The sequence below is a fragment of the Pseudoponticoccus marisrubri genome, from assembly GCF_001482405.1.
In the GTDB taxonomy this organism is placed as follows: Bacteria; Pseudomonadota; Alphaproteobacteria; order Rhodobacterales; family Rhodobacteraceae; genus Pseudoponticoccus; species Pseudoponticoccus marisrubri.
Window position 1 is genome coordinate 54506 of the sequence record NZ_LPXO01000002.1, and the last position, 55190, is coordinate 109695.

General features: G+C 66.8%; 55 protein-coding genes and 4 tRNA genes (2 of these 59 running past the window's edge). 30 read left to right on the forward strand and 29 right to left on the reverse strand.

Annotation, left to right across the window (positions count from 1 at the left end; genetic code table 11):
• The 3 genes from ligA to sciP all read right to left on the reverse strand — a co-directional run.
• Window positions 1–472: the 5' end (the start) of an NAD-dependent DNA ligase LigA gene (gene ligA, locus AVJ23_RS03980; RefSeq protein WP_058860873.1), read on the reverse strand. The gene continues 1766 nt to the left of window position 1, outside the view; 472 of the gene's 2238 nt are visible here — the first part of the coding sequence; the start codon lies at window positions 470–472; its stop codon lies beyond the left edge, outside the window.
• Window positions 473–541: 69 nt separating this feature from the next.
• Window positions 542–1258, reverse strand: a complete 717-nt coding sequence (gene ctrA, locus AVJ23_RS03985) for a response regulator transcription factor CtrA (protein WP_058860874.1) — start codon at window positions 1256–1258, stop codon at window positions 542–544.
• A gap of 93 nt (window positions 1259–1351) precedes the next feature.
• Window positions 1352–1630, reverse strand: coding sequence for a CtrA inhibitor SciP (sciP, locus tag AVJ23_RS03990; protein ID WP_058860875.1), 279 nt, complete (start codon window positions 1628–1630; stop codon window positions 1352–1354).
• Between the two features lie 123 nt (window positions 1631–1753).
• Between sciP and mnmA the strand changes: the two genes are divergently transcribed.
• Window positions 1754–2896: a tRNA 2-thiouridine(34) synthase MnmA gene (mnmA, locus tag AVJ23_RS03995; RefSeq protein WP_058860876.1), complete on the forward strand. Its 1143-nt coding sequence runs from the start codon at window positions 1754–1756 to the stop codon at window positions 2894–2896.
• A 63-nt stretch (window positions 2897–2959) separates the two neighbouring features.
• Window positions 2960–4195, forward strand: a complete 1236-nt coding sequence (locus tag AVJ23_RS04000) for an AGE family epimerase/isomerase (RefSeq protein ID WP_084794284.1) — start codon at window positions 2960–2962, stop codon at window positions 4193–4195.
• A 44-nt stretch (window positions 4196–4239) separates the two neighbouring features.
• On the opposite strand, the gene AVJ23_RS04005 is transcribed toward AVJ23_RS04000, so the two are convergent.
• The 4 genes from AVJ23_RS04005 to AVJ23_RS04020 form a co-directional block, all read right to left on the reverse strand.
• Window positions 4240–5448 carry a beta-ketoacyl-[acyl-carrier-protein] synthase family protein gene (locus tag AVJ23_RS04005; protein WP_058860878.1) on the reverse strand — a complete coding sequence of 403 codons (1209 nt, stop codon included), beginning with the start codon at window positions 5446–5448 and terminating at the stop codon, window positions 4240–4242.
• A complete protein-coding gene (locus AVJ23_RS04010; protein WP_058860879.1) occupies window positions 5445–5705 on the reverse strand; it encodes an acyl carrier protein in 261 nt (86 codons plus the stop codon). Before AVJ23_RS04010 ends, AVJ23_RS04005 begins: the two co-directional genes overlap by 4 nt.
• 35 nt (window positions 5706–5740) lie before the next feature.
• The gene (gene lpxD, locus AVJ23_RS04015; protein WP_058860880.1) at window positions 5741–6832 is read right to left on the reverse strand and encodes a UDP-3-O-(3-hydroxymyristoyl)glucosamine N-acyltransferase; all 1092 of its coding nucleotides are present in this window, start codon (window positions 6830–6832) and stop codon (window positions 5741–5743) included.
• A gap of 128 nt (window positions 6833–6960) precedes the next feature.
• Window positions 6961–8607: a L,D-transpeptidase family protein gene (locus tag AVJ23_RS04020; protein ID WP_084794322.1), complete on the reverse strand. Its 1647-nt coding sequence runs from the start codon at window positions 8605–8607 to the stop codon at window positions 6961–6963.
• 333 nt (window positions 8608–8940) lie between these two features.
• Between AVJ23_RS04020 and mepK the strand changes: the two genes are divergently transcribed.
• A complete protein-coding gene (gene mepK / locus AVJ23_RS04025) occupies window positions 8941–9510 on the forward strand; it encodes a peptidoglycan L,D-endopeptidase MepK (protein ID WP_058860881.1) in 570 nt (189 codons plus the stop codon).
• 219 nt (window positions 9511–9729) lie between these two features.
• On the opposite strand, the gene AVJ23_RS04030 is transcribed toward mepK, so the two are convergent.
• Both AVJ23_RS04030 and AVJ23_RS04035 read right to left on the reverse strand, forming a co-directional pair.
• Window positions 9730–9806, reverse strand: a tRNA-Asp gene (locus tag AVJ23_RS04030).
• Between the two features lie 35 nt (window positions 9807–9841).
• A tRNA-Asp gene (locus tag AVJ23_RS04035) sits at window positions 9842–9918 on the reverse strand.
• A gap of 250 nt (window positions 9919–10168) precedes the next feature.
• Here AVJ23_RS04035 and AVJ23_RS04040 point away from each other — a divergent pair.
• Entirely contained in the window at window positions 10169–10933 is a 765-nt protein-coding gene (locus tag AVJ23_RS04040) for a polysaccharide deacetylase family protein (protein WP_058860882.1), read from the forward strand.
• Between the two features lie 16 nt (window positions 10934–10949).
• Here the strand turns inward: AVJ23_RS04040 and AVJ23_RS04045 are convergent, their stop codons facing one another.
• On the reverse strand, window positions 10950–11888 hold the full coding sequence (locus AVJ23_RS04045) for a pirin family protein (RefSeq protein ID WP_058860883.1): 939 nt from the start codon (window positions 11886–11888) through the stop codon (window positions 10950–10952).
• Between the two features lie 238 nt (window positions 11889–12126).
• Between AVJ23_RS04045 and rimK the strand changes: the two genes are divergently transcribed.
• From rimK to AVJ23_RS04070, 5 genes are all read left to right on the forward strand, one after another.
• Window positions 12127–13542, forward strand: coding sequence for a 30S ribosomal protein S6--L-glutamate ligase (gene rimK, locus AVJ23_RS04050; protein ID WP_058860884.1), 1416 nt, complete (start codon window positions 12127–12129; stop codon window positions 13540–13542).
• Between the two features lie 286 nt (window positions 13543–13828).
• Entirely contained in the window at window positions 13829–14191 is a 363-nt protein-coding gene (locus tag AVJ23_RS04055) for an SUF system Fe-S cluster assembly protein (protein ID WP_058860885.1), read from the forward strand.
• Window positions 14192–14269: 78 nt separating this feature from the next.
• Complete coding sequence (locus AVJ23_RS22745) at window positions 14270–14851, forward strand: MarR family transcriptional regulator (protein WP_157772608.1); 582 nt, start codon at window positions 14270–14272, stop codon at window positions 14849–14851.
• Between the two features lie 40 nt (window positions 14852–14891).
• Window positions 14892–15632, forward strand: coding sequence for a DUF3307 domain-containing protein (locus AVJ23_RS04065; protein ID WP_058860887.1), 741 nt, complete (start codon window positions 14892–14894; stop codon window positions 15630–15632).
• Between the two features lie 27 nt (window positions 15633–15659).
• Window positions 15660–16046, forward strand: a complete 387-nt coding sequence (locus AVJ23_RS04070) for a HesB/IscA family protein (RefSeq protein WP_058860888.1) — start codon at window positions 15660–15662, stop codon at window positions 16044–16046.
• A 23-nt stretch (window positions 16047–16069) separates the two neighbouring features.
• Here AVJ23_RS04070 and AVJ23_RS04075 read toward each other — a convergent pair whose 3' ends face one another.
• Complete coding sequence (locus AVJ23_RS04075; RefSeq protein WP_058860889.1) at window positions 16070–17170, reverse strand: acetoin utilization protein AcuC; 1101 nt, start codon at window positions 17168–17170, stop codon at window positions 16070–16072.
• Window positions 17171–17284: 114 nt separating this feature from the next.
• On the opposite strand from AVJ23_RS04075, the gene AVJ23_RS04080 reads away from it, so the two are divergent.
• Window positions 17285–18379 (forward strand): AbrB family transcriptional regulator, encoded by a 1095-nt coding sequence (locus tag AVJ23_RS04080; protein WP_058860890.1) that lies wholly within the window; start codon window positions 17285–17287, stop codon window positions 18377–18379.
• A 7-nt stretch (window positions 18380–18386) separates the two neighbouring features.
• On the opposite strand, the gene AVJ23_RS04085 is transcribed toward AVJ23_RS04080, so the two are convergent.
• The 3 genes from AVJ23_RS04085 to AVJ23_RS04095 form a co-directional block, all read right to left on the reverse strand.
• Window positions 18387–20219, reverse strand: coding sequence for an ABC-F family ATP-binding cassette domain-containing protein (locus AVJ23_RS04085; protein WP_058860891.1), 1833 nt, complete (start codon window positions 20217–20219; stop codon window positions 18387–18389).
• A gap of 45 nt (window positions 20220–20264) precedes the next feature.
• Entirely contained in the window at window positions 20265–20996 is a 732-nt protein-coding gene (locus tag AVJ23_RS04090; protein ID WP_058860892.1) for a GNAT family N-acetyltransferase, read from the reverse strand.
• 142 nt (window positions 20997–21138) lie between these two features.
• Window positions 21139–21597: an outer membrane protein assembly factor BamE gene (locus AVJ23_RS04095; RefSeq protein WP_058860893.1), complete on the reverse strand. Its 459-nt coding sequence runs from the start codon at window positions 21595–21597 to the stop codon at window positions 21139–21141.
• A 92-nt stretch (window positions 21598–21689) separates the two neighbouring features.
• Between AVJ23_RS04095 and AVJ23_RS04100 the strand changes: the two genes are divergently transcribed.
• The 9 genes from AVJ23_RS04100 (at window position 21690) to AVJ23_RS04140 (ending at window position 28515) form a co-directional block, all read left to right on the forward strand.
• Window positions 21690–22256 carry a YceD family protein gene (locus tag AVJ23_RS04100; RefSeq protein ID WP_058860894.1) on the forward strand — a complete coding sequence of 189 codons (567 nt, stop codon included), beginning with the start codon at window positions 21690–21692 and terminating at the stop codon, window positions 22254–22256.
• A gap of 143 nt (window positions 22257–22399) precedes the next feature.
• Window positions 22400–22606 (forward strand): 50S ribosomal protein L32, encoded by a 207-nt coding sequence (rpmF, locus tag AVJ23_RS04105; RefSeq protein WP_058860895.1) that lies wholly within the window; start codon window positions 22400–22402, stop codon window positions 22604–22606.
• Window positions 22607–22629: 23 nt separating this feature from the next.
• Window positions 22630–23730, forward strand: coding sequence for a phosphate acyltransferase PlsX (gene plsX / locus AVJ23_RS04110; RefSeq protein WP_058860896.1), 1101 nt, complete (start codon window positions 22630–22632; stop codon window positions 23728–23730).
• Entirely contained in the window at window positions 23727–24701 is a 975-nt protein-coding gene (locus AVJ23_RS04115; protein WP_058860897.1) for a beta-ketoacyl-ACP synthase III, read from the forward strand. Before plsX ends, AVJ23_RS04115 begins: the two co-directional genes overlap by 4 nt.
• A 142-nt stretch (window positions 24702–24843) precedes the next feature.
• Window positions 24844–25146, forward strand: coding sequence for an integration host factor subunit alpha (gene ihfA, locus AVJ23_RS04120; protein ID WP_043139242.1), 303 nt, complete (start codon window positions 24844–24846; stop codon window positions 25144–25146).
• A 10-nt stretch (window positions 25147–25156) separates the two neighbouring features.
• A complete protein-coding gene (locus tag AVJ23_RS23290; protein ID WP_240484515.1) occupies window positions 25157–26068 on the forward strand; it encodes a MerR family transcriptional regulator in 912 nt (303 codons plus the stop codon).
• A 72-nt stretch (window positions 26069–26140) separates the two neighbouring features.
• A tRNA-Pro gene (locus AVJ23_RS04130) sits at window positions 26141–26217 on the forward strand.
• A 181-nt stretch (window positions 26218–26398) separates the two neighbouring features.
• On the forward strand, window positions 26399–28000 hold the full coding sequence (locus tag AVJ23_RS04135) for an ICP22 family protein (RefSeq protein WP_058860898.1): 1602 nt from the start codon (window positions 26399–26401) through the stop codon (window positions 27998–28000).
• A gap of 92 nt (window positions 28001–28092) precedes the next feature.
• A complete protein-coding gene (locus AVJ23_RS04140; RefSeq protein WP_058860899.1) occupies window positions 28093–28515 on the forward strand; it encodes a hypothetical protein in 423 nt (140 codons plus the stop codon).
• Window positions 28516–28588: 73 nt separating this feature from the next.
• Here the strand turns inward: AVJ23_RS04140 and AVJ23_RS04145 are convergent, their stop codons facing one another.
• The 4 genes from AVJ23_RS04145 to AVJ23_RS04160 all read right to left on the reverse strand — a co-directional run bounded on the left by AVJ23_RS04145 (window position 28589) and on the right by AVJ23_RS04160 (window position 32584).
• Window positions 28589–30244 (reverse strand): BCCT family transporter, encoded by a 1656-nt coding sequence (locus AVJ23_RS04145; RefSeq protein WP_058860900.1) that lies wholly within the window; start codon window positions 30242–30244, stop codon window positions 28589–28591.
• A 51-nt stretch (window positions 30245–30295) separates the two neighbouring features.
• Window positions 30296–30709 (reverse strand): universal stress protein, encoded by a 414-nt coding sequence (locus AVJ23_RS04150; RefSeq protein WP_058860901.1) that lies wholly within the window; start codon window positions 30707–30709, stop codon window positions 30296–30298.
• A gap of 287 nt (window positions 30710–30996) precedes the next feature.
• On the reverse strand, window positions 30997–31992 hold the full coding sequence (gene acuI / locus AVJ23_RS04155) for an acryloyl-CoA reductase (protein ID WP_058860902.1): 996 nt from the start codon (window positions 31990–31992) through the stop codon (window positions 30997–30999).
• A gap of 73 nt (window positions 31993–32065) precedes the next feature.
• Window positions 32066–32584, reverse strand: a complete 519-nt coding sequence (locus AVJ23_RS04160; RefSeq protein ID WP_058860903.1) for a DinB family protein — start codon at window positions 32582–32584, stop codon at window positions 32066–32068.
• Between the two features lie 244 nt (window positions 32585–32828).
• On the opposite strand from AVJ23_RS04160, the gene AVJ23_RS04165 reads away from it, so the two are divergent.
• Window positions 32829–33218 carry a response regulator gene (locus tag AVJ23_RS04165; RefSeq protein ID WP_058860904.1) on the forward strand — a complete coding sequence of 130 codons (390 nt, stop codon included), beginning with the start codon at window positions 32829–32831 and terminating at the stop codon, window positions 33216–33218.
• 13 nt (window positions 33219–33231) lie between these two features.
• Here the strand turns inward: AVJ23_RS04165 and AVJ23_RS04170 are convergent, their stop codons facing one another.
• On the reverse strand, window positions 33232–35535 hold the full coding sequence (locus AVJ23_RS04170) for an ATP-binding protein (protein WP_084794286.1): 2304 nt from the start codon (window positions 35533–35535) through the stop codon (window positions 33232–33234).
• Window positions 35536–35731: 196 nt separating this feature from the next.
• Here AVJ23_RS04170 and AVJ23_RS04175 point away from each other — a divergent pair, with 196 nt between their 5' ends.
• The 7 genes from AVJ23_RS04175 (at window position 35732) to AVJ23_RS23155 (ending at window position 43171) form a co-directional block, all read left to right on the forward strand.
• Window positions 35732–36454, forward strand: coding sequence for a response regulator (locus AVJ23_RS04175; RefSeq protein WP_058860906.1), 723 nt, complete (start codon window positions 35732–35734; stop codon window positions 36452–36454).
• On the forward strand, window positions 36451–36939 hold the full coding sequence (locus tag AVJ23_RS04180) for a response regulator (protein ID WP_240484517.1): 489 nt from the start codon (window positions 36451–36453) through the stop codon (window positions 36937–36939). The genes AVJ23_RS04175 and AVJ23_RS04180 overlap by 4 nt, the downstream gene beginning before the upstream one ends.
• 1 nt (window position 36940) lies before the next feature.
• Window positions 36941–38086: a sensor histidine kinase gene (locus tag AVJ23_RS04185; RefSeq protein WP_058860907.1), complete on the forward strand. Its 1146-nt coding sequence runs from the start codon at window positions 36941–36943 to the stop codon at window positions 38084–38086.
• 8 nt (window positions 38087–38094) lie between these two features.
• A complete protein-coding gene (locus AVJ23_RS04190) occupies window positions 38095–38640 on the forward strand; it encodes a response regulator (RefSeq protein ID WP_058860908.1) in 546 nt (181 codons plus the stop codon).
• Window positions 38641–38889: 249 nt separating this feature from the next.
• Window positions 38890–40116, forward strand: coding sequence for an ATP-grasp domain-containing protein (locus AVJ23_RS04195; RefSeq protein WP_058860909.1), 1227 nt, complete (start codon window positions 38890–38892; stop codon window positions 40114–40116).
• The gene (locus AVJ23_RS04200) at window positions 40116–42155 is read left to right on the forward strand and encodes a hypothetical protein (RefSeq protein WP_058860910.1); all 2040 of its coding nucleotides are present in this window, start codon (window positions 40116–40118) and stop codon (window positions 42153–42155) included. The genes AVJ23_RS04195 and AVJ23_RS04200 overlap by 1 nt, the downstream gene beginning before the upstream one ends.
• Before the next feature lie 431 nt (window positions 42156–42586).
• Entirely contained in the window at window positions 42587–43171 is a 585-nt protein-coding gene (locus tag AVJ23_RS23155; RefSeq protein ID WP_205626827.1) for a hypothetical protein, read from the forward strand.
• A gap of 17 nt (window positions 43172–43188) precedes the next feature.
• Here AVJ23_RS23155 and AVJ23_RS04210 read toward each other — a convergent pair whose 3' ends face one another.
• On the reverse strand, window positions 43189–43446 hold the full coding sequence (locus AVJ23_RS04210; protein WP_058860911.1) for a BolA family protein: 258 nt from the start codon (window positions 43444–43446) through the stop codon (window positions 43189–43191).
• A 74-nt stretch (window positions 43447–43520) separates the two neighbouring features.
• Between AVJ23_RS04210 and AVJ23_RS04215 the strand changes: the two genes are divergently transcribed.
• Window positions 43521–44144 carry a J domain-containing protein gene (locus AVJ23_RS04215; RefSeq protein ID WP_058860912.1) on the forward strand — a complete coding sequence of 208 codons (624 nt, stop codon included), beginning with the start codon at window positions 43521–43523 and terminating at the stop codon, window positions 44142–44144.
• A 262-nt stretch (window positions 44145–44406) separates the two neighbouring features.
• Here AVJ23_RS04215 and msrB read toward each other — a convergent pair whose 3' ends face one another.
• Together msrB and AVJ23_RS04225 are read right to left on the reverse strand one after the other, a co-directional pair.
• The gene (gene msrB / locus AVJ23_RS04220) at window positions 44407–44874 is read right to left on the reverse strand and encodes a peptide-methionine (R)-S-oxide reductase MsrB (RefSeq protein WP_058860913.1); all 468 of its coding nucleotides are present in this window, start codon (window positions 44872–44874) and stop codon (window positions 44407–44409) included.
• 153 nt (window positions 44875–45027) lie between these two features.
• Window positions 45028–45582, reverse strand: coding sequence for a fasciclin domain-containing protein (locus AVJ23_RS04225; RefSeq protein WP_058860914.1), 555 nt, complete (start codon window positions 45580–45582; stop codon window positions 45028–45030).
• Between the two features lie 330 nt (window positions 45583–45912).
• Here AVJ23_RS04225 and AVJ23_RS04230 point away from each other — a divergent pair, with 330 nt between their 5' ends.
• On the forward strand, window positions 45913–47286 hold the full coding sequence (locus AVJ23_RS04230) for an L-serine ammonia-lyase (RefSeq protein WP_058860915.1): 1374 nt from the start codon (window positions 45913–45915) through the stop codon (window positions 47284–47286).
• A gap of 104 nt (window positions 47287–47390) precedes the next feature.
• Here AVJ23_RS04230 and AVJ23_RS04235 read toward each other — a convergent pair whose 3' ends face one another.
• From AVJ23_RS04235 to AVJ23_RS04250, 4 genes are all read right to left on the reverse strand, one after another.
• Window positions 47391–48461, reverse strand: coding sequence for a betaine/proline/choline family ABC transporter ATP-binding protein (locus AVJ23_RS04235; protein ID WP_058860916.1), 1071 nt, complete (start codon window positions 48459–48461; stop codon window positions 47391–47393).
• Window positions 48462–48464: 3 nt separating this feature from the next.
• A complete protein-coding gene (locus AVJ23_RS04240; protein ID WP_058861254.1) occupies window positions 48465–49499 on the reverse strand; it encodes an ABC transporter permease in 1035 nt (344 codons plus the stop codon).
• Between the two features lie 99 nt (window positions 49500–49598).
• Window positions 49599–50576 (reverse strand): ABC transporter substrate-binding protein, encoded by a 978-nt coding sequence (locus AVJ23_RS04245; protein ID WP_058860917.1) that lies wholly within the window; start codon window positions 50574–50576, stop codon window positions 49599–49601.
• 427 nt (window positions 50577–51003) lie between these two features.
• Window positions 51004–51564 (reverse strand): helix-turn-helix domain-containing protein, encoded by a 561-nt coding sequence (locus AVJ23_RS04250; protein WP_058860918.1) that lies wholly within the window; start codon window positions 51562–51564, stop codon window positions 51004–51006.
• Window positions 51565–51944: 380 nt separating this feature from the next.
• Between AVJ23_RS04250 and AVJ23_RS04255 the strand changes: the two genes are divergently transcribed.
• Window positions 51945–52020 (forward strand) — tRNA-Thr (locus AVJ23_RS04255).
• A 111-nt stretch (window positions 52021–52131) separates the two neighbouring features.
• On the opposite strand, the gene AVJ23_RS04260 is transcribed toward AVJ23_RS04255, so the two are convergent.
• The 3 genes from AVJ23_RS04260 to AVJ23_RS04270 form a co-directional block, all read right to left on the reverse strand.
• On the reverse strand, window positions 52132–53274 hold the full coding sequence (locus AVJ23_RS04260) for a glycine cleavage T C-terminal barrel domain-containing protein (protein ID WP_058860919.1): 1143 nt from the start codon (window positions 53272–53274) through the stop codon (window positions 52132–52134).
• 210 nt (window positions 53275–53484) lie between these two features.
• Window positions 53485–54456: an ABC transporter ATP-binding protein gene (locus AVJ23_RS04265; protein WP_058860920.1), complete on the reverse strand. Its 972-nt coding sequence runs from the start codon at window positions 54454–54456 to the stop codon at window positions 53485–53487.
• Window positions 54453–55190: the 3' portion of an ABC transporter ATP-binding protein gene (locus AVJ23_RS04270; protein ID WP_058860921.1), read on the reverse strand. 204 nt of this gene lie beyond the right edge of the window; the window shows 738 of its 942 coding nt (coding positions 205–942); the start codon falls outside the window, past its right edge; its stop codon occupies window positions 54453–54455. The genes AVJ23_RS04265 and AVJ23_RS04270 overlap by 4 nt, the downstream gene beginning before the upstream one ends.

The window sequence follows — 55190 nt, forward strand, 5'->3', positions numbered from 1 at the left end:
TGACATTCTCGCCCTCGGTCCCGTCGCCGCGGGTGGCGGCCTGCACCAGCACGCCGTCCTCGTAGCGCAGCGACAGAGACAGACCGTCGATCTTGGGCTCGGCCGTGTAGGTTAGCGCATCGCTGTCCTTTAGGCCGAGATAGCGGCGCAGCCCGCGGTCGAAATCGGCGATGTCCTGGGCGTCGAAGGCATTGGCCAGCGACATCATGCGCACCGCGTGGCGCACCTTGGAGAATCCCTCGGCCGGGGCGGCACCGACCTGGTCGCTGGGGCTGTCGCTGCGCTTCAGCTGCGGGAATCGCGCCTCGATCGCGGCATTGCGCTGTTTCAGCCGGTCATACTCGGCATCCGTGATCGTGGGCGCGTCATCGCGGTGATAGGCCGCGTTGGCTTCGGCCAGGCGCTCGGCCAGCGCCTCCAGTTCGGACCGCGCCGCGGCCTCGTCCAGTTCGTCCACCGGTGTCTCTGCCATGACCCTGCCCTTCTTGCAGACCCGCCCTTGTACACGTGATAGGCGGGGTCCCCGGCAAGGTCCAGCCGATCAGCCGTTGGCGGCCATTGCCTTCTGCTCGTCGCGGCTGGGTTCGGGATCGCGCAGCACATAGCCGCGGCCCCAGACGGTCTCGATATAGTTGTCGTCGCCGGTCGCCACGGAAAGCTTCTTGCGCAACTTGCAGATGAACACGTCGATGATCTTGAGCTCGGGCTCGTCCATGCCGCCGTAGAGATGGTTGAGGAACATCTCTTTGGTCAGGGTGGTGCCCTTGCGCAGCGAGAGCAGTTCGAGCATCTGGTATTCCTTGCCGGTCAGGTGCACCGGCTTGCCGGCAACCTCGACCGTCTTGGCATCGAGATTGACCGAGACCTTGCCGGTGCGGATGATCGACTGCGAATGCCCCTTGGAGCGGCGAATGATGGCATGGATGCGGGCCACCAGTTCGTCCCGGTGGAACGGCTTGGTCAGGTAGTCATCCGCGCCGAAGCCGAACCCCTTGATCTTGCTTTGTGTATCGTCCTCGCCCGAGAGGATCAGGATCGGCGTCTCGATCCGCGCGACGCGCAGCTGGCGCAGCACCTCGTGCCCGTTCATGTCCGGCAGGTTGAGATCCAGGAGGATCAGGTCGTAGTCGTAGAGCTTGGCGAGGTCGAGCCCCTCTTCCCCCAGATCCGTGGCGTAGACGTTCAGGTTGGCATGGCTCAGCATGAGCTCGATGCTCTTGGAGGTCGTCGGATCGTCTTCCACCAACAGGATGCGCATGGGGCTGTCTCCAGATGAATCTCTCACTCGGCCGAAACTGGGCGAAAAAGGTTAACGCCTGATTACCTTAAGGAGATCAAGGCGGGGTTCAACCTAAAGTTGCCGATATTTCTGCACGCGCGTGACCTTGAGCGCATCTTCGCCGTGTATCGCGGCCGCCTTGATCCATTCGGTCAGTTCCTCGTCGCTGAGCCCGTATCGGCTCAGCGCCTGCGCCTCGGTGATCAGGCCGAATTGCACCGCCCTGACCACCGCCGCCTTGCGCGAAGCGACCCAGCGCCGCGTGTCGGCGGGCGGCAGATCCGCGCGGGTCATCGTGCTGCCATCGGGAAGCCTGACCGCGCGCGGCCCATCCACCTTCTTGAGAAACATCACTTTATCTCCACAGCCTCGGTGGCGGACATAAAGCCGCGGCACGCTTAACGGCGCCTAAAACCGGGGGTTGAGAGTATGTCGGATTTTCCTATATTCCGCCGGACCATCCGGAGATTTGACATGCCGCTCGACACGCGCCCGCTGAATTCGCTGGGCCTGCCCAAACCGCCATCCGAGACGCGCGTCGTCGTTGCCATGTCCGGCGGCGTCGACAGCTCGGTCGTGGCCGCGATGCTGAAGGACGAAGGCTATGACGTGGTCGGCGTCACGCTTCAGCTTTATGACCACGGCGCCGCGCTGGCCAAGAAGGGCGCCTGTTGCGCCGGGATCGACATACACGATGCGCGCCGCGTCGCCGAGGAGATGGGCTTTCCGCATTACGTGCTGGATTACGAGAATATCTTCCGCGAGGCGGTGATCGAGGAATTCGCCGACAGCTATCTTGGCGGGGCGACGCCGGTGCCCTGCATCCGCTGCAACGAGCGGGTGAAGTTCAAGGATCTGCTCGAGACCGCGCAGGATCTCGAAGCCGATTGCATGGCCACGGGCCATTACATCCAGCGCAAGACCGGCGCCGCGGGGGCCGAGCTGCACCGCGCCGCGGACTGGACCCGCGACCAGAGCTATTTCCTGTTCTCTACCACCCAGACGCAGCTGGATTTCCTGCGCTTTCCGCTGGGCCACCTGCCCTCCAAGGACGCGACGCGCGAGCTGGCCGCGAAATACGGGCTGGCCGTCGCCGACAAGCCTGACAGCCAGGACATCTGCTTCGTGCCCGACGGCAACTATGCCGGCGTGATCGAGAAGCTGCGCCCCGGCGCGGCCGAGCCGGGCGAGATCGTGCATGCCGATGGCCGCGTCCTGGGCCAGCACAAGGGCGTGATCCACTACACGATCGGCCAGCGCCGCGGCCTTGGCATCGGCGGGCTGAGCGACCCGCTCTACGTGGTGCGCCTGGACGTCGACAACCGCCGCGTGGTCGTCGGGCCCAAGGAGATGCTGGCCACCCGCACCGTGCCGGTGCGCGAGATCAACTGGCTGGGCGACGCGCCCTTCACCTCGCGCGAGGCGTGGCACCTGTCGGTCAAGCTGCGCTCGACCCGCCCCCCGGCCGAGGCGATCATCCGGCCACTGTCGGAGACCGAGGCGGAGGTCGAGCTTCTGTCCCCGGAAGAGGGTGTAAGCCCCGGGCAGGCCTGCGTTTTCTACGAAAGCGAGGGCAGCCGGGTGTTTGGTGGCGGCTGGATCTGGCGCGGCGCCTGACGGGTTCCAACCGGCGTGAAACCGGGTATGAGTGGTCCTGCGACAGCTTGAGGAGACATGCGCATGACCACCCCGCCCGGACCCGCGTCGGATGATGGCTTCTGGATCGACAGCACGGCGCACCGGGACTGGCTGCGCATGGACGCCACCCGCGCGATCGACTTCTTCCGCGCCGCAAAGCGCCCCGAGGGTGGGTTTCACCAGCTGGCGCAGGACGGCACGCCCCGGCCCGACCCGGTGCAGGAGCTGCACGCCACCACCCGCATGGTGCATTCCTACGCGCTGGCGCATCTGGGCGGCTGGCCCGATTGCGAGGCGCTGATCGACCACGGCATGGCCTGCCTGCAGCGGTTTCACCGCGACGCCGAACATGGCGGCTATCTCTGGGGCGTGAATGATGCCGGCGTGGTGGACGGGCGCAAGCTGGCCTATGGCCACGTCTTCGTGCTTTTGGCCGGGGCCAGCGCGCAGCGGGTCGGCCACCCGGATGCCGACGCGCTGATCGACGACATCTCGGCCTGTCTCGACGCGCAATTCTGGGACGACGACGCGGGGCGCTTTGTCGATGAATGGGCGCGCGACTGGACGCCCTTCTCGGCCTATCGCGGGATGAACGCCAACATGCACGGGGTCGAGGCGCTGCTGACCGCCTACGAGGTGACGGGGCGCGAGCATTTCCTGACCCGCGCGGGCCGGATCATGGAGTTCTTCATGCGCGGCATGGCGCCGGCCCATGACTGGCGCCTGCCCGAGCATTACGATGCGGACTGGCAGGTGACGCCCGATTACGAGGAAGACCCGATGTTCCGCCCGGCGGCCACCACGCCCGGCCATTCCTTCGAGATGGGCCGGCTGATGCTGCATCACTGGGACCTTGCGGGCCGGCCGGCGGATGACACGCCGCAGATCGTGCGCAACGTGGTCGATGCCGCGCTGAGCCGCGCTTGGGATCCCGAGGGCGGCGGTTTCTTCTACACGCTGAATTTCGACGGCAGCCCGCGCATCCGCTCCCGCTACTGGTGGCCGGTGACCGAGGCGATCGGCGTGCTGGCCTCGCTCATCAAGCTGGAGCGGCGCGCCGAGGACGAGGCCTGGTACCGCCGGCTCTGGCAGTTCGCCGATGCGCATTTCGTCGATCACGCGCGCGGTGGCTGGTTCCCCGAGATCGACGCGGCAGGCCGCCCGGCCGAGACGCAGTTCCAGGGCAAGCCCGACATCTACCACGCGCTGCAGGCGGACCTGTTCCCGACCCTGCCCGGCCTGTCGCGCTACCATGACGCGCTGGCGGCGGAGGGCTGACCCTCCGCCCGCGCGGCTTTCAGTGACGGATCATCAAGACGCCCTCAGGCGCGGCTGAGCGCCAGCACCGCGTTCAGCCCGCCAAAGGCGAAGGCGTTGGACAGGACCACGTCCACCTCGGCCTCGCGCGCGGTGTTGGGCACCACGTCCAGCGCGCATTCGGGATCGGGCTCTTCATAGCCGATCGTGGGCGCGATCACGCCCTCGTTCAGCGCCATCAGGCAGGCCAGAAGCTCCACCGCGCCGGTGCCGCCGATCAGGTGGCCATGCATCGACTTGGTGGACGAGATCATCAGGTCGTCGGCATGGGTGCCGAAGACATCGGCCACCGCGGCGCATTCGGTCTTGTCGTTGGCCGCCGTGCCGGTGCCATGGGCGTTGATATAGCCCACGCGGTCCCGCGCGATGCGGCCATCCTTCAGCGCCCCCGAGATCGCGCGTGACGCGCCCTGCCGCGAGGGCATGACGATATCGGCCGCGTCCGAGGTCATGGCGAAACCGATCACCTCGCCCAGGATCTCGGCGCCCCGGGCGCGCGCATGCTCGTATTCTTCGAAGACGAAAACGCCCGCGCCCTCGCCCTGCACCATGCCGTTGCGCGTGGCCGAGAAGGGCCGGCAGGCATCCTTGGACATCACCCGCAGCCCTTCCCAAGCCTTCACTCCGCCAAAGCACAGCATGGATTCCGACCCGCCGGTGATCATCGCCGTGCAGAGCCCGGAGCGAATCATCATGAAGGCCTGCCCCATCGCGTGGTTCGACGAGGCACAGGCCGTGGCGACGGTAAAGCTGGGCCCCTTGACGTTGAACTCCATGCTGACATGGCTGGCGGCAGCGTTGTTCATCAGCTTGGGCACGACGAAGGGATGCACGCGGTTCTTGCCGTCCTCGTAGACGGCGCGGTAATTCTCGTCCTGCGTCAGCAGCCCGCCCCCCGAGGTGCCCAGGATCACGCCCGAGCGGTCGGCCAGCTCGCCGATGAATTGCAGCCCCGATTGCGTCACCGCCTGCCGCGCGGCCAGCAGGGTGAACTGCGTGAACCGGTCATAAAGCGCCAGCTGCTGGCGGTTGAACACGCTGTCGGGCTCGAACCCCTTGACCTGCCCGCCGATGCGGATGGCCAGCCGTTCGACATCGCGGAATTCCAGCGCGCCGATGCCGCAGCGCCCCTCGCGCATGGCCTCCTGCGTCTCGGGGACGGACTGGCCCAGCGGGTTGATCGTGCCCGCACCTGTGATGACGACCCTGTTCACGCTTTCTGCTCGGCGATCAGCTTCTCGATGCCCTCGACGATGCGGCCCACGGTCGAAATGTCGAAATCGCTCTCGGTCGGATCATTGGCGTTGAACGGCACCGAGATGTCGAACGCCTCCTCGATCGAGAAGATCGACTCTACCAGACCGAGGCTGTCGATGCCCAGGTCTTCCGGCGTGCTGTCCATGGTCACGTCCGAAGGCTCCAGCATGGCCTGCTCGGCGATGATCTCGACCACCTTGTCTTTGACATTCATGATCCCGGCCCACCTTTCTTGTACCGGCCCGTGATTTAGTCATTCCCCGCCAGCTTGGAAACCGCTTTCTTGAGATCCGCGACGTCCCGGAACAGGCGCGGCAACCGGCGCAGGCCCTTGTAGCTTTCCACATGCGTGTCCATCCGGACCGCCGGGTAGCCCAGCATCATGCGGCCCGCAGGCACGTTGGACAGGACGGTCGAGGCGGCGCCGATCACCGCGCCCGCGCCCACGGTCAGGTTGTCGGACACGCCAGACTGCCCGCCCAGCACCACGTGATCGCCGATCACGGTCGAGCCGGCGATCCCCGTCTGCGCGCAGCACAGGCAATCGCGCCCCATGATCACGTTGTGGCCCACCTGCACGAGATTGTCGAACTTGCAGCCATCGCCCACCCGCGTGTCGCGCACCGTGCCGCGGTCGATACAGCTGTTGGCGCCCAGCTCGACATCGTCGCCGATGCTCACCGCGCCCAGGCTGTGGATGCGCGCCCAAGCTTGCGCCGTGGCAGTGCCCTCCTGGCCAAGGCTGGCGCGGGCCCGCTCGGCGCCCGAGGGCTCGGGCGTAACGAAAGAGAACCCGTCCGCACCGACGCAGGCCCCCGGCTGTGCGACGAAGCGCGCCCCGATCCGCACCCGTGCCCCGATCCGGACGCCGGCATGCAGCAACCCGCCGGGCCCGATCTCGGCTTGCCAGCCGATCTGCACCTGCGGGCCCAGCACCGAGCCCGCCGCGATCCGGGCGCCCGGCCCGATCACGCAGAGCGGCCCGATGGCGACATCGGCGCCGATCTCGGCCGAGGGGTCGATCACGGCGGACGGATGGATGCCGGGCGCGTAGCCCTGCCCGGCATCCATCATCGCCGACAGGCCCGCCATGGCAAAGCGCGGCCGCGGCGCCAGGATCGCGGCAGACAGCCCGTAGCCCTGCCAATCCGCCCCGTCCCACAGCATCGCGGCGCGGGCGGCGCCCTGCGGCAGGGCGGCGGCGAAATCGGGCTTCATCGCCAGCGCCAGCTGGCCCGGCGCGGCCGAGGCCGGCTCGGCCACGCTGTCGACCCGGATCGTGCCGTCGCCTTCGGCCCGGAACCCGAGCGCCGCGGCGATCTCGTCTATCGTGTAGGACAAGGCCCTGCCTCCGCATTCTGCATCCTGCGCGGCAAGGTGTAGGCGTTGCGGCCGGGGGCGGCAAGCCGGGGAAAAAATCACGCCGCGCAAGGGCTCACCCCTCGCGCGGCGCAGTCATGGTCCTGCGGTCAGGTCCGGCCGAGACGCAGCGACACGCCCTTGGCCGACAGCGCCTGCCACAGCCGCGCATCGCGGTCATAGACGTCGTCGCGGTAGTTCATCTGCCCCTTGGCCTGGGTAAAGGCCGTCCGGTAGATCAGGTGCACCGGCACGGGCTCCACCAGATCGACATGGGTCTCCTGCCCGGAATCGAGTATCCGGTGGAAATAGTCGACCGGGTTGGCCTCCTGCTTGGCCAGCAGCGCATAGGCGAAGTCATGCGGATCGTCGAGCCGGATGCAGCCATGGCTGAAGGTGCGCACCTGCCGCGAGAAGAGATGCTGCGACGGCGTGTCGTGCAGGTAGATGTTGTAGCGGTTCGGGAACATGAACTTGACCGATCCCAGCGCGTTGCGCGGTCCCGGCGGCTGTTTCATCGAGAACGGGAAGGTCGAGGCCGAGTAGCGCGCAAAGCCGTGGTAGCGCGGCACGACGCGCCCGCGGGAATCGATCACCTGCAGGTGGCCCACGGCGCCGGGATTGGCGCGCAGCAGGGGCAGGTACTCGTTCACGATGATCGAGCGCGGCACGTACCAGGACGGGTTGATGACCATGTGGTCCATCACGTCCGAGAATTCCGGCGTGCGGCGGTCGCGGTTCTGGTGGCCGATCACCGACTTGGTCTCAAAGGTCAGTTTATCGTCGTCGAAGATCTGTGCGTGAAAATTCACGAGGTTCACGCGCACATGCCGCTGGCCCAGCCCCTCGGGCAGGTTCAGCCAGCGCTCGCGCTCCATGGCGACCATGATGGATTTCAGCCGCTCTTCGGGCGAGACGTTGATCTCGCGCATGGTGGAGCTGCCGGCCACGCCATCGGGCTCGAGCCCGTGATCCTCCTGGAACTGGCTCACCGCCTCTTCCAGCGCGGCGTCGTAGCGCGGGCTGAGCGAGGGCGCCATGTAGCCCATGGCCGTCAGCCGGTTGCGCAGCGCCACCACCGCGTTGCCGGCATTGCCCGGCTTGAGCGAGCCGGCCGGCACGGCCTGCCCCCAGCCACCATGCTGGATGCGATGCTCCATGCGCAGCTTGGCGCGCATCAGGCGGGTATATTCGGGGCTGGTGGGCGCAAGGCTGCGCATTACCGCGCGGGGATCTTCCTCGATCAGACGGGTCAGCAGCAATTGCGGGTCGCGGCGCGGCGGTTCGCGCTTGATGCCCGAGATGATGCGGCCGGGCTCCAGCACGCCGGATTGCAGCGCATGGGCGAAGGCGACGAAGCTGCGCGTCAGCTCGATCTCGACCATGCCGCGGTCGCGCCCGGTGCGGGCCTGCGCCATCTTGGCCATCAGCCGCTGGGCGTCGAACTCGCGCACCGGCAGGCCGTGATCGTCGGCCATGGCAAAGGCCTCGAGCAGCGCCTCGCGCCGCAGACGGTCCGACTCGGAGGAGCCCGTCCAGATCGGGGCGAAGTCGCGCCCGCGGTAGAAGGCGGCGATCGACTCGTCATCGCCGAAGGATTCGGCCACCGCCTGCTTGTAGGCCGACATCTTGAAGACGAAGGCCGCTTCCGTCGCCTGCTGGGCCTGCGCGCCGGCACTGGCCGCCAGCCAGAACCCGCCCGCCGCCAGAAGGCTGCGAACGACGCCCCCCGTCACCCGGTGTTGAAATCGAGTCATCAAAAATCCCTCATACGCGCGCATTTCCTACCTTTCGCAAGTGTTTACCCAGCGCCATCCACCTGTCCACTCACTTTTCCGCAAAACCCTGTCCGCGAAGACGAAACCGCGGCTTTCGGGGGCAGATGCGCGAACAGGTCACAGTGACTCAGAACTGAGCAGTTTTCTGCCCAAATCCCCTTGATCATTCCAATTGAGGGCGAAACCCGCTTTTTCGACCGGGGGAATCGTGCCATACCAAACTCGGCATCTCTGGAAAGATGGCAGGGCGCGCACAACGATGCGCGCACGAGCGACACAGGTAACAGCGACCACGGGACAGGCGCTTTCGATATGGCAGATACAACTTCGGGCAGCATCTCGCGCCGGGCTCTTCTCGGCGCATTCGCGGCAACTTCGGTCGTTGCGGCACCCACATATTCCAACGCGGCAGGCTTCCTGCGCGGCGCCGGCGACATCCGCCGCCTGCGCATGTATTCCGGCCGCACGGGCGAACGCATCGACATGATCTACTGGATCGAGGGGCACTACCTTGCCGACGCGGTCCGCGAAGTGAACTACTTCATGCGCGACTGGCGCACGGATGACGTCAAGAACATCGACATCCGCACCATCGACATCATGACGGCGGCGCATAACCTGCTCGACTGCTCCGAGCCTTACATGCTCATCTCGGGCTATCGCAGCCCCAAGACGAACGCGATGCTGCGGGCCCGCTCCTCACACGTGGCACGGAACTCCCGCCACCTGCGCGGCGAAGCGGCCGACCTGCGGCTGTCCACCCGCTCGGTCAGCCAGATGGCCAAGGCTGCCGCGGCGTGCCGAGCCGGCGGTGTCGGACGGTACTCGCACTCCAACTTCGTTCATATGGATTGCGGCCCGGTCCGCAGGTGGGGCGCCTAGGCCGCTCCTCCTCTCGATCGTCCCGCAAAGGCGCCCACGTGGCGCCTTTTTCATGTCTGGCAATAGCATATCTGCCGAATTGTCTGACACCAGGTTGCCTCATGTGCCGCTGCGGGACCAGTCAGGTATCCCCGACCTTTCCACATCAACACGCGCACAGGCGGAACGGTTCCTGCCTTGGCAAGAAAATCCGTATCTTTTCCGAGGGATGGGAGAAAGTGGCGCGGTTGACGGGGCTCGAACCCGCGACCCCCGGCGTGACAGGCCGGTACTCTAACCAACTGAGCTACAACCGCGCATCGCGTCGTACTGGATCGGTCGGGGGCAGGAGTGGCGCGGTTGACGGGGCTCGAACCCGCGACCCCCGGCGTGACAGGCCGGTACTCTAACCAACTGAGCTACAACCGCACTCTCTGCTGCCCGGCCCGATCAGCCGAAGCGTGAGAGGCCTTTTATGGCCCGCCCCCCACGCCGTCAAGCGAATTTCCGGCCCCGATCGCATCTATTTCGCGATCCGCCCGAAAAAATCGTGGCCCGTTCGCCACGCCCTGCCCGTTTCACCGGCAGGCCTGTGGAAAACCCTTGCCCGTCAAGCACCTGCCCGGCTTACCTCATCAAGCCTGTCTGCCATTGTCTCTGCCAAGGAATGGCCCCAACCATGACTGACCTGTCTCGCCGGACCGTCCTGTCCGCCGGCTGCGCCATGCTGACCTCCGCCCTGCCCGGGGCCGCGCTGGCCAAGCCCACGATCGCCCTGCCGGGGGATGTCGCACAGCGCGACGCCGCCACCGTCATGGCGGTGCGCACCCGCAGCCCCGTCGTCGGCATGACCTTCGATGACGGCCCGCATCCGCGCCTGACCCCGCTGTTGCTTGACATGCTCAAGGCGCGGGGCTTGCGCGCCACCTTCTACCTGATCGGCAACCGGGTCGTCACATGGCCCGAGATCGTGCGCCGCATCCATGAGGAGGGCCACGAGATCGGCAATCACAGCTGGTCGCATCCCGATCTCAGCCGCAAGTCCGACGCCCAGGTGCTGAGCGAGATCGACCGCACGACCAATGCCATCTTCAAGGTGACCGGCCGGCCGCCCGTCACCTTCCGCCCGCCATACGGCTCCTTCACGCGGCGCCAGCGCCTGATGCTCTACAAGGCGCGCAACCTGCCCACCATCCTGTGGTCGGTCGATCCGCAGGATTGGCGCCGCCCGGGCGCCAGCGCGGTGGCCAGCCGGATCCTGCAGGGCTCGCGCCCCGGGGCCATCATCCTCAGCCACGACATCCAGAGCGGCACGGTCAAGGCCATGCCGCGCACGCTGGACGGGTTGTCGAGCCGCGGGCTCAAATTCGGCACGATCAGCCAGATGATGGGCTGGCCGCTCTGGCAGAGCCGCCAGTTCCGGCGCGTCGTTCAGCCGGGCTGACCCGGCGCCCGCCGTCCTAGCGGTCGGGCAGCGGGATGAACTCGGCATCATCGCCCGGCGGCAACGAGAATCGGCCATGCGCCCAGTCCTCGCGACGCCAGGCCTCCTTCGCCTCCTCGATGCGCTCCTTCGAGGAGGCCACGAAGTTCCACCAGATATGGCGCGGCCCTTCCAGCGTCGCACCGCCCAGCAGCATCAGCCGCGCGCCCTCGGCCTCGGCCTGCACCGACAGCCGGTCGCCGGGACGAAAGACCATCATCTGCCCGGCCTCGAAGCGCTGCCCGGCCACCCGGATCGCCCCCTCGACCACGTAGATGCCGCGATCCTCGTGCTCGTCGGGCAGCGGCAGGGCCGCGCCGGGGGCCAGCACCGCATCGGCATAGAACATCTCGGACGGGGTCTCGACCGGCGCGCGTTCGCCATAGGCCGAGCCGAGGATCAGCCGCACGGTCTTGCCCTCGGCCTCCAGCTCGGGCAGCGCGTCGCGCCCGGCATGGATGAAGGCGGCCGGCCGGTCCTCGTGATCCTTCGGCAGCGCGACCCAGGTCTGGATCCCGAAGAAGGGCATCGGATCGGTCTGCGTGGCATCGTCGGTGCGCTCGGAATGCGTGATCCCGGCGCCGGCCACCATCCAGTTCACGGCGCCCGGCTCGATCCACTGGTCGGTGCCCAGCGAGTCGCGGTGATGCATGCGCCCGCGATAGAGATACGAGATCGTGGCCAGCCCGATATGCGGATGCGGGCGCACGTCCAGCCCGCGGCTGGGCAGGAACTCGGCCGGCCCCATCTGATCGAAGAAGATGAACGGCCCCACCATCTGGCGGCGCGGCGCCGGCAGGGCGCGGCGCACCTCGAGCGCGCCAAGATCGCGGGCGCGCGGGATGATGACGGTGTCGATCGCGTCCACCTCGTCCCCGGTGGGGCAATGCGGATCGAGGGCGGGGTTCCAGCTCATGTCGGCCTCCTGACAAAGCGATGTTGTGCAGAGAATAGGGCCGGCAGTGCCGTGCGAGAATGCCCGAAAGCGGAACGGGAATTGTGCGAATTTGCACGCAGGCTTGGAAATCAGCTAAGATTGCGCGCCCGCTCCGAGAGCACCCGCAACAGCCGCGCCCGCAAGCCCGACCCGCCTTGACCTTGCCGTGATCCCGGGGGCTTGCTAGGGCTGAAGCGGTCACAATGGGAGATCCCGCATGACCGACAGCCAGGACGAGCTGCCCGACATGATCCGTTTCGGCTGGGAGGAATGGGTGTCCCTGCCCGACCTGGGCCTGCCGGCGCTGCGCGCCAAGGTCGATACCGGCGCCCGCACCTCGGCGCTGCACGCCTTCGACATCGAGACTTTCGGCACAGTCAGCGCGCCCAAGGTGCGCTTTACCGTGCATCCCGTGCCGGGGCGCGACGACCTGATCATTCCCTGCTCGGCCCGGATCGTGGACCGGCGCAACGTCACCTCCTCCAACGGCGAGACCGAGAGCCGCTATGTCATCGCCTCCACCCTGCGCGTGGGCGAGGAAAGCTGGCGCATCGAGCTGACGCTCACCGACCGCTCGACCATGGCCTCGCGCATGCTCTTGGGCCGCGAGGCGCTCAAGGATCATATCACCATCGTGGCCACCGACCGGTTCCAGCAGCCCCGCCTGAGCTATGACGTCTACACCACCTCGCGCGTGCGCCACGCCGCGCCGAACCGCAGCCTGCGCATCGCCGTGCTCAGCCGCGAGGACAATTATTCCACCCGCCGACTGGTCGAGGAGGGCGAAAAGCGCGGCCACTCGGTCGAGGTGATCGACACCACGCGCTGCTACATGGCGATCAATGCCATGGCGCCCGAGGTGCATTATGACGGCAAACGCCTGCCACGCTACGACGCGGTGATCCCGCGCATCGGCGCCTCGATCACCTCTTACGGCACGGCCGTGATCCGCCAGTTCGAGACGATCGGCACTTTCTGCGTGAACGGCTCGGACGGGATCGCCTCGTCGCGCGACAAGCTCTTCGCGCATCAGCTCATGGCGCGCCACAAGATCGGCATGCCCAACACGGCCTTTGCCGCCTCGCCCAAGGACACGGACAGCCTGATGCGGCTGGTGGGCACGGCGCCGCTGATCGTGAAACTGCTGGAATCGACGCAAGGCAAGGGCGTGGTGCTGGCCGAGACCAAGAAGGCCGCGCAATCGGTGATCGACGCCTTCCGCGGGCTGAAGGCGAATTTCCTGGTGCAGGATTTCGTCAAGGAAGCCGCGGGCGAGGATATCCGCTGCCTCGTGGTGGGCGGCAAGGTGGTCGCGGCGATGAAACGCACGGGCGCCGAGGGCGATTTCCGGTCCAACCTGCATCGCGGCGGCTCAGCCAAGGTGGTGCGCATCACCCGCGAGGAACGCGAGACGGCCGTGCGGGCGGCCCGTGCCTTCAAGCTGAACCTTGCCGGCGTCGACCTGCTGCGCTCGGAATCCGGGCCCAAGGTGCTGGAGGTCAATTCCAGCCCCGGCCTCGAAGGGATCGAGACCGCGACCCAAAAGAACATCGCCGAGCTGCTCTACGACCATATCGAGGCCAAGGTGCGCCCCACCCCGGTGCGATCCAGGCGCCGGATGGAGGACGAGTAGCGGTTCGCATCAACCACGGGCATGGGTGCCGGATCGGGGCGCGGCGTGACCACCGGGGGCAAGCCCGTTCGAACGGGCTTGAAGACGCGGTTTCGAAACCGCGTGAAAAAGCGCTTTGCAAAGCGCTTCCTGCAAGGCGCTTCGAAGCGCCTTGCCCGGGACATCGGCCTGCGGCGTGGCGACCCCGCACCGGATGCCAGACCCCGTGTGGCTGCACGGCAGCTCTTTACCCCGGCGCCGGCTTTTCCTATATAATCGGTCGGAAATCCAGTTCGCGAGGATGAGAATGACGGATCAGAGCCCCCAGCTCGAAGGCGCGCCGCTGATCGCGCCCTCCAGCACCGACCACCCGCTCTACGACCAGGTGGTGGAGGCCTGCCGCACGGTCTATGACCCGGAAATCCCGGTGAATATCTACGATCTCGGGCTGGTCTACACGGTCGACATCAATGACCAGAACGAGGTTCGGGTCATCATGACCCTGACTGCGCCGGGCTGTCCCGTGGCGGGCGAGATGCCGGGCTGGGTGGCCGAGGCGATCGAGCCGCTGGGCGGGGTCAAGCAGGTCGATGTCGAGCTGACATGGGAGCCGCCTTGGGGCATGGACATGATGTCCGACGAGGCGCGGCTGGAGCTTGGCTTCATGTGATGGCAAGCCGCTTGCCTTGCTTTTGATACAGGCAAGCGGTACCACTTGCTTATGACTTGGGCCGTCCTGACCGGAGACGTGGTTCACTCATCCGACCTGTCACAGGATGGGTTGGAGTTGGCGTTCGACACGCTCAAAGACGCGGCACAGGACATGGCCGATTGGCCGTCGATTGGCACTACCGCCTTTGCGCGGCGTGGCGGCGATGGCTGGCAGATCGCGCTTGACCACCCTGCACTGCACCTCCGCTCCGCGCTATTCCTTCAGGCGCGCCTCGCAGCGCAGGACCCACCCTGCGCGACCCGGATTGCCGTGGCCACCGGGGCCGGCAGTATTCCCGGTGACATGGATCTCAACGGCGCGCATGGGCCAGCCTTCACCCAGTCGGGCCGGCTGCTGGAGGCGTTGAGCGGGCGCAGCCGCTTGGGCTTTGCCACGCCCGGGCCGGTGGGTGCGGTCTATGCTCTGGCCGATCACATCGCGCAGGGGTGGACGCAAGCGCAGGCCCGCTCGCTCGCGCTGGTGCTGCCCCCTGACGGGCGCCCGCGCAGGGACGCGGCCGCGCAGCTTGGCATCTCGCGACAGGCCGTGGACCAGGCGCTCTGGGCGGCAGGCTACCCGTTCATCGAGGCCGCTCTGGCGCAGCTGGAGGTCAAATGATGCAAGCCGAAGCGCTTTCTTCCGACGAAGGCAAGTTCTGATGCTTGCCTATCTCCCATTCCTCTCCCTGCCCGCGTTGCAGGTCTTTGCCGCGCTGCTGCTGGCCCATGTGGTGGCCGATTTTCTGCTGCAGCCCGACTGGATGCTGCGGCACAAGCGCAACGTCTTCGGCATGACGGCCCATATCGCGGTGGTCTTCGGGCTGTCCACCGCGGCGCTGGGCGGGGTCTGGCAGGTGGCACTGCCCGTCGCGCTGGCCCATCTTCTGATCGACGTGGTCAAGAGCTGGATCCTGCCGCGCCGGCTGGGCGACAGCTTCAGCGCCTTCGCGCTCGACCAGTTGGCGCACTTGGCCACGCTAATCGCCGCGGCGCTGGCCTGGCCCGGCGCGGCGGGTCTCGGCCTCTTGGCGCCTTGGCTTGAGCTGCTGCTGGCGCCTGCGCTGCTGCTCTCGGGGCTGATCCTGACGGTGACCGCGGGCGGCTTTGCCGTGGGGCTGCTGACCGCGCGCTTCCCGGCGGCGCCGACGGGGATGAAGGATGCCGGCCGCCTGATCGGTCAGCTGGAGCGCGCGCTGATCTTCCTGCTGGTCTTTGCCGGCCAGCCCGCCGGGATCGGCTTCCTGATCGCGGCCAAGTCGATCCTGCGCTTCGATGCCGCGAATGGCGATCATGCGACGGGCGAATACGTCATCATCGGCACGCTGGCCTCGTTCTCCTGGGCGCTCGCCATGGCCTATGCGACACGCGCGCTCCTTGAGATCGCGGCCAACCTTCCCTAGGTTGAGGGTGACACAACGAGGTACCCCATGTTCAGCATTCCCGGCAAACAGGCAGTCACGCTTACCCCGAAGGCCGTTGCCCAGATCCGCAAGCTGATGGAGCGCGACGGGCGCCACGGCCTGCGCATCGGCGTCAAGAAAGGCGGATGCGCGGGTATGGAATACACCATGGATTACGTGGACACGCCCGACGACAATGACGAGACCGTCGAACAGGACGGCGCCCGCGTCATGATCGCGCCCATGGCTCAGATGTTCCTGTTCGGGACCGAGATCGATTACGAGACGACGCTGCTCGAATCCGGCTTCCGCTTCCGCAATCCCAATGTGGCGGATGCCTGCGGCTGCGGCGAGTCGATCAAGTTCAAGGATGTCGAGGAGCTGCAGGCCGAACGCGCCGCCAGCGGCTCCTGACGCTTCGCTGACGGGTGCAGGCCTCAGAGCCGCGCCCGCAGCACGCCGACCGCCGCGCGCAGATCCTGAGGGATCGGCCCGTTGCGCGGGTCATCCCGCAAAGTCGACAGCAATTCTGGCGCAGGCCGCGTGGAGCGCGTCCAACTGAGTCCGGCCAGCACATCGCGCGCGGGCTCCGGCAACACGTCGGGCAGCTCCTGCCCCGACAGCTCCGCCCAGATCCGGGCCCAGCACCGCGCCGTGCTCCACGGGTTGTAGCCCCCGCCCCCCGACACGATCAGCCGCGGCGCCAGTGGACGTAGCGCGCGCAGCGCGGCGACATGGGCGTTGTTCGACAGGGCCAGCCGCGACAGCGGATCCTCGGTCAACGCATCGGCGCCGCATTGCAGGTAGATCGCATCCGGTTTGAACGCCTCGACCGCGGGCAGGATGGCTTGTTCCAGCGCGAAGGCGAATCCGTCATCGTTGAAGCCGCGCGCCACGGGCAGGTTGAAGGCCGCACCGCCGCCGGTATCCTGCAGCCGTCCGGTAAAGGGCCAGCGCGCATCCTCGTGGACCGAGATCACGCGCACCTGCTCCGAGCCCTCGAAGGCCGCCTCGACCCCGTCACCGTGATGGGCGTCGATATCGACATAGGCCACGCGGTCCAGCCCCATGTCCAGCAGGCGCAGGATGGTCAGGACAGGCTCGTTCAGGAAACAGAACCCAGCCGCGTAATCCGGAAATCCGTGATGCGTGCCGCCGCCGGGATTGTGCACCGCCCCGCCCTCGGCCACCAGTTCCGCCGCCAGCAGGCCGCCGCCCGCGGCCGTAGCCGGACGCCGGAACATCTCGGCAAAGATCGGGTTGGACAGCGTGCCCAGCCCGTGGCGCTTGCGCACGGTCTCGTCCACCGCCTGCTCGGCCTCGGCGCGCTGCAGCGCCGCCACGTAGTCGGGCGTGTGAAAGGCCTCCAGCGCGCGCGGCTTGGCGCGGGGCGAGATGCGATAGCGCTCGGCCGGCAGCCAGCCAAGCGCGCGGCAGAGGTCGGTGACCGCCGGAACGCGCTGGATCGAGAGCGGGTGGCGCGCCCCGTAGACCGAGCCGCGATAGATCCGGGAGCCGATGAAGACGGGTATTTCCATGGCGCGCCACCTAGCGCGTTTCCCGCCCGGTTGAAGCCGTCCCCGGTCCGCACCTGTCCCGCGATGCAGGGCGGCCACATTGTGCCCGGGCGCGCGCTCGCCTAAACCCGTGCCATGCAAATCGATTTTCCGCCGGCCCGGGACATCGTCCTGACCGGTCTCATCATTACGCTGGGCGCGGCGGGGGGCGCCGTGGCCGAGCAGTTGGGAACCCCGATGCCCTGGATGCTGGGCGCGCTGTTCGTCTCGGCGCTGCTGGTCACCGTGATCCGGCCCGCGCCGCTGGACAGCTACCGCTTTCCCATGGGGTTCCGCACCTTCTTTGTCGGGCTGATCGGGGTGATGATCGGCACGCAGGTCACCGCCGAGCTGGTGGATCTCGCAGCGAAGCTGCCGCTGACCATCGCCGCGCTGGCGCTGTTCGTGGTGGCCGCCCATGCGGGCAATGTCGCGATCTTCCGCCGGGTGGGCGGCTATGACCGGGCCACCGCCTTCTATTCCGGCACGCCCGGCGGGCTGATGGAGAGCATCGTGCTGGGCGAAGCGGCCGGGGCGGACACGCGCATCCTGACCGTGCAGCAATTCCTGCGCATCATCCTCGTGATCGTGCTGGTGCCGACGGGCCTGTCGCTCTGGCTGGGCCAGCCGGTGGGCAGCGCGGCCGGCGGCGTCGCGGCGACCGCGCCGGTCGATCCCGGCAGCCTGCTGCTGATCCTGGCGACCGCGGCGCTGGGGCTGGCCGGGGCGCAGCGGATCCGGCTGCCCGCGGCGCAGCTGACCGGGCCGCTGCTGCTGGCGGGGCTGGCCACCATGACGGGCCTTCTGGACCTACACCTGCCCGGCTGGATGATCGCGGCGGCGCAAGTGGTGATCGGGGTCAGCCTCGGCCTGCGCTTCCAGGGGGTGGACGGCGCGCTGCTGCGCCGCTCGCTGGGGCTCAGCTGCCTGTCGGTGGCCTTCATGCTGGTCCTGGGCGGCACTTTTGCGCTGATCCTGCTGCCGCTGACGGGCATCCCATTCCTGCATCTCTTCATCAGCTTCGCACCCGGCGGCGTCACCGAGATGTCGGTGATCGCGCTCAGCCTTGCGGCCAACCCCGCGCTGGTCAGCCTGCACCACGTGATCCGCATCCTGATGACGGTGGTGGAGCTGAGCCTTGCCGCGCGCCTGTTCGGGCTGGACAGCAAGGCGCAGGACGGGGCGGGCTAGGCCGGGCTCAGGCCTCCTCGGCCCGCGCGGCCAGCTCCAGCCATTCCTCCTCGGCGGCGGCGAGCGCCTCCTGCCGGCTGACCAGCGCCTCGGTCGCCTTGCGGAACTTGAGCGGTTCCTTGGTGAACAGGTCGGGATCGGCGAGGAACTCCTCGAGTTTGGCGATCTCGGCACCCAGCCGGTCGATCTCGCCCGGCAGGGCTTCCAGTCGATGCTTCTCGGTGAAGCTCAGCCCATTGTCCGGCGTCGGCTGTTTCGCGCCGCCCGATGCCTCGGCGCGTGATTTACGCGAGGCGCCCGTGCTGCCGCCGGATTTCTGCGCCGCGCCGGTGTCGCGCTTCTGGGACTGGTAGTCGCTCCAGCCGCCGGCATAGACCGTGGCCCGGCCGCCGCCTTCCATCGCCACGGTGGTCGTCGCCACCCGGTCGAGGAAATCGCGGTCGTGGCTGACCAGCAGCACCGTGCCGTCATAATCGTCCAGAAGCTCCTGCAGCAGGTCCAGCGTCTCGACATCGAGGTCGTTGGTCGGCTCGTCCAGCACCAGCAGGTTGGATTCGCGCGCCATGATCCGCGCCAGCAGCAGCCGCGCCTTCTCGCCGCCCGACAGCGAGCGGACCGGCGCGCGGGCCTGCCGCTCGTCGAAGAGGAATTCCTTGAGATAGCCCACCACGTGCTTGGGCTGGCCGCGCACCATGACCTGGTCGGCCTGCCCCGAGACGCGCATGTCGCGGTCGCCGGTCAGGCTGTCCCAGAGCGTCATGTCGGGGTCGAGCTGCGCGCGCGCCTGGTCGAACACGGCCGGCACCAGATTGGTGCCCAGCTTGACGCTGCCCGCATCCGGCGCGACCTCGCCCATCAGGATCTTGATCAGCGTGGTCTTGCCCACCCCGTTCGGGCCCACGAAGGCGACGCGCTCGCCGCGCTGCACGGTGATCGAGAAATCGCGCAGGATCGGCTTGTCGTCGAAGGCATGGGACAGGCCCGTTGCCTCGATCACCTTCTTGCCGGACTTGGGCCCCGAGGCGAGGTCCATGGCCGCCGCGCCCTGGCGGCGAATCTGCCCGGCCCGTTCGGCGCGCATGTCCTGCAGGCGCCGCACGCGGCCCTGGTTGCGCTTGCGCCGCGCGCTGATTCCCTCGACCGCCCAGCGGGCTTCGGCCTTGATCTTGCGGTCAAGCTTGTGGCGCTGCTGGTCCTCTTCCTCCCAGATCTTGTCGCGCCACGCCTCGAACCCGGCGAATCCCTGTTCCTGCCGGCGCACCGCGCCGCGGTCGATCCAGAGCGTCGCACGGGTCAGCTCGGTCAGGAATCGCCGGTCGTGGCTGATCAGGACGAAGGCGCCGCGCGCCATCTTCAGCTCGTCCTCGAGCCAGCCGATCGCCTCGATATCCAGATGGTTGGTCGGCTCGTCCAGCAGCATCAGCTCGGGATCCTCGGCCATCAGCTTGGCCAGCGCGGCGCGGCGCCGCTCGCCGCCCGAGGCGGTGGCCACGGGCCGGTCGGGGTCGAATTTCAGCCCCTCGCTGGCGCGTTCCACCCGGTACATCTCGGAGGCCGCCAGTTCGGAGGCGGCAAATTCGCCCAATGTCTCGAAGCCCGACAGGTCGGGATCCTGCTGCATGTAGCCCACGGACATGCCGGTGGGCATCACCACCTCGCCGCGGTCGGGTTCCACCAGCCCGGCCATCACCTTCATCAGGGTCGACTTGCCCGACCCGTTGCGCCCGACCAGCGCCACGCGGTCGCCGGTCTGCACGACGAGCGAGAGCGCGTCGAAGACGGGATCGCCGCCGAAGGTGAGAGAAATGTCGGTGAGTTGCAGAAGGGGTGCGCTGGCCATGCGCGGCAGCTAATCGCGCGCGGCCGCGGCGTCAATGGCGCAGACCTAGCCGGCGACCGCGCGCAACAGCTTCTTGCGGGCCGGCGGGATGGCCGCGATCTCGACCCCGGTGAAGACATGCAGCGTGTTCATCTGGTTGTCGACCACCGCGTGATCGCTGACCCAGCCGCCCATCATCAGGTAGGTGCGCAAGAGCGGCGGCATGCGCAGCATGGCCTGTTTCGCGTCCGGCTTGCGCCGCAGCCGCTGGGCAAAGCGGAAGACCTTGGGCGCCTTGACCCGGGGCAGCCAGCGCTTGGGCGCAAGGTGGCGGGCCTTCAGCATGGCGAAGGCGTCATAATAGAGCCGCGCATCGGTGCCCGCGAAAGAGGCGCAGCCGAACAGCAGCTCGACCCCCTGCGCATCGACATAGGCCGTCATCGCGCCCCAGGCGACGCGCAGGATATCCGGGTCGCCATGATCGGGATGCATGCAGAAGCGCCCCATCTCGACCATCGGCCCGTCAAAGGCGGTCAGCGCGGAAAGCTCGTAATATTGTGCCGAGTAGCTGCGCCCGATCTCGGCCCCGCCCGACAGCGGCAGGAAGCGGAAACAGCAGACCAATGTGCCGGATTTCTGCTCCTCGACCAGAACGTGGTCGCAGGCCGCGTCGAACCCGTCACGGTCCGGCTCCGCACCACCGTGGAAGGCCAGCCCGCGCAGGGACTGCGCCGCTTCGACATCCTCGGGCCGGGTGGCAAGGCGCGCGACATAGCGGCCGCGGGTCAAGGGGATCATGGCGCGGGCTCCTGGTGCGAAAGGCGCGGGTCGCGCCTTCCGTGACAGAGAGGCGTGACACCCCGGTGACAGCCCGCCCCGTTACCCTGCCCCGCTCGCGCCGCGCGATGCACCCCGGACAGGACGCGCGCGCCGGGCATCGTCAGTTGTTCAGAAGCTCGCCGGCGGAGAGCCCGCCGATATTGCCGAAGAGCTTGCGGATGAAGCCGATATCGCCGTCACCCGACTCGGTCACCCGCTTGGTCAGCGGCACCACGATGCCGTCCTCCAGACCGTAGGTGACGATGTTGTTCACCACGCCGGCCTCGTCGAAGGTGATGGCCAGGATCTCGCGGTTGACGACCTGCGGGCGCTGCCACGCGAAATGGCGCATCTCGGAGCTGATGTAGTAGAAGCCGCTTTCGTCCAGCACGCCCGACGAGGTGGGCACGCCTACCAGTTCCTCGACCGAGCCCTTGGTGTCCACGCCGGGCACGATCTGCTGCAGATCCTCCTCCGGCGGCACATAGCCATGGTTGCGGTATTGTGCCGTGCAGGCGGCCAGCCCTGCCAGGGACAGGAGCACGATGCCCAGTTTCGCCTTTGCCACGATGCCACGCATCCCCACGCCCTCTTGTATTCGGCCTGCCCCGCCCATTAATCCCGCATTACAGAAAGCGGCCCCGCCATTCAAGCACAGGAAAACCCGACCATATGACCAGCCCTGCCCCGTCCGCAACCCGCCTGCGCACCGCCACGCTGCGCCGGAACGCCGAAACGGCCTTCCGGATCGAGCCCGATGCCGAGGCGCGGGCCGCGATCGCCGAGGTCGTGGGCGCGCAGGCCCTGCGCAAGCTGCGCCTTGTCGGCCAGCTGGTACCCGAGAGCGGCGGCGGCTTCCGGCTCGAGGCCGAGCTGGGCGCCACGGCCGTGCAGGGCTGCGTCGTCACGCTGGAGCCGGTCACCACGCGCATCGACACGCGCGTCGAGCGCCGCTTCGTGCCAGCCGAGTCCCTGCCCGACCCCGAGGCCGGCTCCGAGACCGAGATGCCCGAGGATGACACGATCGAGCCCATGGGCGACGTGATCGACCTCGAGGCGGTGATGACCGAGGCGCTGTCGCTGGCCCTGCCCAGCTACCCGCGAAAGGACGATGTCGAGGCTGTCGAGGCGCAGTTTGCCGCCGATGGCGTGACGCCGATGACAGATGATGACGTGAAACCCTTCGCAGGGCTTGCCGCGCTGCGCGAAAAAATGCAGGAGAGCGGCGGAGACGACTGAGAATCCGCTTGCTCTTTCGGGCGTTCTGCGTATTTTCGCGCCTTCATGAGAAAAGCACGCCCGTGCCGTCGCGCCGCCATGCAGCGGACGCGGCACGCACCGCAACCGGGCCGCAGGCCCCCGACTTGAGACGAGGTTGAGACATGGCCGTCCAACAGAACAAGGTGTCGAAATCGCGCCGCAACAACCGCCGCGCGCATGACGCTCTGTCCGCCGCGAACCCGAACGAATGCGACAATTGCGGTGAGCTGAAGCGCCCGCATCACGTGTGCCCGTCCTGCGGCCACTATGCCGAGCGCGAGGTCGTCGCCATGGCGGACGAGATCGAGCTGGACGACGACGCAGCGTAACGCGATACGGGCGGGCCACCGGCATGACCTCTCTGAAGGATCATTCCAAGGCAGGCTCCGGCCGGGTCGTGATATCGGTGGACGCGATGGGCGGCGACAGGGGACCGGCAGCGGTCGTCGCCGGCATCTCGCATTCTGCCCGCAAGAACCCCGAGCTGGATTTCATCCTGCATGGCCCCGAGGACCAGCTGTCCAAGCTGGTCCGCAAGCGCCGCGGGCTGTCCGAACGCTGCACGATCCGCCACGCCGAGGGCGTGGTGAACATGGATGACAAGCCCAGCCAGGTGATGCGCCACGGCAAGGGAACCTCGATGTGGTCGGCACTGGAATCGGTGCGCGACGGCGAGGCCACCGTGGCCGTCAGCTGCGGCAATACCGGCGCGCTGATGGCGCTGTCGATGATCCGCCTGCGCAAGCTGCCGGGCGTCAACCGCCCCGCCATCGCCGTGCTCTGGCCCTCGCGCAACCCGCAGGACTTCAACGTCATGCTGGACGTCGGCGCCGATATCCGCGCCGATGCCGAGGATCTTCTGCAATACGCGATGATGGGCGCCTCTTACGCGCGCAACGGGCTCGACCTTGCGCGCCCGCGCATCGGCCTGCTCAACGTGGGCACCGAGGAGCACAAGGGCCGCGCCGAGCTGAAACAGGCCCATGACCTGATCGAGGCCCATGCCGAGGAAGGCGGGTTCGATTTCGTGGGATTCGTCGAGGGCGGCGACATTCCGGGCACGCGTTGCGACGTGATCGTGACCGACGGCTTCACCGGCAACGTGGCGCTGAAGACCGGCGAAGGCACCGCCTCGCTGATCGGCGACCTGCTGAAAGAGGCCTTTGCCTATTCGCCACTGTCGCGCTTTGCCTCGCTGCTGGCGCTGACCTCGATGCGCCGCCTGAAGAAACGCATCGACCCGCGCCGCGTGAATGGCGGCGTGTTTCTCGGCCTGAACGGCACGGTCGTGAAAAGCCACGGCTCGGCCGACCCCACCGGCATCTCGGCCGCGGTCAAGCTGGCCTTCGAACTGGCCCGGTCGGGCTTTGGCGACAGGCTCGCCGCGCGGGTTGCGTCCGCCGCCGAGCTTGCGCAGGATGCCGCCGGGCAAAAGGACAAGAAACACGCATGACGACGACGCGCGCCACTGTCATCGGGGTGGGCCATTACCTGCCGGATCGAATCGTCGAGAACGCGGAATTCGAAAAGACGCTGGACACGAGCGACGAGTGGATCCGGGCACGCTCCGGGATCGAGCGGCGCCATTTCGCGGCCGAGGGACAGGGCACCTCTGACCTCGCCACCCGCGCGGCCCGTGCCGCGCTGAAGGATGCCGGGGTTGCCCCCGACGAGCTAGACGCGATCATCCTCGCCACCTCCACCGCCGACCTGACCTTCCCATCGGCCGCCACCATGGTGCAAGCCGAGCTGGGCATGACCAAGGGCTATGCCTTTGACGTGCAGGCGGTCTGTGCCGGGTTCATCTACGCGCTGGCCAATGCCAACGCGCTGATCGTCTCGGGCCAGGCGCGGCGCGTGCTGGTGATCGGGGCCGAGACCTTCAGCCGCATCATGGACTGGACCGACCGCTCCACCTGCGTGCTCTTCGGCGATGGCGCCGGCGCGCTGGTGCTCGAGGCGACGGATGGGACCGGCAGCAACGAGGATCGCGGCATCCTGTCCACCGATCTCAATTCCGACGGGCGGTTCCGCGACATCCTCTATGTCGATGGCGGCGTCTCCACCCAGTCCACCGGCCATCTGCGCATGCAGGGCAAGGAAGTCTTCCGCCACGCGGTGGAAAAGCTTGCCTCCACCGCCACCACGGCGCTGAACAAGATCGGCATGACCGCCGATCAGCTCGACTGGGTCGTGCCGCACCAGGCCAATATCCGCATCATCCAGGGCACGGCAAAAAAGCTGGGCCTGCCGATGGAGCGAGTCGTGGTTACCGTGCAGGATCACGGCAACACCTCGGCCGCCTCGATCCCGCTGGCGCTGTCGGTGGGCAAGGCCAAGGGCCAGATCCGCGAGGGCGACGTGCTGGTCACCGAGGCGATCGGTGGCGGTCTGGCCTGGGGATCGGTCGTCCTGCGCTGGTGATCGGCGCGGGGCCGCGGCGCCCCTGCCCGCGTCACTGCCGGTCCCATGTTCAACCACTTCCCAAACCGCCTCTGCCAAGTCATTGATATTGACTTGGCTTTTCCCTCGCGCGTAAGCTGGGGCAAAAGCCGGGAGGGATGGCATGGGGGACAAGACCCTGACGCGGATGGATCTGAGCGAAGCGGTGTTCCGCGAGGTCGGCCTGTCGCGCAACGAAAGCGCCGAACTGGTCGAGGCCGTTCTGCAACACATGTCCGACGCGCTGGTCGATGGCGAGCAGGTCAAGATCTCGTCCTTCGGCACGTTTTCCGTGCGCGAGAAGGCCGCGCGGGTCGGCCGCAATCCCAAGACCGGGGAAGAGGTGCCGATCCAGCCCCGCCGCGTCCTGACCTTCCGCCCGTCGCACCTCATGAAGGACCGCGTCGCGGCCGGCAACAAGCGCTGAGGGCCCGTCCATGCCCAAATCCCCCGATGCGTTCCGCACCATCTCCGAAGTGGCGGAGTGGCTGGAGACCCCGGCCCATGTGCTTCGTTTCTGGGAAAGCAAGTTCACGCAGGTCAAGCCGGTCAAGCGCGCCGGCGGCCGGCGCTACTACCGTCCCGCCGACATGGAGTTGCTGGGCGGCATCAAGAAATTGCTGCACGATGACGGGATGACCATCAAGGGCGTGCAGAAGATCCTGCGCGAACAGGGCGTGCGGCATGTCTCGGCCCTGTCGCAGATGTCGGTCGATGGCGAGGCGTCCGACAAGCCGCGCGAGGGCGAGCTGATCGAGGATGCGCCCTATGCCGAGGTCGAGATCGACGAGACCGCGCATGGCGCCGTGGTCGCCTTCCCCGGCGAGACTCGAACCGCCCCGCAGGAGATTCCCCAGGACATGGCGACGGAGGACAGCGTGACAGGGCAATCCGACGAAACGCCCGAGGAGACACCGGCAGAGGCTGTGCCGGACAAGGCAAAGCCCGAAGACGCGGCATCGGTGGAGGACGAGACGGTCACGGCTGCTGACGAGACGTCCGAACCGGCTGCCGAAGAAGGCCCCGCCGAGGCGATGGCAGAGGTCGCCAGCGACGCGCCGACCGAGACCGCTACGGGCGAGGATCCTGCCCCGGCCGAGCAGCCTGCCGAAGCGGCCGCCAGCGAGTCGGACGGCGAGTCAGACGGCGCACCGGCCGAGACGGACCCCGAAACACCGGCCGAGATCGTCGTGTCCCTGCCCGAACCCGCGGAATTTCCGGCGCACGGGCCCCTTACCCTGCTGGCGCGGCTCGACCGGGTGCCGCCCGAAAAGGCCCGCGCCCTTGCCGCCCGCCTGCCCGATCTGCGCGCACAGGTCGAACGTCTTTCGGCACCGCTTTCGCGCTGAACAAGGGGCTGCATTTTTCCGCGACAGGGGGTTGCCCCTGCCGGTAATTTCGATATGACACCCTTCACAAGTCGGGCTATGGCGCAGCCTGGTAGCGCGTCCGTCTGGGGGACGGAAGGTCGCAGGTTCGAGTCCTGCTAGCCCGACCAATACACGACCGACACGACATGACGTGTGTCACCGGTCACGACTTGTCGAAACACAGCGTTTTCGTCTCTCCCCTTCGATACAATTTGACCAATACCGGCAGTCTTCTAGACTTGCGCGCGGCGCGGGGCCGGAACGGGCGCGACCGCGGCCATGCCCGAACCCGCGTCCGGAGCCGTCGCCATGCCGCAATCCCAGTCGCAGTATTTCTTCGGCAACTCGCTGGTGACCTTTGCCGAGGGCGGCGCGCAGACCAATGTGCCGGTCTGGATGGACCGGATGGCCGAGGCCGATGGCAACAGCTATGCCGCCTCGGGCAGTTTCGGCTTCCTGCGCAGCTTTGCGGACCAGCCGGCCCCGGCCGATCAATGGGGCTTTGCCGGGGTCGACCCGGCCTGGGACAGCGGGGCCGAGAGCTTTGCCGAGGCCGAGTTCGACACGGTCCTGATCACCCCGGCCAATTTCATCCAGGACCAGGCACCCACGGCCGATTACGCGCAGGACAGCCGCAGCCCGCTGGAGGCGACACTGGATATCGTGGGTGACGTGACCGCCGCGCAACCCGCAGCGCAGGTTCTGATCTACGAAGGCTGGGCCGATCTGGGCCCGTTCGGCGACTTTCCCCCGTCCGACGCGGACCTGGCCGAGTACCACGCCTTCAACAGCGGGCCCTATCACGACTGGTACGTGGCATTGGTCGAGGCGGTGAATACCGCAGACCCCGATGCCGATGCGCAGCTGCTGCCCGTGGGCTCGATCCTGTCGGAGGTGATGACGACCACGCTGGCCGACCTGCCGGTCGAGGTGTTCTTCGTCGACAGCGCGCCGCACGGGACCGAGACGACCTATTACCTCGCCGCGATGATCACCTACCAGGGCAGCTATGGCAGCCCGCCGCCCCTGCCCGCCGATCTGCCCGACACGATCCACCCTGCGGTGGCCGAACGGTATGACGAGATCAACGCCGTGATCACATCCGGGCTGGAGGAGGCCGGGTTCGAGATCTCTGCAGCCGGGAGCGTGTCCGAGGCGGGCGCAACGGAAGCCTCGGATGAGGCGGAGGAGCCCGACGACGAGGCCCCCGACACGGCCGCAGATACCGAGGCACCCGATCCTGACCCGGAGCCGGATGACGCGGCCGAGACACCCGAACAGGGGTCCGGGTCCGAGGCGGATACGCCGGAGCCTTTGCCGAATGACGTGCCGGAGGGTGCTGGAACGCCCGACCCCGTGACGCCCGACCCTGCGCCGTCTGAGGACCTGGAGGAGGTCTCATCGCCTCCCTTGGCAGATGACCCCACCGAGGAGACGCCAGCGCAGGAGACTCCTGCGCCTGCAGATCCCGAACCCGCCGCGCAATCGGCGCCGCAGGACCCGGAGACGGACGAGTCTCCGGCAGAAACACCCATGACACCCGTCGCCGAGGAGCCGGCCGCGCAGATACCGGAAGCCGGGTCGGACCCGTTCGACGACGCGGCAGACATGGTCGCCGCGATCGGCTTCGGCCCGCCGCAGGCGGCCAGCGCCTTGGGCGACTTCGGCAGCACCCCCACAGACCTGCAGGCGCTTCAGACCGCGCTGCCACCCGGGCTGCAGGAGGTCGCGGCACCCTACCTCGACAGGACCGGCGACGGGTTGCCGGACCATTTCCCGGCGCGGGTCGATGACCTGTCCGGCCCGCTCGGCGAGACCGGGCGCGAGATCCTGGCCGCGCTTACCCTGCCCGACCCGCCGGAGGACCCCGACGAGGACGAACCGGAGATCGAGGTGCCACCCTTCCTCTAGCATGGATCGGCGCGCCCTTGCCGGGCGCGTATTCGGCTCTGGCGAGTGGGCGCGGCTCTGCCTATCCTCGGGCGCAGATCCGGAGGTTTTGCATGCGTCGCTTCCTGTCCCTGACCCTTGCGCTTGGCCTGCTGGCCGGGCCCGCCCTGTCCAACCCGTGGGACCTGATCCAGCAGATCGGCTACAAGGAGACCGAGGCCAATGGCCGCTGGCGGGTCGAGAAGACCATCCCGCCCGAGCTGCGCGCCATGGCGCCGGATTTCCGGATCACCGGCTATTACGTCCCGGTGCAGGCGCAGGCGCGGGTGACGCAATTCCTGCTGGTGCCCGACCCGGCCGATTGCCCGTTCTGCGGCGAAAGCGGCTACGGGCCCACGCTGGAGGTCACGGCGCGGCGCGCCATGCCGGACATGCCCGAGGGCACGCGGATCACGCTGAAAGGCCGGCTGGCCATTGATGACAGCGACACGACCTATCGCGCGGTCATGCTGGAAAACGCGGTGCTGGTCGACTGAGACCGCCCGCACCGGACATCAAAAGCCCCGGACCGCGGCCCGGGGCTTTCCTGTTTCACCGATCAGGTCGTGTTCAGAGCGCCTGGCGCTCGGCCTGAAGGCCGCGGAAGATGGCAAAGCACATCAGCAGCAGCACAATGGTGAAGGGCAGACCGGTCGAGATGACCATGGCCTGCAGAGAGGTCAGGCCGCCGCCCAGAAGCAGCGCGATGGCCACCATGCCCTCGAAGGTGCACCAGAACACCCGCTGCGGCACCGGCGCGTCGATCTTGCCGCCCGCGGTGATCGTGTCGATCACGAGGCTGCCGGAATCCGACGAGGTGACGAAGAACACGATCACCAGCACGATCGCCACGGTCGAGGTGATCGCCGTCAGCGGCAGCGCCTCGAGCATGCCGAAGAGCGACAGTTCCGGCTTGTAGGCGTCGATCACGTTGGCCTTGACCAGCGAGGCCTCGGGGTTGGCGATCATGTCGTTGATCGCGGTGCCGCCGAAGACGGCCATCCAGAACACGCAGACGATGCTGGGGATGATCAGCACGCAGGTCACGAATTCCCGCACGGTGCGGCCGCGGCTGACGCGCGCGATGAACATGCCGACGAAGGGCGACCAGCTGATCCACCAGGCCCAGTAGAAGGCCGTCCAGCCCTCGCGATAACCGTCATCCTCGCGCCCGAACGGGTTGGACAGCGGCACGACCTCGGTGAAATAGGCGCCCAGCCCCATGACGAAATCGCCCAGAATCGTGACGGCCCCGGCCGCGAACAACACGAAGAGCAGCAGCGCCGCGGCGACCACCATGTTGATCTCGGACAGGATCTTCACGCCGCCATCAAGACCGCGCAGCACCGAGACCAGCGCAACCGCCGTGATGCCGATGATCAGCAGCACCTGCGTCGTGACGCTTGTCGGGATGCCGTAGACGAAGTCCAGCCCGGCATTGGCCTGCTGCGCGCCGATCCCCAGCGAGGTGGCCAGGCCGAACAGCGTCGCGAAGACCGCCAGCGTGTCGATCGTGTGGCCCCACCAGCCCCAGACACGCTCTCCCAGGATCGGGTAGAAGGCCGAGCGGATCGAGAGCGGCAGGCCCTTGTTGTAGGAAAACAGCGCCAGCGACAGCGCCACCACGGCGTAGATCGCCCAGGGGTGCAGCGCCCAGTGATAGGAGGTCGCGGCCAGCGCCATGCGACGGGCTTCCTCGACATTGGCGGCGATGATCTGACCATCCTCGCCGAAGGGTCGCGCCGCGCCCAACGGCTCGTCGCCCCAGGGCGTGCCGAAGTAATAGGCGGGCTCGAGCACGCCGAAGAACATCAGGCCGATGCCCATGCCCGCGGCAAAGAGCATGGCGAACCAGCCCGGGTAGCCGTAATCCGGCGTCGCATCCGCCCCGCCCAGCCGGACCGAGCCCAGCGGCGTGACGATCAGCAGCAGGCAGAAGATGACGAAGACATTCGCCGCCAGCATGAAGAACCAGTCGAAGGTCGAGGTCAGCGCCGGGCGCAGCCAGCCGAAGAAGGTCTCGAACTGGCCGGGAAAGATCAACGCCGCGAAGACGAAGACCACCACCGACAGGCCCGAGATCATGAAGACCGGGTTGTGGATGTCCAGGCCGAAGGGCCCGATGCTCGTTTCGATATTGTCCTGACCGATCTCGTATTCGGTCTCGATGATGTCCGAGGCGCCTTCCGGCTGCGGAATGCCCTCGTCGTTTGTCGTATCGGCCATATGCGGCCTCCTCGTGTTGTTCGCGTTTCCTTGTTCCTGACCGGTCGCCGCCTAGCGCACGACCAGGACCGAGACCTTGGCATGCCCCGCGATCGTGCCGCCGTTGGAGGGCCAGATGTAATCCGTCACGTTCGGAATATGGCTGGCCATCACCACGAGATCCGCGCCCGTCTCGTCCACCGCCTTGAGCAGCGTGGGATCGAGATCGACCGAGGGGTCGTGACTGGTCACGGCATGGGCCGTGGTGGTCACGCCGCTGGCCTGACCCTGCTCGACCGCGAAGGCCTCGAGCTTTTTCGCGAATTCCTCGGGATTGTGCGCCACCGAGGTCGGCGTCGCCGCCGAGACCCCGACATATACGACTTCCGAGCCGTGCTGTTTGGCCATGTCGGCCGCGCAGGTCAGCGCCTTGTTCAGGCGGTCGACATGCGCAAGGTCGACAGGCACCATGATGCGTTTGAACACGTTCCACTCCCTTCGACTGCTGCGAACGGGCGGCGCCTGCGCGGGAGTCCGCGCGCCGTCCCTGTCCGCGTCCCCAAGGGGGCTGCCCGGGCGGCTGCCCCCGTTGTTACAGGCTAACCCGTATCGGGGTGGAACAGCAAACGGAGGCGGCGCGCCGAGGCCAAAAAACGACATTGACAAAGCATTGATACGTCATCGATTCTGACGCTCACCGCCACGAGATGTCGTTTTCAGGCCATTGACGGCCACCACAGGGGGCGCAACCGGGCCGCGCCCCCGGCCCTGGCTCAGGCGTTCACGTCAACAACGACGCGGCCCTTCACCTGGCCTTTCAGGATGTCATGGCCCAATTGCGGAAGGTCGGCCAGCGTAGCCGGCTGGACCATCTCCTCCAGCTTGTCCATCGGCAGGTCCTGCGCGATTCGCGCCCAGGCGCGGCGGCGCATCTCGACCGGTTGCAGCACGCTGTCGATGCCCAACAGGTTCACGCCGCGCAGGATGAAGGGCGTGATCAGCGCGCCCTCGATCGCCGCCCCGCCGGCCAGGCCGATCGCCGCGACCGAGCTGCCGTATTTCATTTGCTTGAGCACGCGGCCCAGCATGGCGCCGGCCACCGCGTCCACGCAGCCCGCCCAGCGTTCGCTTTCCAGCGGCTTGCGGGTGACCTCGGTCAGTTCGTCGCGGGCGACGATCTGGCTGGCGCCAAGGCCGCGCAGATAATCCTCCTGCTCGGGCCGGCCGGTCACCGCGGCCACCTCGAAGCCCAGCTTGGCCAGGATCGCCACCGCGACCGAGCCGACCCCGCCGGCCGCGCCGGTGACCAGCACCGGGCCGTCTTTCGGTGTCATCGCGTGATCCTCAAGCGCCATCACCGCCAGCATCGCGGTGAAGCCGGCCGTGCCCACGGCCATGGCGGCGCGCGTGTCCAGCCCCTCGGGCAGCGGCACCAGCCAGTCGGCCTTGACCCGCGCCTTCTGCGCGTAGCCGCCCCAATGCGCCTCGCCCACGCGCCAGCCGGTCAGCACGACCTTGTCGCCGGGGCTGTAGCGGTCATCGCTCGAGGCCTCGACCGTGCCCGCGAAGTCGATGCCCGGCACATGCGGGTAGTTGCGCACCAGCCCGCCGCCCGGCCCGATGCACAGCCCGTCCTTGTAGTTCACCGTGGAATACTCCACCGCGACCGTGACCTCGCCCTCGGGCAGCCGCGCCTCGTCCAGCTCCTGGACCGCGGCATGGGTCTTGCCGCTCTCGGCGTCCTTTTCCACCAGCAATGCCTTGAACATGCCTGTCATCTCCTTCGATGTTGAGTGTCACGTGACGTGGGTCGGGGGTCGGTCGGGTTTGCCGGGGCCGCGCTCACAGCCACGGCCCGTCCTCCGGCATGAAGATCAGGTCGCTGACCGGTGCCTCGGCGCCCGCCGCCGTCAGCATGGCGTGGATCTGCCCGCGGTGATGCGCCTGGTGATTGAACATGTGCCCGATGCAGAGCCCGATCGGCTTGGCCACATCCGCGCCCATCACGCCGGAATACCAGCTGATCTGCCCGGCCAGGTCGACGGCGCGCAGCTTTTCGGCCCAGAGCAGCAGCGCGGCGTCGGTCTGGAAACGGCCGACCTCCCAGTCGCCGCGGCTCGTCACCAAGGCGGGGCTGTCGCCGATGCCGCCCTCCGGCAGTGTGGTTCCGGCGAGGCGCGACAGCCAGACCCGATCACCCCAGAGCAGATGGCTCGCGGTGCCGAGGATCGAGCCGAAGAACGCCCCCCGCTCGGCCCGCAGCGCCGCGTCATCCAGCGTGGCAAAGGCCGCCTTGAGCTGACGGTTCTGCCACGCGTTGTAACGCGCCATGGTCACGCAATACTCCGGTGACAGGATCATCCGTCGGGTCCCCCTTCACATGTCTGCGCGCCCCATGCCCGCGGATGGCCTGCGCTGCAAGCCCCGCGCGGGTGTCGGCGTCAACTACGGGCAAGGTTGCAGAGCCGCGCGCCGAGGGCAACGCCCTTTCCGATCCGCGCACAATCTGCCCCGTTTCCGGTGAATTGGCGCGAAACTCTTAGGAATATGTCAAACCGGCTCTGGCACGCTGGCGGCGTGGGGTTCCCGAGGGGTGAGTTGCATCATGACCAACACCACGCGTTGCTGCCTGATTGTCGAGGATGCCGAGGTCGACCGGCGCATGATGCGCCGCGTCTTCTCGCGCCAGTATCCGCGCATGCCGCTGCTCTTTGCCCACAGCCTGGCCGAGGCGCGGCACAAGCTGGCCACCGAACACGTCGCGATCATCTTTCTCGACAATGCGCTGCCCGACGGGCGCGGCGTGGATTTCGTGGCCGAACTGGCCGGCGATGCGCGCTTCCGCGCCCTGCCCGTCATTCTCGTCAGCGACTGGCCGTCGCCCTTCATGTACGCCAAGGCACGCGCCGCCAATGTCCGGGCGATCTGGTCCAAGAGCGATTTCCGCGACGGCTCGGTCCGGCGCGCGGTGCGGACGCACGCCTTGTCGGCCTGAACCGCACACGCGCTCACGCCACGCGCGTGTGCCGTTCGCTGTCGAAATATCGCGGCCAAGTAAAGGTGAAGAGCGCCCCGCGTCCCTGCCCGTCCGACACGACTTTCATCTCGCCCCCGGCCAGCATCACGTGTTTCCGTGCGATGGCCAGGCCCATCCCGCTCCCCTCGACCTGGTCGCGCGATTTCAGCGTCTGGAACAGGCCGAAGATCCGGTCATGGTAGAGCGGGTCGATGCCGGGCCCGTCATTGCGCACGTGAAAGCGCCACATCTCGCCCGCCTCCTCGACGGAGATCTCGACCCGGCCGTCGGCACGGTCATGATGTTTGATCGCGTTGGACAGCAGGTTCAAGAGCACGCTGCGCAAGGGCATCTGCGGCAGTGAGATCGCATCAAATCCGGGTGCGAAATCGATCGTGAAACCGTCAGGCGGGGTCGACAACGCGCAGAGTTCCGCGCGCAACTCGGCCCCGGTGATGACCGGGCTTGGCGATTCGCCCATCTTCCGCCCGATCCGGGCATGTTCCAACAGATCGTCCAGCAGGTTCTGCATGCGGTCGATCCGGCTGCGCATCAGCGCAAGGTTCTCGCGCGTTTCCTCGTCGAGCGTCTCCCCGAGATCCTCCTCGATCCAGGTCGCGGCATTCTCGATCACGCGCAGCGGGGCCTTCAGGTCATGCGATGCGACGAAGGCATAACTGTTCAATTCGCTGTTGGAGGATTCCAGCGCCGCGATCAGCCGGGCACGGGTCGCCTCGTCCGCCAGCCGGCTTGACACGTCCCGCGCGATGCATACCCAATGCTGACCCGGGTCCCGCGAAATCGCGCTGAGCGTGACCTCGACCGGAACCGATCGACCGCCGAAGTGCGCGGCATCAAGAACCAGGGTCCTTCCCGCCTCCGACCCGTTCTGGCAGGCAACTCCCGACGTGTCGACCGTAAAGGTTCCCGGAACCAGGTCGTTCAAGGGCAGCCCGGTCAACCCGTCGCGTTCGACCCCGGCCATCCGGGCAAAGGCCGCGTTGGCATCCGTGATACGGCCGTGACGGCCAACGAAGACGACACCATCCTGCACGCTCTCGAAGACCGCCTCCGCATGTTTCACGGATTGCGCGACGAGCTCCTGCAAGGCCTCGAACAGTTCGTCGAAGCTGCGCGCAATCTGCCCGATCTCGTCCTTGCGGGTTGCCGGCAAGGCCGGCTTGCGCCGCCCGGCACGCGCCGCGTCGATCTCATCCGTCATGCGCAGAAACGGGGCCAGATGGCGCCGTACCGTCGCCCGCGCGAAACTGGTTGCCACCAGCACCATCAGGCAGCCGAACAGAACAAGGTAGCCGGCCCAGAGCCGCGTCTCGCGCGTGAACCTGTCAGCCTCGATGATCAATCCGGTCGTGAAACGCCCTCCCTCGATGGCCTCGTTCGTCGAAGAAATCGCCTCCAGGGCGAAGCCATCGACACGCTGCAAGCCACTGGATTGGCTGCTGTCCTGCAGCGCCCGCAATGCCTCCGCGCTGACCGGCGGCGGCCTGTCGACATATAGCCGGCCGGTGCCGGTATCGGGGTCGTAGACGAAACTCGCCGCGTAGGCGTCCCGGATGATGACCCTATGCGGCGGGGCGACCTCGCGGATCACCTTTCCCAAGAAGGCATTGGCATCCACATTGATAACGATCATGCCGAAAAGCTCCCCGTCCGCGTCAAACGCTGGCACGATGTAGCGCAGCACGGCCTGGCGCGGCTCGACGATGCGACCGTCTTGGTGGGCCCAGTTCAGACGCGAGATGTAGCGATCACCCGGGGTCAGCGCCTTGACCGCATCGAAATAGGGCGCCTGATCCCTTTTCTGCAGCTGATCCTCGCGCAGGATGACGATGTCGCCGCCAGACTTGTCCACGCGCACCAACTCACGGCCATCATCGGCCATACCGATGAAACGGATCTGCCGGTAGTCGGGACGCGCCTCGTGGAAGGACACGAAGATCTGTTGAAGACGCCGCCGCCAGTCGACGTCCCGCGAACTGCCATCCTGTGGATCCACGCCGGCGCTATGCGCGACGCGTGCCAACCCCTGGATCGGAGGAAGCTCAGACAGGATCCGGGCATCGGCCAGAACCATCGACAGGCGTTCGTTCAACCGCATTTGCACCCGCCCCAGCATCTCTTGCGACAGCGCGCGCGAGTAGCTCTGCTCGATCCGATGACCGATGAACAGGTGCAGACTGCCCTGCAAAAACAGCGCTCCGGCAAGGGTTAGCACGGCAGTCGTGACTATGCGCCCCTGTAGTGACATATGGGCTTGCGCCAGAACGGCCAGCAATGACGTCACCCCCTTTGGTCAGGCCCACCCAATCTGCACGACGAGAATTGCCAAGCGGTAAATCCGATCTGGACAATACGAGTGATCCGGCAGAGCCATTTCGGATCGCTTTAAGCCGCCATTAACAAGCAGCGCCTAACAGAAAGGGACAAGTGTTGCGGATTGCAGATCCGCTCCGTCACCCGGAGGAGGCCGCATGACCCAGATCATCCAAGCCCCCAAAGCGCAATCGCCTGGCCGATCCGACCGGCTGACCGTCATGGTTTTGGAAGATGACGAGGTCGACCGCATTCGGCTGATCAAGCTGTGTCGACGCGCAGGCCTGGAGGCTGCGTTTCACTGTGCCGCCGATCTGGGCGAATTCCAGGTGCAGCTGGATGCCCGTCCGTTCGACCTCGTCTTCATCGACTACCATCTGGGCCTCTCCACCGGGCAGGAGGCGCTGGATTTACTTCAGACCCACCCGGAGCAGCAGGACGCGATCAGCATCATGGTGACCAGCGTGGACGCACCCGATGTCATCATCCGCGCCATGCGATCCGGATGTGTCGATTACCTGATAAAGGAGGAACTTTGCGTCGAGACGATCCGCAAATCGGTGTTCACGGCTTTCCAAAAGACGCTGTTGCAAAGCACGCGGGACATCGATCGTTTGCGCGCCATCGCATTGGAGGAGATGCTCACGCGCTTCAGAGACAGCATGGAACCCGAGATGCGGCGCATCATGTCGGCGATGCTGTGGCGCATCCGGAGCCTGGGTAAGGTCAATGGGCAGACGCAACGCCACGTCCATCGCCGCGAGCTTGAGAACCTCTGTCTTGACCTGATCTCATTCCTGGATCGCAGTGAAACTTTGCTGGGAAAACCCGACCTTGAGGTTTTCATGAGCGCACAAAGCGCCGCAGGTGAAGTGAGATGAGCCATGCCGGGACCCTGTTTCAGATGGAGGCGGAACAACCCGCTGCAGCGGCCACGCGACCGGAAATTCTCTTGGTCGAAGATGACGACGCGGATGCCAAGGCCATGACTCGCGCCTTTCGTAAGGCCGGCCTTTCATTCCACGTACATCGCGCGATCGACGGGATCGAGGCGTTGGCCATGTTGCGAAATGACTTTGCGGGGTCAAACAGCTGCATCCTGATTTCCGATGTCAACATGCCCCGTATGAACGGGCACGAATTCCTGGCCGAGTTGCGTGCCGATCCCGTGCTGCGCCGGGCCATCGTCTTCTTCATGTCAACCTCGGCCGATCCGGATGACATCGATGCCGCCTATGATCGCAACGTTGCAGGCTACCTTTTGAAATCCGGGCTAAACAGCAACTACGATCTGCTGGTGGACACGCTCGACCGCTACACACGCCTGTGCCGTTTTCCGGCACTCGGCGCAGCAAGGAGTTGCTGAGGTGGACACGCTCGAGGTTCTCGTCGTCGATGATGATACCGCCGATCGCAAGTTGGTGCGACGCTATTTGTCCTCCGCCTTTCCCGAAGCGACCCTGCACGAGGCCGACGACGAGGACAGCGCTCTCGCCTGTCCGGCCCCGCGGCTTGATGCAATCCTGCTGGATTACCTGCTGCCCGGCTGCACCGGCTTGGAACTGCTGCCGGATCTACGCCAGAAATACCCTGGGGCGGCCTGTATCATGCTGACCGGCCAGGGGGACGAGGTCGTCGCAAAAAGCGCGATCAAGCATGGCGCCTGCGACTACATCCCGAAACGCAGCCTCACGGTTTCGGCACTGCAGCGCATGATCGAGCGGGGTCTCGAATTGGCCGAGATGCAGGCCAAACTGGATGACCAACGCAGGGAGCTCGAGGTATTTGCCGACGTGCTGGTTCACGATCTCAAGGCCCCGATCCGGGCGGTCAACTTCCTGACCTCGGAGCTTGCCGAGGATCTTGCCGCGGGTGACCACGGTTCCATTGATCAAACCCTTGCGTTGCTGCGACGTTCGGCGATGCAGATGCGCGCGCTGGTGGACAGTCTCGCCACCCACATTCGGATCGACCGCGAAGTTGAGTTCGAGACCGCCTCCTTGCGCGAAATCGTCACCAACGCAATGTTTGCGCTGAACCGTGACATTACCGAAACTCAGGCTGATATCCGCCTCCATTTCGAGGACCGCCCGCTTCATTGCTGTGTGCCGCAGCTGAGTCAATTGCTGCAGAACGTCATCTCGAACGCGATCAAGTATCGCGCGGACAGGCGTCCCGAAATCCGCATCACGGCCGAGCTGGTCGAGGAAGGCTGGCTGCGCATCGCGGTGTCCGACAATGGCATCGGCATCGACAGGCAATATGTCGACCGGATTTTCGAACCTTTCAAGCGTGCCCCCTCAACGGACGACATTGCCGGATCAGGGTTGGGGCTGGCCACCTGTCGCAAGATCGCCGACCGGCACGAAGGCACCATCTGGTGCCAGTCCGAACCGGGCGTCGGCACCACCGTCTTTCTCGATATTCCACATCGCGAGGCAAGCGAAGGGGCAGCCATGCCGACCAAGCCGCTTTCCAACATTTCGGACGCCCGCCTAACCGCCAGCAATTGAGGTTCCCGATGCTGCAAGCCACCGACTCCCCGCAAAAATTGCGGATTCTCGTCGTCGAAGATGACTTGATCGACCGCCTCCAAGTGCTGCGTGCCGTGGAAAAAACCGATATCGACTGCAGCTTTGACGAGGCGCTGAGCCTGAACAAGGCGCGCGAACTTCTGGTCATGAAGACCTATGACGTGATCCTGCTCGACAACCATTTGCCCGATGGCTACGGCGCGAAGTTCGCACGGGACATCACCGAAAGCGGCCTGTCCAAGGGCGCGCGGATTGTAATGCTTACGGGTGAGGTCAAGGTGGCCGAGGCGGTGGCAGAAGGCCATCAACCGTGGCAGCATGTGCTCGACAAGGACGATTTTTCGTTTCGCAAACTGCGCGAGATACTGCTCGAGCGACCAGATGAGCCGATCGAGGTGGCGACAGCCGAGGATTGCGTAGAACTTTTCAAGCTGCTTGCCAATGACAACCTGCCCGAGGCGCTGGAAACCCTCGAAAGCCTCAACGAGGAGGTCTGGGGGCGGATCGACAGCTCGGTTCGGGTGAAGCCATGACCGATCCCGACACCTCCACACAGAACGCTCTTAACGGACTGGCAACGTCGGTCTCGCCATGCCCGCATGTCCACGAAACGACAGATCGGTTGAAACCTCGGCCCAGATGTTTAGTTTGTCTAAGCGAAACCGATGCAGATCTGCTTGCCGGGATCGCTTTCCCGTTTCAGGACGCTTCTTTTGTCCGCAAGCGGACAGGTCGAACCCTTTCGACCTCGAAGGATCTGCGCGACGAAAGGACGACAGAGCATGACCGAGAAGAATCCCGACAAAGGTCACGTGGCCTTGTTTGGCTGGAGCCTGAACGCCATCGATGCCGTGGACCGCTTCGACCGACGCTATCTCGTTGTCGCCCCCCCATGGGCCGAGGAATACTGCGCTCAGAACGACATTCCCTTCATGGCGTGGGATTTCGACCGCCTGAACGAACGGTCCTACGAACTGGCGCAAAGACTGGAGGAACGCGGGGTCGATGTCGCGATCCCGATTTTCGAGGAAACCGTCGAATGGGCCGGCGCGGTGAATGCCGTGCTGCTCAAGAACCCGCGCCTGCTGGGCCAGTCCATGCTGTTCCGCGACAAGTCGCTGATGAAGCGCCGTGCGCAGCTAGGAGGTATCCGCGTCGGCGTTTTCGAGGAAGCACATGACCGCGGCGACGTGATCCGCTTTCTCAAGCGCGTGAACGAGACCCTGCTGAAGCTGGATGGCGACCCGAACGACCCGATCCACTTCAAAGCTTTCGACAAGTCCGGCACCGCCGGGCACCGCGTGATCCGCACGCCCGAAGACGTCGACAATATCCCGGACGAGGAGTTTCCCGCCCTGCTGGAGAGTCACCTGGATGGCTGGGAATTCGCGGTCGAGGCCTGGATCAAGGATCGCAAAATCCAATTCCTGAACATCTCGGAATATGTCACGCTGGGCTACTCGGTTTTCGTACCCGCCACGCCGGAGCTTGAGGCCCATCGCGAACGCATCACCAAGGAGATCGAGAAGCTGATCGAGGCCTTCGATATCGAGTTCGGCTTCATTCACCCCGAATACTTCCTGACCAGCGACAACACGCTCTACTTCGGCGAGGTTGCCTACCGGCCGCCGGGCTTCAACGCGCTGGAGCTGATCGAACGCGCCTACGGATTCAACGGCTACCAGGGCCTTGTCGTGGCCTTCGACCCCAAAACCACTAAAGAAGAACTAGACGCTTTCTTCCCGGAAGCGGTCACCGATGCCAAGGGCCATGCGGGCTGCTTCGGTGTCTACCCGCGGCGCCGCGTGGTCAGCCGGCTCGAAGTCCCGGAAGAGACCGCCAACCACCCCTATTTCGAGTTCCACGAACTGTCGGATCCGCGCGAACAGAAGGTTGCCAAGCGCTCGGCTTTCGGGACGCATTGGGGGCTGGCCTATTTCTTCGGTGACGATCCGCACAAATTGCGCGATCTTCTGAAGCATCAGGAAGAACTGGATTTCTACGTCTGATGAGTGTCGAGGAAGCCCCCGACCGGCAGGGGGACAGCACTGCCGGGGCGCCTGACGCGCAGGCCATGCGCCTGTGCGGCACGCTGGATGTCGCGATCGAGCGGCTGGAGCGCGCGCGTCCCTTTGCCAAGACCCGGTACCAACGCCCGGTGCTGGACGTGGCGGCCCGGCTGCTGTCGGTGCCGGGTGGCTTCGCTGCGTTGTGTACGCGCGCCATGCGCATGGATCGGGCCGGGCTGTTTGCAGGCTCGGACTGGGACACGCCCGAGGCGTTGCTGCCGCAGCTTTCGGGGGGCACCCTGGTCTCCGACGATCCCATCTACCGCGCGCTCGAGGCCTCCAGCCTCGCGCGGTTCCTCGCCGTGGCGAGCGGTGCGGGCCGGCATGACAACCTGCACTCCGAGGGTGCGCGGCATTTCCTGACACAGGTCCTGGCCCTGAACCTGCGCGACACGTTCGGCACGGTCGATGAGGCGCAGCGCGCGCTTGGCGATCGGCTGACCGTCAAGCGAGAGATCCTGCGCCATATCGCGGAGACAGTCGGGCTGACCGATGTGCTGGGCGTCATGGTTTCGGAAATCTGGCGCCTGCTCGAGCAACGCTCGGTACAGGTCGGCGTGGTCAAGGACATGATCGCCCAGATCGCGCTGGCCCTGCATGAGCGCGGGGCCGAGTTGGGCAACACGCGGCTGGGGGCGGAACGTCTTGTCAGCGCGCTGTTTGGCCCCACGGCGGGTTCGCTCGACGATCCCGGCATCGACGCCTATCTCGAGCGGATCGCCCATACCGACGAGGTCGGGCTCTCGCGCGAGGCAATGGGATTTGCGCGCGCCATGCACGACACCGGCCTCGTCTCGGATTACCACGCGGCCTTCCTGCGCTGGGCGCTGGATTACCGCGACCGCCCACTTGTGCCCGAGGCGCTGGGACTCGGCACGACAGGCCTCGACAGTTGGCGCCATTATCGCCGCGTGATCGAGGATCTGATCCGCGCTGCAGTCACCCCCGCCACGCCGCAGGCGGCCTACGGGCTGGCCATGCTGCTGGAGCGCGGCGTGCTGCACAACGCGCCCATGGTGCCCGCGCTCGACCGGCAATTGCGGCTGCGGCTGAAAGGGGCCACGCGCGACCGCATCGCGCTGGGCTTTGGCGAGGCCGCCCCGCCCGAGACGCATCTGCTGGCCGGTGTGCTGCAGATCCTTGGCCAGCCGCTGGGCGTCGGACAGGGCGCCAACCCCACCTGCCAATCGGCGCGCGCCATCGCCATGTGGGCGCTGATCGACCCCGATTACCTGCTGCACCTGATCGGCCAGGCGGCCGAGTTCGAGACCGTGCAGATGCAGTTCGAAGGGACCGAGATCAACTCGACCGACCTGCCGGTCGGCCTGGCGGGCTTCGGACCGATCGACGCGGACCCGGTCTCGGTCCTGCTGGTGACGCATCTCGACCGCATCTATGCCGAGATGGGACGGCTCTGCGCCGGGCGCGAGGGCGATCCCCATCGCTGGATCAACCCGCAATTCCACGGCTGGTGGGTGGCGCGGGGCTGCGCGGTGGCCGTGGACGTCGCCACTGGCAAGCTGAAGGCGTATGAGGATTTCCTGCGTCGTTTCTTCCTGACCTACCATCCCGAATACAATGGCGGCCGGCCGGTCAGCCATCCGCAACCTGCGGGCATCGCGGTAACCGATGCCAACGCGCAGTTCGTGGGTTGGCACGCAATCGCGATCCTGCGCGTGGCCGAGGATCAGACGGGGCGCATGCGGGTCTATTTCTACAATCCCAACAATGACAGCGGCCAGAACTGGGGCGACGACGTCATCGTCTCGACCGGCGGCAATGGCGAGCGGTATGGCGAGGGGTCGCTGGAATTCGAGGATTTCCTGTCGCGAATCTACCTCTTCCACGAGGATCCGCTGCGCGTCGATGACGAGGTCGAGGTGCCGGCCGAGGCCTTGGCCGATGTCCGCCGCCGGGCCGTTGCCAGTTGGGCCGCCGAACGGGTGCCGGATGCGGACGTGGCGGGCAGCGACGCGTGACCGGACCCGCGGCAACGTGGCAGCGGCGCCCTGCCCCGCGTTAACTTCCAAAGCGCTTGCGTGAATTTTACGTAACGTCAGGATTCCCTTACTGACTCGACAGGGGGCGCCATGGTATCTTTCGTATATCGGCAGATACCAGCCGACAGTTCCAGGATTTCATCGGGGCGCTCAGCAAGCGATTTTCGCTCGGTATTGAAACAGGGGGTTTTATCCGTTTCTTGCCTATCAAGACGGGGCGGTGCCGCAGGGCCCGCCCCCTTTTCTTTGCCGGCCAGTGGTCGTAACCCCATGGGCACGGCGACAGGGCCGAGTCTTGGGCAGATGACATGCGATACGAATACAAGGTGATCCCGGCTCCCGAAAAGGGCGAGCGGACGCGGGGCGTGACCGGAGCCGAGGGGCGATTCGCTGCCGCGGTGGAGCGAATCATGAACGACATGGCCGAGCATGGCTGGGAGTACCAGCGCTCGGACACGTTGCCCTCGGAAGAGCGCAGCGGCTTCACGCGGCGCGTGACGGTCTGGCGCAACCTGCTGGTCTTCCGGCGCGCCGTGGAAGAGCCCGAGGCAGAACCCGAGGCGCCGCCCGTCATGCTGGAGGCGCCGAAACCCGTGGGCGTCTCGGCGCCGGACCCCGAACCGGCCCCCGAGCCTGAACCGGAGCCCGCGCCGGAACCGGAACCGCAGCCCGAACCTGACCCCGAGCCGGAGGAGCCGAAGGCGGCAGAGCCCGAACATGTTGCGGAAGACGTGGAAGAGGAGTTCGACGCCGCCGCGGCGCAGGATGCGGCCGACCAGGACGCGCTGGCCGAGCTCGAGGCCGCCGAGCGGGCCCGCGACGAGGAGCGCGAGCGCGCCCGCGATGCCGCGCGGCTGGCCGAGCGCCCGGACCGGGCCCGCGCGCGGGCCGCGCGCGAGGTGCTGTCAGATAACGGGGTCGAGGATGTGGAGCCCGTCAACTCCCTGCCCGGCGCGCTGCGCGCCCGCGCGGCACGGCTGAAACCCAAGCCCTGAACCCCACACCTTCGGGCTCAGGCGCCGATATCCAGCGACAGCGCGTGGATCTGCCCGACCAGCTCGGGCCCCAGCGCCGCGTGCACGGCGCGGTGCCGGGCGATGCGCGACTGCCCGGCAAAGCCCGGGGCGCGGATCGTGACGTGGAAATGGCTCTCTCCGCTGCCGTCATCGCCTGCATGGCCGGCATGGCGCGCGCTGTCATTGCGCACCTCCAGCGTCTCGGGCGCAAAGGCCTCTTGCAGCTTTGCGCGGATCTCTTCTGCTCGTGACATTTTTACGGTCAGCCCCCTGTAAACTCCGTACGGATTGTCTAAACTCTGGCGTCCGAGTCGAGAAGAGGTGCGATATGAGCAGACCCGATCCCTTCGGTTTCGACATGTCCGTGAAGTCCGCGAAGAAGAAAAATCCCCGTGGACGCAAGGGCATGACCGGCGAACAGGAGACGTCGCAGCGGGTCTGCGACCACGAAGGATGTCAGGAACCCGGCAAGTTTCGCGCGCCCAAGGCGCCCGATGTGCTGGATGATTTCTACTGGTTCTGCAAGGACCACGTCCGCGAGTACAATGCCAAGTGGAGCTTCTTCGACGGCAAGACCGAGGCCGAGATGAACGCCCAGAATTCGCAGGACAAGGTGTGGGAACGGCGCACCAAGGACTGGCGCGATCCCGAGGCCAAGGCCTGGGCGCGGCTGGGCATCGAGGACCCCCACCAGGTGCTGGGCGACAATGCCACGCGCAACCCCGGCAAGAAGAACGGTGGCAGCCGTCGCCTGCCGCCCACCGAACGCCGCGCGCTCGAGATCCTCGAGGCCGAGGACACGATGAGCAAGGCCGAGATCCGCAAGGCCTACAAGGCGCTGATCAAGGTGCTGCACCCCGACATGAATGGTGGCGACCGCAGCCAGGAAGAGCAGCTGCAACAGGTCGTCTGGGCCTGGGACCAGCTGAAAGACAGCCGCAGCTTCAAATAGGCCGCGCGACCGTGCGACTCGAAAAAGCCGGGCACCCATGGAACGGGTGGCCGGCTTTTTCGTCTCGGGCTGTGTGACGGAGCAAACGCGCGGTGCCGACACAAATGCGGTCGGCGCGACGCCGCGTATCTTGCGCATTGGGGGATGGACGCGACGCCGCAGGCGCCACTAGGCTGGAACCGCGCCGGCTGACACCAGGCGTGGCAGACCACTCACGGAGGCGGGCGCCGGGTCGACAGATGACCCGGTGTCCGCCGCGCCCTCAGGCGCTGGCCGGTTGGAAGGTCAGGCTGATCCCGTTGATGCAATGGCGCTTGCCGGTGGGCGGCGGCCCGTCATCGAAGATATGGCCCAGATGCGAGCCGCAGCGGCGGCAATGGCATTCGGTGCGCACGTAGATCAGCACCCGGTCGGGCTTGGTCTCGATCGCGTCGGGCAGCGCCTGCGTGAAGGACGGCCAGCCGGTGCCGCTGTCGAACTTGTGTTCCGAGGAGTAAAGCGGCAGGTCGCATCCCTTGCACAGGAAGGTGCCGGCGCGTTTCTCGTCGTTGAGCGGCGAGGTGAAGGCCCGTTCGGTGCCCTCCTTGCGCATCACGCGATACTCGGCATCGCTGAGCATGGCGCGCCACTCGGCCTCGGTCCGGGTGATCTCGAAATCGCCCTCGGCGGCGAGGCTGCGGCTGCCGGGAAGGATCGCCGCGGCGGCGGCTAGGAAAGCTCTGCGGTTCATGGGACGCCTCCTTTCACTGGGGCAAGGATGCGCCCCCGGCCGTATCGGAACAAGCCGGGGGCGCGCACGATTGCGCGAGGCCGGACGGGGACGGGGCCACGCGCAACCGGCGGGGCGGGCATGAGGGAACTCCGCCCGCGCCGAGGCCGGCGCTTACTGCTGCGGCAGCAGCACGCGGTCGATGACGTGGATCACGCCGTTGGACTGGCGCACATCGGCGATGGTCACCTCGGCCTCGCGGCCGTTCTCGTCGGTCAGGATGATGTCATTGCCGCGCATCGAGGCCTGCAGCGTGCAGCCGCCCACGGTCTCGACCGGGTGCATGCCGCCATCATCGGCGATCATCCCGGCAATCGCGTCGGACATGGCGTTCGCGGCGACAACGTGGCAGGTCAGGATCTGCTGGAGCTGCGCCTGCGCGCGCGGCTCCATCAGCGCGGCCATGCTCTCGTCCGAGATCCGGTCGAAGGCGGCATCGGTCGGCGCGAAGACGGTGAAGGGGCCGTCCGAGTTCAGCGTGTCCACCAGCTCGGCCGCCTGCACCGCGGCGACAAGCGTCTCGTGATCGGCCGAGTTCACGGCGTTCTCGACGATGGTGCGGTCGGCGAACATCGGCGCGCCGCCAACCATCGGGTTGTCCTGCGCGGCAGCGCCGGTGGCCAGCGTGGCGGCGGTGAGGCTGATGGCGAGCGATTTGGTGAAGGTCATTGTCTATCCTTTCCCTGTATGATGCCGCGCCCCGTTCGGGCGTGGTCTGCAAGGAAACACGCACGCGGTTGCGCAGCAGTTTCAGCCGGTTGCGGATTTTTCTGCACACGGAGCGGTCACGTCGGCGTGAGCGGCGGCCCGCGTCGCAGCAATACCCGCGCGTGCCGCATTCGCCCCTTTCGCCGGCGCGCAAAACCCCTAGGGTCGCGCGGGAACGCGCGGCCGGTTTCCGGCCCCGGCCATTCGCCCGGCACCGATCCCGCGCCGCCTGACCACATGCCCTGCGGGCCGGCGCGCCCGTCCGCAGCCACGCGAAGGGAGCCCTGCCAGATGTTTCTGTCCGTCTTCGACATGTTCAAGGTCGGTGTCGGCCCGTCCTCGTCCCACACGATGGGGCCGATGGTGGCCGGGGCGCGCTTTCTCGACAGGCTGCGCGCCGCGCCCTTCACGCCGCACGGGATGCGCGCGGTGCTGCATGGCTCGCTGGCCTTCACCGGGATCGGCCACGCCACCGACCGGGCCACGATCCTCGGCCTCGCCGGCTTCCGCCCCGAAAGCTACGATGCCGAGGCGGCCGAGACCGCGCTGGCCCGGATCCGCGACACGGGTCAACTCGAGCCCGAGGGGCTGCCCGCCCTGGCCTTCGATCCCGCCCGCGACCTGGTCTTCGATCACGGCCCCGCCCTGCCCGGCCATGCCAACGGCATGATCCTCAAGGCCATGGATGCGCAGGGCGACGTGATCCTGCAGGAGACCTATTACTCGGTGGGCGGCGGCTTCGTGCTGACCGAGGCCGAACTGGCCGCGGGGCGCGACACCGATGACGGCCCGCCGGTGCCCTACCCGTTCAAGAGCGCCGCCGAGATGCTGGAGATGGCGCAGGCCTCGGGGCTGAGCATCGCGGGCATGAAACGCGCCAACGAGCTGTCGCGCGGCGGGGTCGACCGGCTCGATCGCGGGCTGTCGCGGATCTGGGAGGTGATGGAAGCCTGCATGGAGCGCGGCCTGACCGAGACCGGCGAGTTGCCCGGCGGGCTGCGCGTCAGGCGCCGCGCCCGTGCCATCCATGACCAGCTGCAGGCCGAGCGCGGCATGAACCTCGCCCCGCCGCACACGATCAATGACTGGATGAGCGTCTATGCCATGGCCGTGAACGAGGAGAACGCCGCCGGCGGGCAGGTCGTCACCGCGCCCACGAACGGGGCAGCTGGCGTGGTACCCGCGGTGATCCGCTACTGGCTGGACCACGTGCCCGGCGCCACGCGCAAACGCATCCCCGAATTCCTGCTGACCGCCGCCGCGATCGGCGGGCTTGTCAAGTACAATGCCTCGATCTCGGGCGCCGAGGCGGGCTGCCAGGCCGAGGTGGGCAGCGCCTCGGCCATGGCCGCGGCGGGGCTTGCGGCGGTGATGGGCGGCAGCCCGGCCCAGATCGAGAACGCCGCCGAGATCGCGCTGGAGCATCACCTGGGCATGACCTGCGACCCGGTGAAGGGGCTGGTGCAGGTGCCCTGCATCGAGCGCAACGGGCTGGGCGCGATCAAGGCGGTCTCGGCCGCCTCGCTGTCCCTGCGCGGCGACGGCACGCACCTTGTGCCGCTCGATGCCTGTATCGAGACCATGCGCCAGACTGGCCACGACATGAGCGAGAAATACAAGGAGACCTCGCTCGGCGGCTTGGCCGTCAACGTGCCGAACTGCTAGGGGGCGCTGCCCCCGCCCTTCGGGCGCCCCCGGAGTATTCTTCGGAAAGATGAAAGATACGAGGGGCGCCGACCGGGGGGGGCCGGCGCCCGGGGCGTGGCGTGTCAGGCGGCGCTGGAGCGCAGGCCGTCCTCGGCCGCGGCCGTGGGGACGAGCGCCTTGACGAGGTCGGTCATCTTCAGCACGCCCACCTGTCGACCCTTGTGCATGACGCGGAAGGTCAGATCGGTGCGGCCCTCGGAGCGGGCGATCACCTCTTCCAGCGTGTCGTCGCGGTCGACATCGCCCGCGACCTCGGCCGGCGCCTCGCCGGTCTTCTCCATAACCGAGCGGACGCGCAGCACGCGGGCGCGGTTGATGTCGGAGATGAAGTCCACGATGTAGGGATCGTTGGGCTGCATCAGGATCTCCTGCGGCTCGCCCTGCTGGACCACGAACCCGTCCTTGAGGATGACCAGGTGGTCGGCCAGTTTCAGCGCCTCGTCGAGGTCATGCGAGATGAAGACCACGGTCTTTTTCAGCTCATCCTGCAGCTCCAGCAGCAGGTCCTGCATGTCGGTGCGGATGAGCGGGTCGAGCGCCGAGAAGGCCTCGTCCATCAGCATCACCGGCGAGTTCGAGGTCAGCGCGCGCGCGATGCCCACGCGCTGCTGCATGCCGCCGGAAAGCTGGTGGGGGTATTGCGCCCCCACATCCGTCAGCCCGACGCGGTCCAGCCATTTCTGCGCCTCGCTTTCGTATTCCGAGCGCGGCAGGCCGCGCACGTCGAGCGCCATGCCGGCATTCTCCAGCACGGTGCGGTGCGGCAGCAGCGCGAAATGCTGGAACACCATGGACATCTCCTCGCGGCGCAGGCGGCGCAGCTCTTTCGGGCCGAGATCCACCACGTTCTCGCCGTTCAGCAGCACCTCGCCGGCGGTGGGTTCGATCAGCCGGTTGAGGTGGCGGATCAGCGTGGACTTGCCCGAGCCGGACAGCCCCATCATCACCGTGATGTCGCCTTCCTTGATGTCGACATTGATGTTGTTGAGCCCCAGCACGTGGCGATGGGACTCCATCAGTTCCTCCTTGCTCATCCCGGCCTTGACCTTGTCCAGCACGCTGGCCGGGTTGGCGCCGAAGATCTTGTAGAGGTTGCGGATCGCGATCTTGGTCGTCTTCTCGGAACGGGTCATGGCTCAGCCTTTCTGCGCGGCGTTGATACGGTCGAGGGCGGCCTTGGTGGTGCGGTCGAGGATCACGGCCAGCAGCACGATGCCCAGCCCCGAGACGAGGCCCACGCCCAGTTCGAGGTTGTTGATGCCGCGCAGCACCAGCACGCCCAGACCCGGCGCCGAGACCAGCGAGGCGATCACGACCATGGCGAGGCTCATCATGATGGTCTGGTTCACGCCGGCCATGATGTTGGGCAGTGCCAGCGGGATCTGCACGCCGTAGAGCTTTTGCCGGTCGGTCATGCCGAAGGCCTCGGCCGCCTCGATGACGGATTCGTCGACCATCCGGATGCCGAGATCGGTCAGGCGGATCACCGGAACGATGGCGTAGAGGATGATGGCGATGCCGTAGAGCTTGGGCTCGGTCACCGAGAACAGGAAGATCAGCGGGATCAGGTAGACGAAGGGCGGCAGGGTCTGCAGCATGTCGAGGATCGGGATCGTCCCCGCCCGCAGCCGGTCGGAGCGGGACATGGCGATGCCGATGGGCACACCCAGCAAGACGCAGAGGAAGGCGCAGACCATGATGATCGCCAGCGTCTGCATCGCGTAGCTGTAATAGTCGATGAAGGCGAGCCCGCCGATGCTGAGCGCCACGAAGCCCAGGAGCTGCCAGGATTTCGAGACCATCCAGACCACGGCGAGGATCAGCGGAATGACGATCCACCACGGCGTGTTGAGGATGGCGTAGAGCGCCCCGTCCAGCATCCAGGACAGCGGCTGCGTGATCGGGTCGAGCACGACGCTGATCGAGTCCTTGACCGCGAGAAAGCCGTTCTCGAGCCCCAGCGTCACGTTGCGCGATTGCGGAAAGGCCGCGCAGGCCTCGTTCAGCGCATCCATCGAGGGAAAGGGCAGGTCCCAGAGCGAGGGTGCGGCCTCTTCCCCGGAGCTTTGCGCCATCAACGCATCCATCGACATCGGCGCGGCGCCATCGCCGCCGGCCTCGCACCAGTCCTCGAGCCCCAGGCCCTCGAACACGAAATCATAAGTCGCCATCTCTTCGTCCCCATCTTCACCCACGCCTGCCCGGATCCTCCGGGCACAAACGCGGACGGGGCCGATCACCGACCGGCCCCGTCCCAAATCTTGGTCGGATTACTGGCTCAGCAGTGCCGACAGGTTGTCGCGCGCGGCGTCGTTCAGCCAGCCGGCCCACTCGTCCTGGTAGTTGGTCAGGTAGTAGACGGCGGCCTCTTCGGCGGAGGCGTTGTTCTCGTCCTTCCAGGCCAGCACGCTGCTCATGTCAGACGTCTTGAACGTCATGTTCTGCAGCAGCGCGAAGACCTCGGGGTTGCTCTCCTGGAAGGTGGTGGTGGTCGCGGTCACGATCGGGGCCGCGGGGAAATCAGAGACGCCGGGATTGTCATTGTCGGCGTTCTGGTTGGCGTTGTGGATCTCCTCGTTCACTTCGCCGAGGTCGATCTTGGTCATGTCATACTTGCCCAGCGGCACGGTCGGACCCCAGTAATAGCCGAACCACGGCTCCTCGTTCAGCACCGCATCGGCCATCGAGGTGGCCAGCACCTGGCCCGAGCCCGAGTTGAACACCTCGATCCCGTTGCCCTCGAGGTCGAGCGCGGCGGAGAGGTTGTCGCTGACAACGCGGCAGCCCCAGCCTTCGGGGCAGTTGTAGAAGCGCCCGTCGACCAGTTCGGGATTGGCGAGGATGCCCTCGATCGTGGTCAGCTCGGGGTGTTCCTCGGCCAGATAGGTCGGGATCCACCAGCCTTCGACACCGCCGGGATCAAGCACCGGGGCGGCCTCGACGACCTTGCCGGCCTCTTTCAGCTGGGTGTAGGTGTCGCCGGTGGAGTTCAGCCAGAGCTCGGTCACGATGTCGGGCTCGCCATTTTCGGCCACCGAGGTGATCGCGGGGATCGTGTCCGAGGAGACGACGTTGACCTCGCAGCCATAGCCCTGCTGCATGAGAAACGAGGCGACGCTGGTGACGACCTGCGACGAGGCCCAGTTCATTTCCGTGATCGACACTTCGCCGCAGCCATCGGACTGGGCCTGCGCGGCCATGGGGGCTGCGACGGCGCCGGCGGCGAGCATGAGCGGTAGCTTTTTCATCGATCTGTCCTTTCTGTTGAACGTGCCAAATCCCGCCTTCCGCGGTGCGGAAGAGCGCAAGCGATGAGCGTTGCATCGGGAAAGTCGGGGCTTTCGATACAATGCCGACCTATGCGGCCAGCCTGTCAGAAAGCGCCGGGTGGCGACGATTTTTGGTCATTTGCCATGGCGGTGCAGTTAGCGCACCGACTCACGGATTTCAACCGTTCGTGAGAAAATTGATTGTGCAAGCACACACCCCGCAAGCCCGCCAGCGACAGGGATTCGACGATTTTCGACACATTTGACATGGTGGCGTCCCGGCCCGGAATCGCGCTGTTCGGGGCGCGATCTGCGCCACAAGGCGCGCTTGCCGGATGCGTTTGAGCCGCGCTTTGCCCGCGGCACGCTTCCGAGCCTCGATGCCCCGCGACGTGACAGCGACCGTTCAGGCCGTCACGAGGCAGATCATGTACTTGGCGCCCTGCCCCTTTGCCGTGACAAAGCGCACACCGGCATGCTGGCGATAGCGCAGCACGTCACCCGGGGCGAGGTCATGCGTCTCGCCATCCAGCTCGACCCGCATATAGCCCGACAGGATCACGAGGTGATGCTCCTGCCCCGCCACGGCCGGCGATTCCTGGATCACGGCCGTGCCGGGTGGCAGGCGGCATTCGACGATCTCGCCGGCCAGCGCGGCCGCGCCGGGCGAGACGGTGCGTCGCACATAGCCCGTGGCCTGGTCGCGCCAGACCGACTGCGTGTCCCGGCGAACATGGGCGGCAAAACCATCCTCGACGGTGAACAGAAGGCGCGACAGGCTCATGTCATGGGCCCCGGCGAGCTTGTCGAGGACATCGGCAGACGGGCTGACCTCGGCATTCTCGAGCCGCGACAGGGCGGCCCGGCTGACCCCGCTGGTCGCGGCAAGCTGGTCCAGCGTCCAACCCTTCGCGGCGCGCAGCTTCGACAGCCGGTCGGCCAGCCGAAGCGTCAGATCGCTTTTCATTTCTATCCCCCCGGGAAACTATCCCGTTCCTGAGACTAGACCGGGATTTTGCGGATTGGCAACAATTCCAGATCGCTAGGCCGCGGGTCTGCCCCGGAATCCTTGGGAAAAAACGCAGTGGTTCGGATTGCGAAACAGTTATCCCCAAGACAGACAGGGAAAATGCCGCAAAGAGGCGGCGCATCCGACCCTGTTCAAGCGCCGATTCTGCGGCCAAGGTCGGCCTAGCCCGGTCGCTCGTGCCGGACAGTCGGTCAGACCGGGCTGAAAGCGCAATTTCTGAAAAGAACGCTTGCGCGCGGTAGGGTGGTTGGATAAATCGCGCGCAGCGTGATGGTGAGGGGCCGCCGGTCCGGGTGACGTCACGCTGCAAGAGGAATGCCGCTGTAGCTCAGCTGGTAGAGCACGTCATTCGTAATGATGGGGTCGGGGGTTCGAGTCCCTTCAGCGGCACCATTCCTCTTCTTCTCCCGCAGATCTTGATCCGTGCGCAGGCTGAGGTGCCGCCGTTCTGGCGTGTCGGCCCAACAAAAAGGGCCGGCATGGGCCGGCCCCTCGCAGAACGTCTCAGGCCGCGGCGAGCGACTTCCTGGGGTCGTAGAAGGGACGTTCCACGATGCGGGCGGGACGCGGACCGGCCAGGGTGACGACCTCGACCTCTGCGCCGATGCCGGGCGCGTCGATATCGACCAGCGCAAGCGCGATGTTCTGGTCCAGCCGCGGCGAATGCACCGCCGAGGTCACCTTGCCGACCCGCGCGCCATTCACGAGGATCGGCCAGAAGGTGGTGTTGGGCCCGGTCAGCGGCGCGCCCTCGATCACCAGCCCCACCTGCTTGCGTGCAGGCCCTTCCGCGCGGATCCGCTGCAGTGCCGCCTTGCCGATGAAATCGGCCTCCATCTCGAGATCGACCAGCCGGTCGAGCCCCAGCTCGAACGGGTTGGTCTGCGCATCCATGTCGGCATGGTAGGAAAGCATGCCCCCCTCGATCCGGCGGATGGTCGAGGTATGGCCCGGCTTCAGCCCGAAGGGCGCGCCGGCGGCCATGATCGTCTCCCACAGCATGTTGCCGCTGGCGCTGTCGCGCAGGTAGATCTCGTAGCCCAGCTCGCTCGACCAGCCGGTGCGCGACACGACCAGCGGAATGCCGTCCAGCTCCATCTCGCGCAGCCAGAAATATCGCAGGTCGAGGATCTCGTCACCGAAGAGCGCCTGCATGATCGCGCGCGATTGCGGCCCCTGCAGCTGCAGCGGCGAGACATCGGGTTCGCGGATCGTCACGTCGAGCCCCGAATGCACCGCCAGCCCCTGCGCCCAGAGCAGTATGTCACTGTCGGCCAGCGACAGCCAGAAATGATCATCGCCCAGCCGCAGCGCAATCGGGTCGTTCAGGATGCCGCCCTCAGCATTGGTGATCAGCACGTATTTGCACTGGCCCACCGCCATGTTGGACAGGTTGCGCGGCGTCAGCATCTGGGTGAAGCGTGCGGCGTCGGGGCCGGTGATCTCGACCTGCCGCTCGACCGCCACGTCACACAGGATCGCGGCATTCACGAGGGTCCAGAAATTCTGCTCCGGGTCGCCGAAATCGCGCGGAATGTACATGTGGTTGTACACCGAGAAACCGGTGGCGCCCCAACGCAGCGTGGCGTCGAAATAGGGGGATTTGCGGATCTGCGTGCCAAAGCCGAAATCGGTCAGTTCGTTCATGTCAGGCCTCCTCCCAGGACCGCCGGCCGCGACCGCCGCGACCGGATCACGGGGCGGGCCGTTGCTCCTCTGCCCGCGCCCCCGATGGATCGGCAGCTAGCGGAGTTGCGAGGCCCGGACAGGGCCATGTGCGACATGGGGCGGAAGCAAACCGGCAGATCACGGTTGCGTGACCGGCCAAGCGGACCCGCCTTGACCCGGCGCGTCCCGTCAGCCTTGCGGGGCGCGCACGAAACAGGCGGCGGAGTGGCTGTCCGAGCGCGCGACCAGCGGCGGCCGGCTTTCGGCGCAGCGCGGCTCGGCCAGCGGGCAGCGGGTGCGGAAGGGACAGCCCGAGGGCGGGTCGATCGGGCTGGGCAGGTCGCCCTGCAGCAGCACCCGGTCCCGTCGCGCGCCCGGATCGGGGCGCGGAATGGCCGAGAGCAGCGCTTCGGTATAGGGGTGGACCGGGTCGCCGAAGACCTCTTCGGCCCGGCCGATCTCGACCACCATGCCCAGATACATAACCGCCACGCGGTCGGCGATGTGGCGCACCACGCTCAGGTCGTGGCTGATGAAGAGATAGCCCAGCGACAGCTCGCGCTGCAGCCGCATCAGCAGGTTCAGGATCTGGCTCTGGATCGAGACATCCAGCGCGCTGACCGGCTCGTCGCAGATCACGAGGCGCGGGTTCAGTGCCAGCGCGCGGGCGATCACCACCCGCTGCCGCTGCCCGCCCGACAGTGCGCCGGGGCGCCGGTCGCGCTGGTCGGGGTTAAGGCCCACCAGTTCCATCAGCTCGTCCACGCGTGGGCGGATCTGCGCCCGCGGGATTCCATGGATCTCCAACGGCTCGGCGATGGATTGCGCGATGCTGCGCCGCGGGTCGAGCGCCGAGACCGGGTCCTGGAAGACCACCTGCATGTCACGCCAGACGGCCTTGCGCTCGGCCCGCTCCAGCGTGGTCAGGTCGCGCCCGTCGAAGCGCACCCGCCCCTCGGTCACCGGGGCCAGCCCCAGCACGGCGTTGCCCAGGGTGGACTTGCCACAGCCGGACTCGCCGACCAGCGCCAGCGTCTCCTGCGCGTCGATCGACAGCGACACGCCGTCCACGGCCTTGACCAGGGCCTTTTCGCCGCCGAACCGGCCGGTGCGCACGGGGAAATGGACCTTGAGATCCTCGATCTGCAACAGCGCGGTCATGGCGTCTCCATCGGGTGGAAACAGGCGACACGGTGGTCATCGCCCTCCAGCGCCGGGCGGCTGCGGCAGGCCTCGGTCGCGCGGGGGCAGCGCGAGCGGAAGCGGCAGCCCTCGGGCCAGTCGCGCGGGGATGGCACGTTGCCGCGGATCACGAAGAGCTCTTCCTTGGGCGGGTCGTCCAGCCGCGGGATCGTGCGCAAGAGCATCGCGGTATAGGGATGGCGCGGCGCGGCAAAGAGCGGCCCGACCGGGGCCTGCTCGACCACGCGGCCGCCATACATGACGCAGACCCGGTCGGCCAGTTCTGCCACCACGCCCATGTCATGGGTGATGAGCAGCACCGCGGTGCCCGCTTCGGCGGCCAGTTCGCCCATCAGCGCAAGGATCTGCGCCTGGATCGTCACGTCGAGCGCGGTGGTCGGCTCGTCCGCGATCAGCAGCCGCGGGCGCGAGATCAGCGCGGCGGCGATCATCACGCGCTGGCACATGCCGCCCGACAGCTCGGCCGGCAATTGCCGCGCGCGGCGCTCGGGCTCGGGGATGCCGACACGGCGCAGCATCTCGACCGCTTCGCGCCCGGCCTCCTGCGGCGTGGCGCGGCCATGCGCGACAAGGCTCTCGGCCACCTGCGCGCCCACCGGCATCAGCGGGTTGAGCGAGGAGACCGGCTCCTGGAAGATCATCGCGAGGTCCTGCCCGCGCAGGCGCTGCAACCGCGCCGGGGTCAGCGGCGT

Excerpts from the sequence above, each read along its gene's own strand:
- ctrA (WP_058860874.1), bottom strand. The coding sequence starts at position 1,258 with ATGCGCATCCTGTTGGTGGAAGACGATCCGACGACCTCCAAGAGCATC.
- sciP (WP_058860875.1), bottom strand. The coding sequence starts at position 1,630 with ATGTTTCTCAAGAAGGTGGATGGGCCGCGCGCGGTCAGGCTTCCCGAT.
- mnmA (WP_058860876.1), top strand. The coding sequence starts at position 1,754 with ATGCCGCTCGACACGCGCCCGCTGAATTCGCTGGGCCTGCCCAAACCG.
- AVJ23_RS04000 (WP_084794284.1), top strand. The coding sequence starts at position 2,960 with ATGACCACCCCGCCCGGACCCGCGTCGGATGATGGCTTCTGGATCGAC.
- AVJ23_RS04010 (WP_058860879.1), bottom strand. The coding sequence starts at position 5,705 with ATGAATGTCAAAGACAAGGTGGTCGAGATCATCGCCGAGCAGGCCATG.
- AVJ23_RS04020 (WP_084794322.1), bottom strand. The coding sequence starts at position 8,607 with ATGACTCGATTTCAACACCGGGTGACGGGGGGCGTCGTTCGCAGCCTT.
- mepK (WP_058860881.1), top strand. The coding sequence starts at position 8,941 with ATGGCAGATACAACTTCGGGCAGCATCTCGCGCCGGGCTCTTCTCGGC.
- AVJ23_RS04040 (WP_058860882.1), top strand. The coding sequence starts at position 10,169 with ATGACTGACCTGTCTCGCCGGACCGTCCTGTCCGCCGGCTGCGCCATG.
- AVJ23_RS04045 (WP_058860883.1), bottom strand. The coding sequence starts at position 11,888 with ATGAGCTGGAACCCCGCCCTCGATCCGCATTGCCCCACCGGGGACGAG.
- rimK (WP_058860884.1), top strand. The coding sequence starts at position 12,127 with ATGACCGACAGCCAGGACGAGCTGCCCGACATGATCCGTTTCGGCTGG.
- AVJ23_RS04055 (WP_058860885.1), top strand. The coding sequence starts at position 13,829 with ATGACGGATCAGAGCCCCCAGCTCGAAGGCGCGCCGCTGATCGCGCCC.
- AVJ23_RS04065 (WP_058860887.1), top strand. The coding sequence starts at position 14,892 with ATGCTTGCCTATCTCCCATTCCTCTCCCTGCCCGCGTTGCAGGTCTTT.
- AVJ23_RS04070 (WP_058860888.1), top strand. The coding sequence starts at position 15,660 with ATGTTCAGCATTCCCGGCAAACAGGCAGTCACGCTTACCCCGAAGGCC.
- AVJ23_RS04075 (WP_058860889.1), bottom strand. The coding sequence starts at position 17,170 with ATGGAAATACCCGTCTTCATCGGCTCCCGGATCTATCGCGGCTCGGTC.
- AVJ23_RS04080 (WP_058860890.1), top strand. The coding sequence starts at position 17,285 with ATGCAAATCGATTTTCCGCCGGCCCGGGACATCGTCCTGACCGGTCTC.
- AVJ23_RS04085 (WP_058860891.1), bottom strand. The coding sequence starts at position 20,219 with ATGGCCAGCGCACCCCTTCTGCAACTCACCGACATTTCTCTCACCTTC.
- AVJ23_RS04090 (WP_058860892.1), bottom strand. The coding sequence starts at position 20,996 with ATGATCCCCTTGACCCGCGGCCGCTATGTCGCGCGCCTTGCCACCCGG.
- AVJ23_RS04095 (WP_058860893.1), bottom strand. The coding sequence starts at position 21,597 with ATGCGTGGCATCGTGGCAAAGGCGAAACTGGGCATCGTGCTCCTGTCC.
- AVJ23_RS04100 (WP_058860894.1), top strand. The coding sequence starts at position 21,690 with ATGACCAGCCCTGCCCCGTCCGCAACCCGCCTGCGCACCGCCACGCTG.
- rpmF (WP_058860895.1), top strand. The coding sequence starts at position 22,400 with ATGGCCGTCCAACAGAACAAGGTGTCGAAATCGCGCCGCAACAACCGC.
- plsX (WP_058860896.1), top strand. The coding sequence starts at position 22,630 with ATGACCTCTCTGAAGGATCATTCCAAGGCAGGCTCCGGCCGGGTCGTG.
- AVJ23_RS04115 (WP_058860897.1), top strand. The coding sequence starts at position 23,727 with ATGACGACGACGCGCGCCACTGTCATCGGGGTGGGCCATTACCTGCCG.
- ihfA (WP_043139242.1), top strand. The coding sequence starts at position 24,844 with ATGGGGGACAAGACCCTGACGCGGATGGATCTGAGCGAAGCGGTGTTC.
- AVJ23_RS23290 (WP_240484515.1), top strand. The coding sequence starts at position 25,157 with ATGCCCAAATCCCCCGATGCGTTCCGCACCATCTCCGAAGTGGCGGAG.
- AVJ23_RS04135 (WP_058860898.1), top strand. The coding sequence starts at position 26,399 with ATGCCGCAATCCCAGTCGCAGTATTTCTTCGGCAACTCGCTGGTGACC.
- AVJ23_RS04140 (WP_058860899.1), top strand. The coding sequence starts at position 28,093 with ATGCGTCGCTTCCTGTCCCTGACCCTTGCGCTTGGCCTGCTGGCCGGG.
- AVJ23_RS04145 (WP_058860900.1), bottom strand. The coding sequence starts at position 30,244 with ATGGCCGATACGACAAACGACGAGGGCATTCCGCAGCCGGAAGGCGCC.
- acuI (WP_058860902.1), bottom strand. The coding sequence starts at position 31,992 with ATGTTCAAGGCATTGCTGGTGGAAAAGGACGCCGAGAGCGGCAAGACC.
- AVJ23_RS04160 (WP_058860903.1), bottom strand. The coding sequence starts at position 32,584 with ATGATCCTGTCACCGGAGTATTGCGTGACCATGGCGCGTTACAACGCG.
- AVJ23_RS04165 (WP_058860904.1), top strand. The coding sequence starts at position 32,829 with ATGACCAACACCACGCGTTGCTGCCTGATTGTCGAGGATGCCGAGGTC.
- AVJ23_RS04175 (WP_058860906.1), top strand. The coding sequence starts at position 35,732 with ATGACCCAGATCATCCAAGCCCCCAAAGCGCAATCGCCTGGCCGATCC.
- AVJ23_RS04180 (WP_240484517.1), top strand. The coding sequence starts at position 36,451 with ATGAGCCATGCCGGGACCCTGTTTCAGATGGAGGCGGAACAACCCGCT.
- AVJ23_RS04190 (WP_058860908.1), top strand. The coding sequence starts at position 38,095 with ATGCTGCAAGCCACCGACTCCCCGCAAAAATTGCGGATTCTCGTCGTC.
- AVJ23_RS04195 (WP_058860909.1), top strand. The coding sequence starts at position 38,890 with ATGACCGAGAAGAATCCCGACAAAGGTCACGTGGCCTTGTTTGGCTGG.
- AVJ23_RS04200 (WP_058860910.1), top strand. The coding sequence starts at position 40,116 with ATGAGTGTCGAGGAAGCCCCCGACCGGCAGGGGGACAGCACTGCCGGG.
- AVJ23_RS23155 (WP_205626827.1), top strand. The coding sequence starts at position 42,587 with ATGAACGACATGGCCGAGCATGGCTGGGAGTACCAGCGCTCGGACACG.
- AVJ23_RS04210 (WP_058860911.1), bottom strand. The coding sequence starts at position 43,446 with ATGTCACGAGCAGAAGAGATCCGCGCAAAGCTGCAAGAGGCCTTTGCG.
- AVJ23_RS04215 (WP_058860912.1), top strand. The coding sequence starts at position 43,521 with ATGAGCAGACCCGATCCCTTCGGTTTCGACATGTCCGTGAAGTCCGCG.
- msrB (WP_058860913.1), bottom strand. The coding sequence starts at position 44,874 with ATGAACCGCAGAGCTTTCCTAGCCGCCGCCGCGGCGATCCTTCCCGGC.
- AVJ23_RS04225 (WP_058860914.1), bottom strand. The coding sequence starts at position 45,582 with ATGACCTTCACCAAATCGCTCGCCATCAGCCTCACCGCCGCCACGCTG.
- AVJ23_RS04230 (WP_058860915.1), top strand. The coding sequence starts at position 45,913 with ATGTTTCTGTCCGTCTTCGACATGTTCAAGGTCGGTGTCGGCCCGTCC.
- AVJ23_RS04235 (WP_058860916.1), bottom strand. The coding sequence starts at position 48,461 with ATGACCCGTTCCGAGAAGACGACCAAGATCGCGATCCGCAACCTCTAC.
- AVJ23_RS04240 (WP_058861254.1), bottom strand. The coding sequence starts at position 49,499 with ATGGCGACTTATGATTTCGTGTTCGAGGGCCTGGGGCTCGAGGACTGG.
- AVJ23_RS04245 (WP_058860917.1), bottom strand. The coding sequence starts at position 50,576 with ATGAAAAAGCTACCGCTCATGCTCGCCGCCGGCGCCGTCGCAGCCCCC.
- AVJ23_RS04250 (WP_058860918.1), bottom strand. The coding sequence starts at position 51,564 with ATGAAAAGCGATCTGACGCTTCGGCTGGCCGACCGGCTGTCGAAGCTG.
- AVJ23_RS04260 (WP_058860919.1), bottom strand. The coding sequence starts at position 53,274 with ATGAACGAACTGACCGATTTCGGCTTTGGCACGCAGATCCGCAAATCC.
- AVJ23_RS04265 (WP_058860920.1), bottom strand. The coding sequence starts at position 54,456 with ATGACCGCGCTGTTGCAGATCGAGGATCTCAAGGTCCATTTCCCCGTG.